This is a genomic window from Actinomyces oricola (genome assembly GCF_004104015.1).
Lineage (GTDB): Bacteria > Actinomycetota > Actinomycetes > Actinomycetales > Actinomycetaceae > Actinomyces > Actinomyces oricola.
In genome coordinates this window covers 1-57,671 of the sequence record NZ_RYFV01000015.1, presented here as the reverse complement: position 1 = coordinate 57,671, position 57,671 = coordinate 1, and the positions used below count along the sequence as shown (strand labels likewise).

43 protein-coding genes and 1 CRISPR repeat array (1 of these 44 running past the window's edge) are annotated in these 57,671 nt (G+C 67.9%); of the genes, 29 read left to right on the top strand and 14 right to left on the bottom strand.

Annotation, left to right across the window (positions count from 1 at the left end; genetic code table 11):
• From EUC46_RS07460 to EUC46_RS07450, 3 genes are all read left to right on the top strand, one after another.
• Positions 1–136, top strand: partial view of a CPBP family intramembrane glutamic endopeptidase gene (locus EUC46_RS07460; RefSeq protein ID WP_128773551.1) — the final stretch only. The gene continues 638 nt to the left of window position 1, outside the view; 136 of the gene's 774 nt are visible here — the last part of the coding sequence; its start codon lies off the left edge, out of view; the stop codon is at positions 134–136.
• 63 nt (positions 137–199) lie between these two features.
• Positions 200–577, top strand: coding sequence for a hypothetical protein (locus EUC46_RS07455; protein WP_241655467.1), 378 nt, complete (start codon positions 200–202; stop codon positions 575–577).
• 20 nt (positions 578–597) lie between these two features.
• Entirely contained in the window at positions 598–807 is a 210-nt protein-coding gene (locus tag EUC46_RS07450) for a helix-turn-helix transcriptional regulator (protein WP_128773549.1), read from the top strand.
• 101 nt (positions 808–908) lie between these two features.
• Here EUC46_RS07450 and EUC46_RS07445 read toward each other — a convergent pair whose 3' ends face one another.
• The 4 genes from EUC46_RS07445 to EUC46_RS07430 form a co-directional block, all read right to left on the bottom strand.
• Entirely contained in the window at positions 909–2,285 is a 1,377-nt protein-coding gene (locus EUC46_RS07445; protein ID WP_128773548.1) for an ABC transporter substrate-binding protein, read from the bottom strand.
• A gap of 9 nt (positions 2,286–2,294) precedes the next feature.
• Positions 2,295–3,230, bottom strand: coding sequence for a carbohydrate ABC transporter permease (locus EUC46_RS07440; RefSeq protein ID WP_128773547.1), 936 nt, complete (start codon positions 3,228–3,230; stop codon positions 2,295–2,297).
• A gap of 12 nt (positions 3,231–3,242) precedes the next feature.
• Positions 3,243–4,148, bottom strand: coding sequence for a carbohydrate ABC transporter permease (locus EUC46_RS07435; protein ID WP_128773546.1), 906 nt, complete (start codon positions 4,146–4,148; stop codon positions 3,243–3,245).
• 347 nt (positions 4,149–4,495) lie between these two features.
• Complete coding sequence (locus EUC46_RS07430; RefSeq protein ID WP_128773545.1) at positions 4,496–6,673, bottom strand: alpha-galactosidase; 2,178 nt, start codon at positions 6,671–6,673, stop codon at positions 4,496–4,498.
• Between the two features lie 280 nt (positions 6,674–6,953).
• Here EUC46_RS07430 and EUC46_RS07425 point away from each other — a divergent pair, with 280 nt between their 5' ends.
• Positions 6,954–8,114, top strand: a complete 1,161-nt coding sequence (locus EUC46_RS07425) for an ROK family transcriptional regulator (protein WP_128773544.1) — start codon at positions 6,954–6,956, stop codon at positions 8,112–8,114.
• A gap of 90 nt (positions 8,115–8,204) precedes the next feature.
• Here EUC46_RS07425 and EUC46_RS07420 read toward each other — a convergent pair whose 3' ends face one another.
• A complete protein-coding gene (locus tag EUC46_RS07420; protein WP_128773543.1) occupies positions 8,205–8,762 on the bottom strand; it encodes a flavodoxin in 558 nt (185 codons plus the stop codon).
• Positions 8,763–9,460: 698 nt separating this feature from the next.
• Here EUC46_RS07420 and EUC46_RS07415 point away from each other — a divergent pair.
• From EUC46_RS07415 to pstB, 7 genes are all read left to right on the top strand, one after another.
• Positions 9,461–10,120, top strand: a complete 660-nt coding sequence (locus EUC46_RS07415; RefSeq protein ID WP_128773542.1) for a hypothetical protein — start codon at positions 9,461–9,463, stop codon at positions 10,118–10,120.
• A gap of 317 nt (positions 10,121–10,437) precedes the next feature.
• Positions 10,438–13,263 carry an RNA degradosome polyphosphate kinase gene (locus EUC46_RS07405; RefSeq protein WP_241655466.1) on the top strand — a complete coding sequence of 942 codons (2,826 nt, stop codon included), beginning with the start codon at positions 10,438–10,440 and terminating at the stop codon, positions 13,261–13,263.
• Positions 13,264–13,276: 13 nt separating this feature from the next.
• A complete protein-coding gene (locus tag EUC46_RS07400; RefSeq protein ID WP_128773539.1) occupies positions 13,277–14,293 on the top strand; it encodes an NUDIX hydrolase in 1,017 nt (338 codons plus the stop codon).
• 294 nt (positions 14,294–14,587) lie between these two features.
• On the top strand, positions 14,588–15,667 hold the full coding sequence (pstS, locus tag EUC46_RS07395; RefSeq protein ID WP_128773538.1) for a phosphate ABC transporter substrate-binding protein PstS: 1,080 nt from the start codon (positions 14,588–14,590) through the stop codon (positions 15,665–15,667).
• A gap of 208 nt (positions 15,668–15,875) precedes the next feature.
• Complete coding sequence (gene pstC, locus EUC46_RS07390) at positions 15,876–16,841, top strand: phosphate ABC transporter permease subunit PstC (protein ID WP_241655470.1); 966 nt, start codon at positions 15,876–15,878, stop codon at positions 16,839–16,841.
• A gap of 1 nt (position 16,842) precedes the next feature.
• Positions 16,843–17,937, top strand: a complete 1,095-nt coding sequence (gene pstA, locus EUC46_RS07385) for a phosphate ABC transporter permease PstA (protein ID WP_128773537.1) — start codon at positions 16,843–16,845, stop codon at positions 17,935–17,937.
• 217 nt (positions 17,938–18,154) lie between these two features.
• Positions 18,155–18,934 carry a phosphate ABC transporter ATP-binding protein PstB gene (gene pstB, locus EUC46_RS07380; protein WP_128773536.1) on the top strand — a complete coding sequence of 260 codons (780 nt, stop codon included), beginning with the start codon at positions 18,155–18,157 and terminating at the stop codon, positions 18,932–18,934.
• A gap of 1,015 nt (positions 18,935–19,949) precedes the next feature.
• On the opposite strand, the gene EUC46_RS07375 is transcribed toward pstB, so the two are convergent.
• Positions 19,950–20,624, bottom strand: coding sequence for a winged helix family transcriptional regulator (locus EUC46_RS07375; RefSeq protein WP_128773535.1), 675 nt, complete (start codon positions 20,622–20,624; stop codon positions 19,950–19,952).
• 82 nt (positions 20,625–20,706) lie between these two features.
• Between EUC46_RS07375 and EUC46_RS07370 the strand changes: the two genes are divergently transcribed.
• From EUC46_RS07370 to EUC46_RS07320, 11 genes are all read left to right on the top strand, one after another.
• Positions 20,707–21,621, top strand: coding sequence for a tellurium resistance protein TerC (locus tag EUC46_RS07370; protein ID WP_241655465.1), 915 nt, complete (start codon positions 20,707–20,709; stop codon positions 21,619–21,621).
• Positions 21,622–21,818: 197 nt separating this feature from the next.
• Entirely contained in the window at positions 21,819–22,484 is a 666-nt protein-coding gene (locus tag EUC46_RS07365) for a heme-binding beta-barrel domain-containing protein (protein ID WP_128773534.1), read from the top strand.
• On the top strand, positions 22,484–24,061 hold the full coding sequence (gene ygfZ, locus EUC46_RS07360; RefSeq protein WP_241655464.1) for a CAF17-like 4Fe-4S cluster assembly/insertion protein YgfZ: 1,578 nt from the start codon (positions 22,484–22,486) through the stop codon (positions 24,059–24,061). Before EUC46_RS07365 ends, ygfZ begins: the two co-directional genes overlap by 1 nt.
• A gap of 43 nt (positions 24,062–24,104) precedes the next feature.
• The gene (locus tag EUC46_RS07355; protein ID WP_128773533.1) at positions 24,105–24,524 is read left to right on the top strand and encodes a DUF2516 family protein; all 420 of its coding nucleotides are present in this window, start codon (positions 24,105–24,107) and stop codon (positions 24,522–24,524) included.
• Positions 24,524–24,976: a D-aminoacyl-tRNA deacylase gene (gene dtd / locus EUC46_RS07350; protein ID WP_128773532.1), complete on the top strand. Its 453-nt coding sequence runs from the start codon at positions 24,524–24,526 to the stop codon at positions 24,974–24,976. Before EUC46_RS07355 ends, dtd begins: the two co-directional genes overlap by 1 nt.
• 1 nt (position 24,977) lies before the next feature.
• Positions 24,978–25,688, top strand: a complete 711-nt coding sequence (locus EUC46_RS07345; RefSeq protein WP_206645932.1) for a hypothetical protein — start codon at positions 24,978–24,980, stop codon at positions 25,686–25,688.
• Positions 25,689–25,712: 24 nt separating this feature from the next.
• Entirely contained in the window at positions 25,713–26,357 is a 645-nt protein-coding gene (locus EUC46_RS07340) for an O-acetyl-ADP-ribose deacetylase (RefSeq protein WP_128773531.1), read from the top strand.
• A 193-nt stretch (positions 26,358–26,550) separates the two neighbouring features.
• Complete coding sequence (locus EUC46_RS07335; RefSeq protein ID WP_128773530.1) at positions 26,551–29,091, top strand: ATP-dependent Clp protease ATP-binding subunit; 2,541 nt, start codon at positions 26,551–26,553, stop codon at positions 29,089–29,091.
• Positions 29,092–29,384: 293 nt separating this feature from the next.
• Positions 29,385–30,104: a response regulator transcription factor gene (locus EUC46_RS07330; protein WP_241655463.1), complete on the top strand. Its 720-nt coding sequence runs from the start codon at positions 29,385–29,387 to the stop codon at positions 30,102–30,104.
• Between the two features lie 260 nt (positions 30,105–30,364).
• The gene (locus EUC46_RS07325) at positions 30,365–31,933 is read left to right on the top strand and encodes a histidine kinase N-terminal 7TM domain-containing protein (RefSeq protein WP_164918775.1); all 1,569 of its coding nucleotides are present in this window, start codon (positions 30,365–30,367) and stop codon (positions 31,931–31,933) included.
• Positions 31,927–33,255 (top strand): sensor histidine kinase, encoded by a 1,329-nt coding sequence (locus EUC46_RS07320; RefSeq protein ID WP_128773528.1) that lies wholly within the window; start codon positions 31,927–31,929, stop codon positions 33,253–33,255. Before EUC46_RS07325 ends, EUC46_RS07320 begins: the two co-directional genes overlap by 7 nt.
• A gap of 160 nt (positions 33,256–33,415) precedes the next feature.
• On the opposite strand, the gene EUC46_RS07315 is transcribed toward EUC46_RS07320, so the two are convergent.
• The 4 genes from EUC46_RS07315 to EUC46_RS12535 all read right to left on the bottom strand — a co-directional run bounded on the left by EUC46_RS07315 (position 33,416) and on the right by EUC46_RS12535 (position 38,282).
• Positions 33,416–34,600 (bottom strand): DUF4428 domain-containing protein, encoded by a 1,185-nt coding sequence (locus tag EUC46_RS07315; RefSeq protein ID WP_128773527.1) that lies wholly within the window; start codon positions 34,598–34,600, stop codon positions 33,416–33,418.
• 58 nt (positions 34,601–34,658) lie between these two features.
• Complete coding sequence (locus tag EUC46_RS07310) at positions 34,659–35,858, bottom strand: IS1249 family transposase (RefSeq protein ID WP_128773526.1); 1,200 nt, start codon at positions 35,856–35,858, stop codon at positions 34,659–34,661.
• 265 nt (positions 35,859–36,123) lie between these two features.
• The gene (locus tag EUC46_RS07305; protein ID WP_128773525.1) at positions 36,124–36,969 is read right to left on the bottom strand and encodes a TPM domain-containing protein; all 846 of its coding nucleotides are present in this window, start codon (positions 36,967–36,969) and stop codon (positions 36,124–36,126) included.
• A 17-nt stretch (positions 36,970–36,986) separates the two neighbouring features.
• Positions 36,987–38,282 (bottom strand): TFIIB-type zinc ribbon-containing protein, encoded by a 1,296-nt coding sequence (locus EUC46_RS12535; protein ID WP_164918773.1) that lies wholly within the window; start codon positions 38,280–38,282, stop codon positions 36,987–36,989.
• Between the two features lie 339 nt (positions 38,283–38,621).
• On the opposite strand from EUC46_RS12535, the gene EUC46_RS07290 reads away from it, so the two are divergent.
• The 3 genes from EUC46_RS07290 to EUC46_RS07280 all read left to right on the top strand — a co-directional run bounded on the left by EUC46_RS07290 (position 38,622) and on the right by EUC46_RS07280 (position 44,660).
• Complete coding sequence (locus EUC46_RS07290) at positions 38,622–39,884, top strand: SPFH domain-containing protein (RefSeq protein WP_128773522.1); 1,263 nt, start codon at positions 38,622–38,624, stop codon at positions 39,882–39,884.
• A gap of 283 nt (positions 39,885–40,167) precedes the next feature.
• Entirely contained in the window at positions 40,168–42,876 is a 2,709-nt protein-coding gene (gene ppdK / locus EUC46_RS07285) for a pyruvate, phosphate dikinase (protein ID WP_128773521.1), read from the top strand.
• A 455-nt stretch (positions 42,877–43,331) separates the two neighbouring features.
• Positions 43,332–44,660, top strand: a complete 1,329-nt coding sequence (locus tag EUC46_RS07280; RefSeq protein ID WP_128773520.1) for a restriction system modified-DNA reader domain-containing protein — start codon at positions 43,332–43,334, stop codon at positions 44,658–44,660.
• Between the two features lie 40 nt (positions 44,661–44,700).
• Here EUC46_RS07280 and EUC46_RS07275 read toward each other — a convergent pair whose 3' ends face one another.
• The 3 genes from EUC46_RS07275 to EUC46_RS07265 form a co-directional block, all read right to left on the bottom strand.
• On the bottom strand, positions 44,701–45,723 hold the full coding sequence (locus tag EUC46_RS07275; protein WP_241655469.1) for an alpha/beta hydrolase: 1,023 nt from the start codon (positions 45,721–45,723) through the stop codon (positions 44,701–44,703).
• 283 nt (positions 45,724–46,006) lie between these two features.
• Positions 46,007–47,230: a homoserine O-acetyltransferase MetX gene (gene metX, locus EUC46_RS07270; protein WP_128773518.1), complete on the bottom strand. Its 1,224-nt coding sequence runs from the start codon at positions 47,228–47,230 to the stop codon at positions 46,007–46,009.
• 102 nt (positions 47,231–47,332) lie between these two features.
• Entirely contained in the window at positions 47,333–48,676 is a 1,344-nt protein-coding gene (locus tag EUC46_RS07265) for an O-acetylhomoserine aminocarboxypropyltransferase/cysteine synthase family protein (RefSeq protein ID WP_128773517.1), read from the bottom strand.
• Positions 48,677–49,326: 650 nt separating this feature from the next.
• Between EUC46_RS07265 and EUC46_RS07260 the strand changes: the two genes are divergently transcribed.
• Entirely contained in the window at positions 49,327–50,700 is a 1,374-nt protein-coding gene (locus EUC46_RS07260) for a C40 family peptidase (RefSeq protein ID WP_241655462.1), read from the top strand.
• Between the two features lie 235 nt (positions 50,701–50,935).
• Here EUC46_RS07260 and EUC46_RS07255 read toward each other — a convergent pair whose 3' ends face one another.
• Positions 50,936–51,436, bottom strand: coding sequence for an inorganic diphosphatase (locus EUC46_RS07255; protein ID WP_128773516.1), 501 nt, complete (start codon positions 51,434–51,436; stop codon positions 50,936–50,938).
• Positions 51,437–51,629: 193 nt separating this feature from the next.
• Between EUC46_RS07255 and dacB the strand changes: the two genes are divergently transcribed.
• From dacB to hpt, 3 genes are all read left to right on the top strand, one after another.
• On the top strand, positions 51,630–53,024 hold the full coding sequence (gene dacB / locus EUC46_RS07250) for a D-alanyl-D-alanine carboxypeptidase/D-alanyl-D-alanine endopeptidase (protein WP_128773515.1): 1,395 nt from the start codon (positions 51,630–51,632) through the stop codon (positions 53,022–53,024).
• Positions 53,025–53,073: 49 nt separating this feature from the next.
• Positions 53,074–54,318 carry a zinc-dependent metalloprotease gene (locus EUC46_RS07245; RefSeq protein ID WP_128773514.1) on the top strand — a complete coding sequence of 415 codons (1,245 nt, stop codon included), beginning with the start codon at positions 53,074–53,076 and terminating at the stop codon, positions 54,316–54,318.
• A 141-nt stretch (positions 54,319–54,459) separates the two neighbouring features.
• The gene (gene hpt / locus EUC46_RS07240; protein WP_128773513.1) at positions 54,460–55,014 is read left to right on the top strand and encodes a hypoxanthine phosphoribosyltransferase; all 555 of its coding nucleotides are present in this window, start codon (positions 54,460–54,462) and stop codon (positions 55,012–55,014) included.
• A gap of 294 nt (positions 55,015–55,308) precedes the next feature.
• Positions 55,309–57,317: direct repeats of the CRISPR family, unit length 37 nt; unit sequence GTCAGAAAGCACCTCGCACCATAAGGTGCATTAAGAC.
• Positions 57,318–57,671: the final 354 nt, after the last annotated feature.

Genomic DNA, 57,671 nt, shown 5'->3' with positions numbered 1-57,671 from the left:
ACGGACCTTCCTCGCCGGGCTCGTGTTCGCCGGGCTGCTCATCTGGCGCAAGCGGGTTATGCCGCTGGCCGTCGGGCACTGGTTAATGGATCTGCTTGGCCTGGGGCTGCCGCTCATGGCGAGTGCAGTACTGTGAAGCCGGCCGGTACGGCCCGCCCACGCCGCTGACCGGGCGGGGCTGATGCGTAGAATCCGGGGCATGGAGCCCGCCACCCGCCACTACTTCATCCGTCTCGGTGTGGCCGTGGTGGTCTACTGCGCGCTACTGGCGGTGGCCCTGCTGGTCGGACGCGCCCTGGCCCCGCCGTGGCGGATGCTCAGCGCGCTCATTGTGCTTCCCTCGGTGGTGCTGATTGTGCGCGCAGTCATGCAGTACTGGCGGGAGGCCGATGAGTTGGCCCGCTCCATTATGGTGGACTCCCTGGCCATTGGCTTCGCCGTGGGGACTCCGCTGATCCTGGTCATTGGAGTCTTCCAGGCCTTCGGCTTGGCCGACCTGTCCTTCATGTGGGCCTATGCGCTCCTCATGGCCAGCTGGATGCTGGGGGCGTTCCTGGCTCGACGGCGCTACTCCTGAAGCTGCGTTGGCGGCCTGCGATGTGGAACCGCGTACGGAGCCTGCGCCGGGATAAGCACTGGACCCAGGCGGAGCTCGGCCGGGCGCTGGGGGTCTCACGGCAGACGGTCATCGCTATTGAGAAGGGCAAGTACGACCCGTCATTGCGCCTGGCCTTCGCTATTGCCGCGGTCTTCGAATTGCGTGTCGATGAGGTTTTCAACCCCGACGGCGGCGCACCGGGGGACTGATCAGCCGGTCAGTCCCCCGGCGGCCGAAAGGCCTTCTGGCGGCCAGGCGGCCGCCAGAAGGCCTTTCGCCTCGGTCGGCGCCCCACCTGCGCTGACCGGCCCTACTTGTCGTGCGTGGAGGTCTCGAAGAGGAGGTTGACCTGATCGTTGTACTTCGTGAGCGTGGAGGCCGGAACCCGCTCGGTCCAAACCTCATCCAGGCCCGGCGTCATAATGGCGGTGACGTCAGCACCGAAGTAGGTCAGGGGGAAGAAGAAGGTGGTGCCGTTCTCAACGTGCTGGGTGAAGGGCTCAGTGGGCAGGCCCGTCGCCTGAAAAACCTCGGCCGCCTTCTGACTGGAGGAAGTGATCGCCGGGAAGACAATGCCGTAGGAGGCCACAATGTCCTGAGCCTCGGTGGTGCCCAGGAAGGCCACCCACTTCGAGGCCGCCTCGATCTTCGTGGACTGCTTGACAATGGAGTCGCCCAGGCCGTTGAACAGGGAGGCGGAGGTGCCATTGGGGCCCACCGGGTTGGCGGTAATGCCCACATTGAGGTCCAGTCCCGCGAAGGTGTTGAACATCCATGCGCCATTAATGGCCGCGGCCACCGAACCCGAGCCCAGCATGACATCGGTGCTGGTAGTGGAGGAGAAGGCTCCGTTGGGGTTCAGGTACCCCTTGTCCACCAGGCCGAAGTACCAGTCAATGGTGCGCTGGAAGTCCGGGTCGTCATAGCGGTAGCGGGTGCCCCACGTCTCCTTGTCGGTGTACATCCAGTCCCCCACTGAGCCGGTGAAAGGGCTCCACTGGGTCTGCCCGTCGGCTGCTCCGGCGTTCTGGATGCCCAGGCCGTAGACCGCAATGTGCTTGGGGTCGAAGCCGTCCTCGTCCCCGCGCACGCCGTTCTTGTCCACGGTCAGGCGGGCGATAATCCTCTCGAAGGTGCCGCCGTCGTCGGGGTTCCAGGTCCAGGTGGCCAGATCCTCCTCGGTTAGGCCCGCCTGGGTGACCATGTCCATATTGTAGAAGACAGCCTCGGTGTCCCAGTCCTTGGGGCAGCCGTACTGGTGGCCGTCTTCACCCTTCCACAGGTCGATAAGGCCCTCCTGGAAGAGGAATTCGTCGACGTTGGCCCAGGCGGCCTGCTCCTCGAGGGGGACCAGGACGTCGAGGTCGACGAACTGGGCGAACTTGGCAATGTGGTCGGTGAAGACGTCGGGGCCGGTGCCGGCGATAAAACCGGCGGTCAGCTTGGTCCAGTAGTCGCCCCAACCGATCTGGGTAATGCGCACCGTAATGCCGGTCTTCTCCTTGAAACGATCGGCGCAGGCCTGGTAGGCGGGCTGTTGAGAGGCGTCCCACAGCCAGTAGTCGATGGTGTTCTGGTCGCCGTCGGAGTCGCCGGAGGGCGCGCAGGCGCTCAGCGCCATGGCGCCGGTGGCGGCCGCCAGGGCGCCCAGGGCGGTACGACGGGTGAGCATGAGTTTGTTGAGCATGTCGGTCCCTCACTTAATCCCGGTGAAACCGATGGAGTTAACAATGCGCTTGGCCGCGGCCATGAACAGCAGCAGCATGGGCAGGGCGGCCACGAGCGTGGCCGCCATGAGGCCGGACCAGTCGGGGCCGGTCTGGGGCGACTGGGACTTGAAGACGGCCACGGCCACTGTCAGCACTCGCGAGGAGTCCGTGTAGGAGACCAGCAAGGGCCAGAAGTAGTCGTTCCAGGCGCTGATATAGGTCAGGATTGCCAGGGTGGTGATGGGGGCCTTGGCCATGGGCAGGATGAGCTGGAAGAAGACCCGGATCTTCGAGGCGCCGTCCAGGAGGGCGGCCTCTTCCAGCTCGCGGGGAATATTCATGAAGAACTGGCGCAGGAAGAAGACGGCGAAGGGCGTCATGAGCATGGTGGGCAGCGCCACTCCCAGCAGGGAGTCAATGAGGCCGAGCTGTTTGACCAGCACGAAGTTGGGCAGCAGGGTGAAGATCGAGGGCACCATGAGGGAGGCCAGGAAGATTCCGAAGACGGTGTTCCTGCCCCTCCACCGCAAACGTGCGAAGGAATATGCGGCCATAGCGGAGAAGAAGACCTGACCGGCCGTGACCAGGGTGGCCACGACAACGGAGTTGCGCAGGTAGGTCCAGAAGTGGATGGAGGCGCCCGATCCGCCATCGGCTATGGCCTCCTCGGAGCCCTGCAGGCCGAAGACGCGGGCGAAGCCGCGCAGGTTGGTATCCACCGGCAGGATGGAGGTGGGGTCGGAGGCCAGCCCCGCATTGGAGGACAGGGCTGTGCGCAGGACCCAGTAGAAGGGCAGGAGCGTGACTGCCATGATGAGGATCATGGCGACCCAGGCCAGGACACGGCCCACGGTGGGGCGAGGGCGCTTGGGCTGAGGGGTCGAGGATGACGTGGTGGTCGCGGTTGTCGTGGTTGTGCTCATGGTGGTTCTCCCTCAGTCCAGGTCCGTCTGACCGGCCCGCATGAGCCGGTACTGCACTGCGGTGATGGCCGCCAAGATAATGAGCAGCCCAACGGCGATTGCTGAGGCGTACCCGAATTGGAAGCGGCCGAAAGCGAGGTCGTAGATGTAGAACTGGAGTACGCGGGTGGCGTTGACCGGGCCTCCTTGGGTGGTCACCGAGACTGTGTCGAAGACCTGGAAGGAGCCGATCATGGTCATAATGAGGACCAGGGCCAGGATGGGGCGCAGCAGCGGCATGGTAATCCGCCAGAACATGGTCCACTCGCTGGCGCCGTCGATCTTTCCCGCCTCGTAGACGGTGTTGGGGATCGCCTGGAGGCCGGCGAAGATGAGCAGGGCCGTGTAGCCCATGTGCCGCCACACATTGATGAAGGCGATGGTGGGAATGGCCAGGGCGGAGGAGAAGAAGTTAACGCTCTCCCCGGTGAGGGCCTCAATGATCTGGTTCGTCACGCCCAGGGTGTTGTCCAGGATCCACAGCCACAGCATGGCCGCCACAACATTGGAGACCAGGTAGGGGGTGAGCACAATGGAGCGCACCAGCGTGGACTGGGTCAGGCGCTGCATGAGCACGGCGATGGCCAGAGCGAGAATCGTCTGGAACCCGATGTTGAGCACGACGTACTCCAGGGTCACCCAGATGGCGTTCCAGAACGTGTCGTCGCGAATCATGCGCTGATAATTCGCAACTCCGGTGAACTTCTCCGGGGTGAGCAGGTTGTACTCGGTGAAGGACAGCCAGATGCCGCGAATGAGGGGCCAGATGTAGAAGGCGATAAGGCCGACTCCTGCAGGCAGGATAAAGGCCCAGCCCAGGCGGGCGTCGCTGCGGGATTTGCGCCGCAGCGTGGGCTTGGATAGGGCGGTGGTGGACATGGTTCCTTCCAGGTCGTCATTGACAGGTCCGGGTTGCCGAGGGCTGAGGGCGCAGCAGCTGCTGCACCCTCAGCACCGGAGCGGGAGTTTTGGGAGTGGCGGGTGGTGGATTAGTGGGGTGGTGGCCCCGAGGAGCCCCGGGGATCAGGTGGGGTGGCGGCCCCGGGCGGGGCCGGCCGGCTCGTGCCCAGCCGGCCCGCAGCCGTGGGGGAGCAGGTGGAGCGGGGGCCGGCCGGTGGCACTATTGCCCGTGATTGCCTGAGATTGCCCGCGACGCCCCGGCGGCGGGGAGTGCGTGGGCCGAATCGTCAGGCCGGGCCATTAGCCGGTACCCGCGCCCGAAAGCCTCAGTCGACAGCGGTGGCGCGCACGAGGATCAGGTGGTCGGGGTGGAGGACTGGCAGGGCCAGTCCCGTGGTCGATAGGTAGGAGCCGGGCAGAATTACCCCCTTGTCCATCCATTCCGCCCGCAGGTCCAGCTCGGGGTAGGTCGGGGCGGCCAATTCGACTCGGTAGATCCGCTCCGGGTCCAGTCCGGGCAGAGGCCGCGGCGCGGTGGGCCAGGAGATGAGCTGGCCCAGGCAGGCGATCTGGAAAATGGCCTGGGAGCCGTCAACGGCCACAACGCCCTCAATGCGCAGCGCGTCGTCGTCGGCCAGGTCCGCGTGGACGGTCAGGCCCGAGTGGAGCAGGGGGCGCAGCTCCTTGTGCAGGGCGATGGTGTCGGCCAGGCGCTTGAGCGTGGGCTCGTCGGCCTCGGTGAGGTCCCACTCCACGCCCATGTGCCCCCACAGGGCGGTGCCGGCGCGGAAGTCAATGTCGAGGTCGCGCAGGGTGGTGTGGGCGCGGCCGGCGCCCACATGGGTGCCCATGAGCTCGGGGGGCAGCAGGAGGGTGGTGCCGCGCTGGATGTCCTGGCGGTCGTGGGCGTCAATGGAGTCTGAAGCCCACACGCGCTGGGTGCGCTCCATAATCCCCATGTCAATGCGCCCCCCGCCGCCTGCGCAGGACTCGATCTCCAGGGCGGGGAAGCGCTCGTGAAGGGCGTCCAGGAGGCGGTAGAGCGCCAGAGTCTGGTCGTGGACGGCGCCGCCGCCGTGGTGGCCGGCCGTGGGCGCGGCGGTCTGGTGCCCGGTCGCCAAGAGGGGCGAGTTGTGGTCCCACTTGATGTAGGCGATGTCGTGGCGCTCCACCAGTGCGCAGATCGACTCGTACAGGTACTCCCAGGCGCCGGGGGCGCACAGGTCCAGGACACGCTGGTTGCGGTGCTCCGGGGCGCCGCCGGCGCCGTCGGAGAGGATCCAGTCCGGGTGGGTGCGGGCCAGGTCCGAGTCGAGGTTGACCATCTCGGGCTCGAACCACAGGCCGAACTCCATGCCGAGGCTGTGGACGTAGTCGACCAGCGGGCCCAGGCCCTGGGGCCACATCTCGGTGGAGACCTGCCAGTCGCCCAGGCCGGAGGTGTCGTCGCGGCGGGAGGAGAACCAGCCGTCGTCGAGCACGTAGCGTTCGATTCCCACCGAGGCGGCCAGGTCGGCCAGGGTCTTAAGGCGATCCAGGTCGTGGTCGAAGTAGGCGGCCTCCCAGGTGTTGAGCAGGACGGGGCGCGGCCGGCTGGGGTGGGAGGGCAGGGCGCGCAGGAAGGCGTGGCCGCGATGGGCCAGGGCGTCTAGGCCCTCGCCCCAGGAGAAGACGACCCACGGGGAGGTATAGGACTGGCCGGCCTCCAGGCGCACCTCGCCGGGGACCAGCAACTCGCCGGCGCCCAGGAGTTTGCGGCCCTGGGGCGGGTTGAGGATGAGGGAGCGGGTGGAGCCGGACCAGGCCAGGTGCACGCCGTGGACGGTGCCGCTGCGCCAGCCGAAGCCGCTGCGGCCCGCGGCCACCCAGGTGGTGGCGTCGTGACCGGGGCGCCCCTCCCAGGACTCGCGCAGGTGGGTGCCGGCGGTCAGGGCGTGGCGCTGGAGGGTGCGCTCGTGGATGTGGTGGCCGGACATGTCAAGGACTTCGTCGGCGCTGTCGGGCAGGGGCAGGTAGGGGGTGACCTCGTCCACGAAGAGGGTGGGGTCGAGGTCATCGCGGCCCTGCGCGTCATTGTGGACGCCGGCGCGCACGCGTACCAGGCCCGAGGCCTCCAGGCGGAGCTCGCAGACAACCGTGACGCCGTGGGCGGGGTCGGTGCCGGTGGAGGTCAGTGTGTGGACGGTGCCGACGGCAGCTTCGTCCCGGCCCGCGGTGTGGGTGACGGTCTCGGGGTGGAAGGAGAAGGAGGTGCCGTCGGAGCGGTGGAGGCCGACGGCGGGGCGGGCGGACCAGCCCAGGTGGGCCAGGGGGAGGATGGGGAGGTCATTGAGTATCCAGGCGGTATTGGTTCCCAAAGACGTTCGGGCCGCGGTGGCGGCGTCTTCGAGGGCGGTGGCGCTCAAGTCGCCGAGGTCGGCGCCCCAGTGGCGCACCACGGGGAAACGGTCACCGGGTGTGTCGACAACGAGGGAGGTGCCGGCGTTGCGCAGATGGAGGGTCATCGCAGTCCTTCCGGGGCAGGGCGAGGCGCGGTTACTTTCAATATGAAATTAATGAGCGCAGAGACACTTTGTCAACCACTAATGCGTCAATCTGACATCAGATGTTCGCAGTTGTGGAGTGACTGTGACGCGCGGCGGCCGGTGTTCGTATGGCACGATCGACCTGGCGGCCGCGCCTTGCGGGGTGCTGCGACCCGCAAGGCACCGATGGGCACCGATGGGCACCGGAGCGCCAAGGAGTTGCCCTCCCGACCGCCGGCCACTGACAAGGAGGACCGCCATGGAGCCACGGGCTGGAGTCGGCCCCGTGTCCCAGGTGCTTCTCCTTCTGGCCGTGGACGGCACGTCCACTCGCTCAGCGCTGGCGCGCCACCTCGGGCTGTCGGCCGCCACCCTGACCCGGGCGGTCCGCCCACTCCTGGAGACCGGCCTCGTGATCGAGGAGGCCCCCACACTCGCCGGCCCCGGCCGGCCCATCCGGGCCCTGAGGCTCGCGCCCCGGGCCGCCGCGCTCCTCGGCGTCAAACTCACGGCGGACCACCTCTACGCCGAACTCATTGACCCGACGGGATCCGTGCTCATGGACACCTCCGAGCCGCTCGTGGGCCGGGACGTCGACGGCGTGGTCGCCCAAATCGCCGCCCTGACCGCCAGGGTCGCTCACAGCTCCGACACGCCATTGTCGGGGATGGGACTCTCCCTGGGGGCGAGTGTCGTGGGGGAGCGGGAGATTCGCGTTGCGCCGTTCCTGGGCTGGACCCGAGTGCCCATTGCCGGCCTCATGGCCGAGGCGACCGGGCTGCCGGTCCGCGTAGCCAACGACGTACGGGCCTTCACCTACGCCGAGGCGTGGTTCGGGCTGGGGCGTGGCGCCGACCCCTTCGCCCTGCTCACCCTGGGCACCGGGATCGGCTGTGGCCTGGCTATTGGAGGGCGCGTCATCGCCGGCTCCCATGGCGCCGCCGGCAGCGTGGGGCACCTGCCCCTGAGCGACTCCGGGCCCTCCTGCGAGATAGGGCACATTGGCTGTGCCCGCGCCCTTGCCTCGGCTCCGGGCATTGCCGCCCAGGCCAGCGAGGTCCTCGGCCACCGGGTTCGCGCCGAGGACGTGGTGGGGCCCCAGGGCCTGACCGACCTGGCCCGCGACCCACGCCTGGACCACATCCTGGCCCTGGCCGCGGCCGCGGCAGGACGGATCGCCGGCGGGATCGCCGCCCTGGTCGACCCCGAACTCATCGTCGTCTCCGGGGAGGGGGTGGGGGTGGTCGACGCCCACCGCGAGGCCTTCGACGCCGCCGTGGAGCGCGCCCGGCACTGGAGCGCCCCCGTCCCCCGGATCCTCACGCGCGCCTTCACCTTCGGGGAGTGGGCGCGCGGGGCGGCCGCACTGGCCGTCGAGCCCTGGGCGTGCAGTGTCGAGTCGCGCCTGAAGTCCTCATAAACCCCAGATAAACCCCAGATAAACCCCAGATAAACCCCAGGCGCTGGTTCCCCGGTTCCCTGCGGACCCCTACGAGCCCTGATCGTGGCGTCAGCGCAAGCCGCTCTTGTCCAGCCAGGCCTCAACCTCGTTGGCAGCGCCCTCGACATCCTCACCGCGAATGGCGAGACCCTCCCGCACATCGGCCTTGGGGCAGAGCTCGCGGTAGTCCTCGATGACCGACCCCTGCTCCGCCCCGTAGGTGAAGAACGGATGGACCGTTTTACCGGCAAGCGCACTGGTCTGATCGAGGAAGGAGCGGATGATCATGGGCGCTCTCATATGCCAGAGGGGGCAGCCGATTAGCACCGTCTGGTAGCCACTGAGGTCGGGCGGGTCTCCATCGATCTCGGGGCGGGCATTGTCGTTCTGCTCCTGCCGGCCGCGCTCGACAGTGGGGTCGTACGCCTCCGGGTAGGGGTCAGCGGCAAGAATCTCATAGGTATCGCAGTCGATCCGCTCGGATATCATCTCGGCCACCACCTTCGTATTGCCGATTTCGAGATTACGTCGTCCTCCCGCCCAGTAGTTCTCACCGGGACGGGAGAAGAACACGAGCAGAGGGCGCCTGGTGGCGGACGAGTCCGACGGGTCTGACGTGGATGTCATCGTGGGCGATCCTTGTGGTGTTGGGCCGGTATCCGGATTTGAACGATTCGACGGGGCGCATCCGGCCGGCGCAGCCGTCGCGGCCAACCCGGTGGCGCTCACGAGGGTTCGACGACTCATCTCAGTCCCAGGATACTCATCCTGGGCTGAGCGCCTGGCCGCCTCGCGCGGGCGGGCCCAGGTGGTGCCGACAGGCGGTCGCGCTCCAGGCGCAGCAGACCCCGAGTGACAGACAACACGCCCCACGCCGCCGTGGTGAACGCTTAGGAGCGGGCACTGGGTGTGACACCGGGGCGGCCCGCCCGATAGACTGCCCGCGCCGGGCTGCTGGCTCAATTGGTTAGAGCAGCGGACTTCAACTGAATAGGAGCACCTTGCGGGAAACCGCGGGGATGACACCGCTCAAAGTCGGGGAACCCCCTGCCATCAGGCGAGGCGATCCCGAGCCAAGCCCTCCTACGGGAGGGAAGGTGTAGAGACTGGACGGGCGGCACCTACAGCACGGGCGTGCCACGGTGAAGGGACAGTCCAGGCCACGAACGCCCCCCGGGGCGGCGGCGAAAGCCGAAGTGCGCACGTTAATCCGCGGGTTCCGGGTTCGAGTCCCGGGCAGCCCACCGCCGGACGCAAGGCCACCCCTCATCCGAGGGGTGGCCTTCATTCCCGGCGCCCGCCGACCCTCACCCAAGGAGTTCGCCGTGCCCCGCCAATTCCACCGCCCGGCCCGCCTTGACCCGGAGGTCGCCGAGCAGATCGAAGGCAGTGAGGATACTGCCGTCTCCTCCGAGCTCGCCCACCACGCCGCCCAGGCCCTCATCGGCGGCTTCCCAGGTATAAGCGACGACGGCCCCATTACCCGTGCGGGCGTCGTGGCGGCAGTCGAAACCCAGGGCGTTGACGACGTCGCCGAGCTGTGGGCCGACTCCCCGGCAACCACCCTGCCGGGCACTCTCTGGCGCTTGTTCCTGCTGCGCGAGTGGATCCGCCGCGACCCCCAGCTCGTGGCCCGCCGCTACGCCACGGTTATCGACCTGTCCGGAGCCGACGCCGAGGCCATTGCCCGTTTTGAGGCCGCCCGGGCCGCCGGCCGCCGCGCGCCGGCGCCCGAGGAGCTGCATGCGCGCCTCGACACGGTCCTGGCCGGGCGCCTGGAGGGCTCGGCGGTGGCGCTGGCGCCCGTGCTGATCGCATGCGCGGATTTCCTGCGCGCCCTGGCACGAGGATCGAACTCGGTGTGGATTGAAGACGACACCGACGAACTCGCCAACCGGGTCACCCTGCGCGACTCCGCGCTCGCGGCCACAGCCGACGAGCTGACGGAATCGGCTAAGCGGGCGGCCGCAGGCCTGCTTGACTGAGGAGGGCCGACTCGGGCGGGCCCTGAATCCCATGAGCCCGGGCGAGTCCTGCGAACCCGGGCGAGCCCCGTGAGCCCGGGCGAAGCCTGTGAACCCGGGTGAACCCCGTGAGCCCGGGTGAGCCCTGTGAGCCTGGGCGAGCCCTGCGAACCGGGCCCGCCCATCCTTGGCGCCCTGACCTGTCTACTGCTGGCGCCCTGACCTGTCTACTGCTGGCGCCCCGACCTGTCTACTGCTGGCGCCCCGACCCGCCCGCGGACAACAGCCCGCGGGGCCACCGCCTCCCACCGGTGACCTGGACGTGGGACGATTCACCCATGACGAGTCCCGATGCCGACAACACCCCCACCCACAGTGACATCCAGGCCGGTCAGCCATCCGGTGCCGAATCGGGCGCCGAGGACGCCGGCGGCGTCCCCTCGCTGGCCTCCTTCCTCGGCGGGCAGGCGCGGGTCCAGGCGCAGCAGGCCTCCGCCCAGGGCTCTCCGCCGCGCGCCGGGGATCAGGGAGCCTCCTCGGGCGCGCAGGACGCCGGGGTGGCCCCACAGCGGGAGGAGCCCGTTGAGCACGTCATTGAGCCGGCGGACCCCCGCGATTTCGCCGACGATTCCGGGCCCCAGTACGAGGACGAGGATTTCGACGAGGATCCGGCTCCGCCCACCAGCACGGGGGGCAATGGCGGCGCGTATTACGCGACACCGGCCGCGCTCGCCTCGCCAACCTCGCCGAACCGGGCCGAGGATGCGGCTGCGAAGCCCGTTGCGGCCGGGCAGGACCAGGTGGAGGGGGCTGGGGGTTCGGACGCCTCCGCGCAGACTCCAGCAGCCCGCCCCGTGCCAGAGGCGAAGGTTGCCGGCCCGGGCTCGAATTCCACTGATCACACCTCGGGCCGCTTGGGCCCCACCAACCCCGCCGGCTCCACCAGTCCCACCAGCCCCGCTGGCCCCACCAGTCCCGCCAACCCCGGCCCGGACTCCGAGGATGCCACCTTGGATCCCGTCCCCCTCCAGGATCATTGTCCCGACAGGGACCTACCGCCCCTGGAGTCCTTCACCGACCGCTTCAACGATCGTGAACTGACCTGGCTGGACTTCAATGAGCGCGTCCTGGAGCAGGCCGAGGACCAGAACCTGCCCCTGCTGGAGCGCGCCTGGTTCCTGGCGATCTTCTCCTCCAACCTCGACGAGTTCTACATGGTGCGCGTCGCCGGGCTCATGCGCCGCATTAAGGCCGGCATTACCCCGGTGCGCGCCTCAGGCCTGGACGCCCACGAGGTCGTCGCCGCTGTGACCGCCCGCGCCAAGGACCTCACCGCCCGCCAGGCGGCGCTTTTCCAGCAGGACATCCGTCCGGCCCTGGCCGAGCACAATATTGAACTCCTGGACTGGGACAGCCTCACCGATGGGCAGCGTGAACGGCTCACCCGCTACTTCCGCCACCAGATCTACCCGGTCCTCACCCCCCTGGCGGTGGACCCCTCCCACCCCTTCCCCTATATTTCGGGCCTATCCCTCAACCTCGCCGTCATCCTGCGCAACCCCCGCAGCGGCAAGGAGCACTTCGCGCGCATTAAAGTGCCTTCCTCATTGCCGCGCCTGATCACCATCCCGGGGCGTGAACTGTCGGCCTCCGACAAGCGTGCCGGCACCGCCGCCATCCCCATTGAAGCGGTCATTGCCCGCCACCTGGACCACCTTTTCCCCGGGATGGACATTCTGGAGCACCACCTCTTCCGTGTCACCCGCAATGAGAACCTGGAGGTGGAGGAGGACGACGCCGAGAACCTTCTCAAAGCCATGGAGAAGGAGCTGGAGCGCCGTCGTTTCGGCGCCTCGGTGCGCCTGGAGGTCGAGGACACCATTAGCCCGTTCACCCGCCGCTACCTGGTGAAGTCCCTGGGATTGCGCGACGACGACGTCTTCGAGCTCCCGGCGCCCCTGGACCTGACCTGCCTCAACCAGCTCCACGACCTGGACCTGTCCGAGTTGAAATATCCGCGCTTCGTGCCGGTGACCGCCGCCGGACTGGCCGCCCACGAGTCCTCCTCGGCCACGGACGTCTTCGCGGCCATGCGCGACCACGACATTCTCCTGCACCACCCCTACGACTCCTTCTCCACCTCGGTTCAGGAGTTCATCGCCCAGGCCGCCGCCGACCCCAAGGTCCTGGCCATTAAGCAGACCCTCTACCGCACCAGCGGTGACTCCCCAATTGTGGACGCTCTCATTGAGGCCGCCGAGGCGGACAAGCAGGTTGTCGCCATCGTCGAGATTAAAGCCCGTTTCGATGAGGAGAACAACATTTCCTGGGCCCGCAAACTTGAGCGGGCCGGGGTGCACGTCGTCTACGGCATGGTGGGTCTTAAAACCCACTGCAAACTGCTGCTGGTCGTGCGCCAGGAGACCGACGGCCTGCGCCGCTACTGCCACGTGGGCACCGGCAACTACCACCCCAAGACGGCCCGCGGATATGAGGACCTGGGGCTGCTGACCACGGACCGGGACGTCGCCCAGGACCTGACCACCTTGTTCAACCAACTCTCCGGCTACGCCCCCCGCGCCCGCTTCCGCCGCCTGCTGGTGGCGCCCCGCTCTCTGCGCGATGGCCTGGTGGAGCGCATTGAGCGGGAGATTGACAATAAACGCGCCGGTAAGCCCGCATGGATCCGCATTAAAGTCAATTCCATTATTGACGAGACCGTCATTGACGCCCTGTACCGGGCTAGCCGCGCCGGGGTGGACGTGGACATTGTGGTGCGGGGCATCTGCGGTTTGCGCGCCGGGGTGCCCGGGCTCAGTGAGAACATCCGCGTACGCTCCATCCTGGGGCGGTTCCTGGAGCACTCGCGTATTTACGCCTTCGCCAACGCCGGTCAGACGGAGCTCTTCATCGGCTCGGCGGACCTCATGCACCGCAACCTGGATCGCCGTGTCGAGGCGCTGGTGCGCATCACCGACCCCACCATGGTGGACTACCTGGAATGGCTGGTTACCCACAGCGCCTCCGAGGCCGTCTCCTCCTGGCACCTGGAGGCCGACGGCACGTGGACCCGTTACGTCACCGGCCCCGACGGCGAGCCCCTCGAGGATATCCAGACCACCCTCATGGCTCAGGCGCGCTCGCGCGTCAAGAGCCGCCTCTGAGAACAGGACGACGATGACCAAGAGTCCCTGGAATGGTGTGGTGCGCGCCGCCGGCGCCCTGGTGTGGCGGGAGAAGGGCTCGCGCCTGGAGGTGTTGATTGTCCATCGCCCCCGCTACAACGACTGGTCCTTCCCCAAGGGCAAAACGGAGTCGCGCGAGTCCTTGCGCGCCTGTGCGGTGCGGGAGATCGGGGAGGAGACGGGGGTCAATATTGCTTTGGGCCAGCCCCTGGACACGATCCGCTATAAGCTCTACGACGGCACCCGCAAGGAGGTCCGCTACTGGGCGGCCCGTGAACTCGCCGACGACGACCCGGCCCTGGCCCCCAGGGCCCGGGTGAAGCCGGCGTCCCGCAGGGAGATCGACGGGGTGAAATGGGTGAGTGCCAAGGAGGCCCGCAAGCGCCTGACCCATGGCACCGACCGCGACCTGCTGGGCACCCTGGTGGACTTGTGGGAGGACGGCAAGCTTGACACCTGGACCTTTGTCCTGGTGCGCCATGCCCGCGCCGTCAAGCGCTCGGTGTGGAACCGCCCTAAGAAGCGCGACCCCGAGGCCGATGAGGCCACGCGCCCGTTGACCAAGGACCAAGGGGAGATGCGGGCCAAGGCCCTCACCCAGGTCCTGGCCGCCTACGGCGTCGGCCGCGTTATTACCAGCCCCTGGAAGCGCTGCCTGGACACGGTGGCCCCCTATGCGCGCGCGGCGGGCCTGAAACTCCACACCGAGAAGGCCCTCACGGAGACCGCGCACGCCGATCACCCCAAGGCGGCGCGCAAGGTGGTTGCCGAGGCGCTGCGGCGTCGTGACGTCCCGGTGGCGCTATGCACGCATCGTCCGGTACTGCCCACTGTCATGGATGTGGTGGCCCAGTACGCGCCCGGCAAGCTCCTGCGCTCTGTGCCGGACCGGGACCCCTGGCTCAAGACCGGTGAGGTCTTGGTGGTGCACATGGCGCGCCGCCCCCGCGGGAAGATCCGGGCGGTGGCCATTGAGAAGCAGCGCCCAGTCCTGTCCGAGGGCCGCTGAGGGCCGCCCCCTCTCCCTCCCTCCTCCCTCCTCCCTCCAACGAAATCCTCACAGCACAACGTCCACGGACGGTGTGCTGTGAGGATTTCGTTGGAGGGGGTGGGGCGGCGGAGGTGGGGCGGCGGGGAGGATGTGAGGCGTGTCTCAGATAGGTTCACCAAGTGTTCACCGGCGCCATCCGGGGCGGTCACCTCGCATCCCTATGGTCATGGGCGTCGGCCGCCGATGGGCTGCCGCCACCAAGACCATCGGGAACCGAGAACACCGAGAACACTGAGAACAAGGACGGCCCCCGTGCTCCTCACCCGCCGCAGCGCCCTCGGCGCTCTGACCGCGGTCTCCATGGCCGCCTTGACGGCCTGTGGGCGTGACGCCGGCCCCGCCTCCGGGGTCGCTGGGAGCGGAGGCCTGAGGGGGGCCATTAAGGGCGCCGGTGCCTCCTCCCAGGCCGACGCCCAGGCTGTCTGGATGAACGCCTTTATGGACGCCAATCCCCATGCCGTCGTCGACTACGCCGGTGGCGGCTCGGGAGCCGGCCGCACCAAGCTGATCGAGGGTGCGGTCGACTACGCCGGCTCGGACTCGCCAATGGGGGACGACGAACTCGCCAAGGCCGCCGACGTGATCGAACTGCCCCTCTACATCTCCCCGATCGCCATCACCTACAACCTGCCCGCCCTGACCGGCCAGCAGGTGCAGATGAGTGCCGAGACCGTTGCCAAGGTCTTCTCCGGGCAGATCACCAGGTGGGACGACGCCGCCCTGGCCGCCGACAATCCCGGCGTTGAGTTGCCCGACCTGGGCATTATCGTGGTCCACCGGTCCGACGACTCCGGTACCACCAAGAACCTCACCGACTACCTGAGCAAGGCGGCCCCCAGAACCTGGACGTGGGAGGCGGCCGAGACCTGGCCGGCGGACCTGTCCGCCTCCCAGAGCGGTGACGGCACCTCCGGGGTCATCACCACCATTGAAGCCGCGCAGGGCGCCATCGGCTATGCTGACGCTTCCAAGGTCACCGACAAGCTCGGCACCGTGGCCGTGGGCAGTGGCGGCCAGTACATCCCCTGCTCCGCCCAGGCCGCGGCCGCAGCCCTGGACGCCTCCGGGCCCGCAGTCGATGCTTCCAGCACCCGGGTCGTCTACGACATTGCGCGCGACGCCCCCGGCACCTATCCGATCATCCTCGTGTCCTACCTCCTCGCCCGCCAAAACTATGACGACGCCGACATTGCGGCCACCGTCAAGGGCTACCTGACCTATATCGCCTCCGTCGAGGGGCAGCAGGCCGCCGTTAAGGCCGCCGGCTCTGCCCCCATATCCCAGGACCTGCGCACCAGAGTCACTGCCGCCATCGACACCATTAAGGCCTGAGCACGCGCCCGGGTGCGGGTCCGCCCCGCCGGCCCGCACCCGAGAGAAGGGCCCGCCCTCGGAGGACGAGGGCGGGCCCACTCCGCCGGGGAGCGCACCGGGCCGCGCCAGCCACCACCCAGGAGGGTCTTTCGTGACCAGCACGCCCATTGCCGGCGCACCGCCGTCGCCGGCCGACGACGAACCCACCGCCCGCCCTCCGACCGCGCTGGAGCGCGCAGGCGGCACCAGTGCCGTGAGCCGGGCCGGGAGCGCCCCCGGCCGCGTCGGGAACCGAATCTTCTCCGGTCTGTCCTTCGGCGCCGGAGTCCTCATGATGGTCGTCCTGGCCCTGGTGGCGGGTTTCCTCATCCAGGAGGCCATGCCCGCGCTGAGCGCCTCCGACCAGGACCTGGCGGAGATCTCCTTCATGCGCGGCCGCTCCCTGGCCAGCTACGTGGCGCCGCTGGTCTTCGGCACTCTCCTGTCCTCGCTCATGGCCGTGGCCGTGGCCGTGCCGCTGAGCATTGGGGTGGCCCTGTTCATCTCCCACTTCGCCCCCCGACGCCTGGCCCAGGGCTTGGGATACCTGGTGGACCTCCTGGCGGCCATCCCCTCAGTGGTCTACGGCCTGTGGGGATTCTTGTGGCTGGTCCCGCTCCTGGACCCGTTCTACTCCTGGTTGACCGAGGTGCTGGGTTTCATCCCCCTTTTTGGGGGATACCAGTCGCCCGCCAAGAACATTATGACCGCCTCCCTGGTGCTGGCCGTCATGATTCTGCCGATCATTACCGCCACCATCCGTGAGGTTTTTCTCCAAACCCCCACCCTTTATGAGGAGGCGTCCCTGGCGCTGGGCGCCACCCGCTACGAGATGATCCGCCAGGCCGTCCTGCCCTACGCCCGCTCCGGCATTGTTTCCGGCACCATGCTGGGCCTGGGGCGGGCCCTGGGCGAAACCATGGCAGTACTCATGATCCTGTCCCCGGGCGCAAGCATTAACTTTCACCTGCTCCAGGCGGGCCAGCACCAGACCATTGCGGCCAATATCGCCGGCCAATTCCGTGAGGCATTCGGTCTGAGCGTCAGCGTCCTCATAGCCACCGGCCTGGCGCTATTCATTATCACCTTCCTGGTCAACTCCCTGGCCAGGTGGGTTGTCGCCCGCCACGCCGAGTTCTCAGGGGCCAACTGACATGCGACATCCGTTCTCGACGCCCAAGCACGACCCGCTGGCCGACCCGCCCCCGGCCCTAACCATTGAGGGCATTCCCCTGGTGGCCACCCGCCTGCCCGCCTGGTTCACCTGGGCGGCCCTGGGCGCGGCCTTCATCCTGGTGGGCGGCCTGGGGCTGGCCTTGAGCTGGTCGCCGGCGGTGATCCTTGTCCTGACCGCCCTGGTGTGGTTGGTGGGGGCTACCGCCGCCTCCTGGGTGCGCGAGGGCGGGCGCTGGGCCCGTAACACCATGGTGACCATTCTGGTTCACCTGGCTTTCGCGGTGGCTATGGTTCCCCTGGTGTCACTGGTGTGGATGGTGCTGGTCGGCGGCTCCGCTCGCTTCGGCGCCGATTTCCTCCTGACCAATATGCGCGGGGCCGACGCCACCAACGGCGGTTTCTACCACGGCATTGTCGGCACCCTCCAGATCACCGGCATCGCCTCCCTCATTTCCGTGCCCCTGGGAGTGCTCACCGCGATCTTCCTGGTGGAGTACAACGGCGGGTGGGTTGCCAGGGCCGTGACCTTCCTGGTCGACGTCATGACCGGCATCCCCTCCATTGTTGCCGGCCTGTTCGCCTACACGGTTTTCCTCATGGTTTTGGGGCCGCGCTACCAGGCGGGCATTGTCGGCGCCGTGGCCCTGAGCGTCCTCATGACCCCGGTGGTGGTGCGCAGCGTGGAGGAAATGCTCAAACTGGTGCCCAATGAACTGCGCGAGGCCTCCTACGCCCTGGGCGTGCCCAAGTGGCTGACCATTGTCAAGGTTGTCCTGCGCACCGCAATCTCGGGCATGACCACTGGTGTCATGATCGCCATCGCCCGTGTCATTGGTGAGACCGCGCCCTTGCTCATTACCGTCGGCCTGACCATTCGCACGAACAACAACCCCTTCGAGGGCTCCATGTCCACCCTGCCGGTACTCGTCTACGACCAGTACTCGCGCGGCGGGGCGGACAATATGGAGCGGGCCTGGGCCGGGGCGCTCACGCTCATCATTATTGTCATGCTGCTTAACCTCGTGGCGCGGCTGATCACGCACTACTTCTCCCCCAAGGGCGGCAAGCGGTGAACGGTGCTGAACGGTACAAGGTACGGCGCCCTCCTCCGCCTCATGTGATCACCGTGGCCACTGTGACCACCGGGACCACCGGGATCTCCGGGACCACTGGGATCCCCGTGACCGCCGGGACCCGCCTTGCTCACCTTGTCCACCATGTCCACCATGTTGCGGCCCCGCCGGCCCCCCGGTTTCGTGGCCCGCTACACCCGCTCGGGAAGGATCTGACATGTCTAAGCGCATTGAGGTCAAGCACGAGAACATCTACTACGGCGACTTCTTGGCGGTCAAGGACGTCAATGTCACCATTGAGCCGCGCACCGTCACCGCCCTCATTGGTCCCTCGGGCTGCGGGAAGTCCACCTTTCTGCGCACCCTCAACCGCATGCACGAGGTCATTCCTGGTGCGCGCGTGGAGGGGGAGGTGATTGTTGACGGGGTCAACCTCTATGACAAGAACGTTGACGCGGTCCAGGTGCGCCGCGCCATTGGCATGGTCTTCCAGCGCCCCAACCCTTTCCCGACCATGTCCATCGCCGACAATGTCCTGGCCGGGGTCAAGCTCAACAACCGCCGCCTGAGGAAAGCGGACGCGGAGGAACTGGTCGAGGCATCCCTGCGGGGCGCCAACCTGTGGGAGGAGGTCAAGGACCGTCTGGGCAGGCCCGGTTCCTCTCTGTCCGGCGGCCAGCAGCAGCGTCTGTGCATTGCCCGCACCATTGCGGTCAAACCCTCGGTGGTCCTCATGGATGAGCCCTGCTCGGCCTTGGACCCGATCTCGACCCTGGCGATCGAGGATCTCATCCACGAACTCAAGCAGGATTACACGATCGTCATCGTCACCCACAATATGCAGCAGGCCTCGCGCGTGAGCGACATGACAGGCTTCTTCAACTTGGAGGCCACCGGAATGCCGGGCCAACTCGTCGAGTTCGACTCCACTACGAAGATCTTCTCGGCCCCTGACCACAAGGCGACGGAGGACTACATCTCCGGCCGCTTCGGATGAGTTCGGGTGGGCCGGGGCGCGCCCGCGCACCGGCCTTGGGCGGGCGCCATGGCGCCGCGCTGTCATCCGGGCCGCGGGACTACGGCGCACAGGAGGCGTGCAGGGGGAGGACATGAGGACATATGGCGCCGCGCTGTCGCCCGGGTCGGGCCGCACTGTCGCCCGGGCCGCGGGATCGCGGTGTACAGGGAAGGACGTCGGGCCGGAGAGCGCCAGTCGGCGCGAATGCCGCTCGCGGCGGCGTGAGTTGGAGCCCGGGGCCCGTCGCGGCCCGACGCCGCGCATGAGGATAGCAGCCTCGGCCGGGCCCTCCGACCCGAGCCGCGCCATTTTTGGTGACGGTGTGTCGGGGCCGGGGTTTTTGACGGCGGCGGCTGCGCCGGCGGGCGGGTGGCCGGCGGGGTTGGCGGTGTTGCACATTCTTCTTGCGCCTGTCTGTGGGGGATCGTTGGTATTTCAACGATCCGCCGTTGCAGGGGGTCGGTTCGGCAAGGATGAATGTGCAACGGCGTCCCCGTTCGCACATTCATCCCGTTCCCGGGCCCCCGGATCCCGAGCAGATCCGCAGGATTCCGCGGCTCCCCACTCCTCGAGGGAAGAAAGAATGTGCAACGCTCAATCCCGGGCCCGCGCCCGGGGGTCACGGAGCCCGGACCCTCGGTCTGCCCGCCCCGAAGCCCAAGCCCGCACACCTCCGGGGGTCCGTCCAGGACCTGCTCGGCTGAGGCCCGGTTCAACCCAAGCCCGCACACCCCCGGGGAGTCCCAGATGGCGCCGGGGGATCCCAGACGACGCGACCCACGGGAACCGGGCAGCACCCCTCATTAAGAATCCAGGCCGACACAGGCGGCCTCGCGCGCCACTCCGGGAGCCGGGCGGCATCACAGCCAACAGGAACACCCCCGGCTTACAGCCACACGCGACGACCCAGTTGCACCCATCAACGAAGACGACACGCGGCACGCAGGTGCGCGACCTGGCGGACCGGGCCGGATGGGCGGGGCCGAGTGCTGGTCTACTCTCCGTCCTCCGGGGCGTCCAGGCGATAACCGACGTTGCGCACGGTGCCAATGAGATGGTCGTGCTCCGTGCCGAGCTTGGCGCGCAGGCGGCGGATGTGGACGTCCACCGTCCGCGAGCCGCCAATGTAGTCCTCGCCCCACACCTCGTCGAGCAGCGCCTCACGAGTGAGGACCCGCCCCTGGTTGAGCGCCAGGAACTTCAGCAGCTCGAACTCCTTGAAAGTCAGGTCAATGATCGAGCCGCGGATGCGGGCCGTGTATGCAGTGACATCAATAACAAGATCTCCCACCTCCAGGCGGTCCTCATTGAGTGGAGCGGGGGTGGGAGTGTGACTGCGCAGAAGCCGGAGCCTGGCGGCGAGCTCGGCCGGTGAGGCGCTTTCCATAATGAAGTCGGCGGCGCCCCAGTCGCTCTGAATGGCGGCGGCACCGCCTTCTTTGAGAATGAGAATGATCGGCGGGCAGTCCATGGGGCCAGTCAAAAGCTGGCACAGGGCCCGGGCTCGGGTCAGGTCACCGCGCGCATCCACCATGACCACGTCGGCTCCGTCAATCTGGGCGTAGGACGAGGGGGCGGGGATGTGGCACTCGACGGGTGAGTCCAGGAAGGAGGCTGAGGGCAGTACGCCGGTCACCTCCTCTTCGCGGGTGAACATGATAATACGCACGCTCCTGACTCCTTCCCGCGCGCTACCTGTACGCTACCCGTACGCTCAGTCAAGCACATAGCCCTGTTACAGGTGTGCGACGATGCCACCCGTGGACGACCACGACGCCCCCACCATCCCCCCCGCCCCGCCGGGCCAGCACCGTCACGCCCCCTCCTCGCATGACTACGGCACCCGCCGTGGCGGGCACACCCCTACCGAGCCGGGTCTGGTAGACCCGGCCTGGACTCGTCTGGCATTCGCCGGCATTGTCCCGGTGCTTCTGGCTATTTCGGCTGCTCTCCCCACCTGGACGCGCCTGATTCTCATGGTCCTGCTGGTGCCGGCCGCCGCCCAGGGGTGGCCGGCACTGGTGCGCGCCCGCCATGACGCGCTCTCGACCGCGGTTGTGACCCTCACTGGGACTGCCGCGGCGGTCACGGTGGCGCTATTGGGCGACTTCGGGGCGGCCGGCGTGGTCATGGCCGCCTCGGTGCTGGCTTCTTTCGTTGCTCAGATGCTGCGCCGCGATGGCCGCGAGGACCTGGTGGAAGACCTTTCGGCGACAATGACCGGCAACCTCATTGTGGTCTCGGGCGCCGGATGGTGCGCCCTGGCCCCCAACATTGCTGACCCGGCGATCCTCGTCCCGTGCAGCCTGGCCCTGTTCACCGGCGCGCTGCTGACCACCTTGGAGGTGCGCGCCACCATCCTGGAGGTGCTCACGACGACGGTGTCCCCCTTGGTCTCCGGGGTCGCGGGGGGTCTGCTCGCCGCTATCGGTTTCTTCGGGCCGGCCCACACCGGCGCCGTCCCGGCAATGCAGTCCGCGGCGGCCTGCCTCGTCGTCGGTTTCGTGGCCGGCATCCTCATGGCTTCGGCCAACCGGGTGCTGTGGACTCATCGTTGGGTGCCGGGGGGCCGGGCCGCGGTCGCCAGCGCCGTCGTGCCGATCCTGGCCGTCGGTGCTCCGGTGTACGCCATTGCCCGACTCATGGGCAGCTTTATTTCCGGCTGAACCGCGGCATCTTCCGCTGGGCGGGTCCCGATCGCGCCCCGGCCGGGTACTGGCCGAATTTGGGTCGGTCCCCGGTTGAGCCCTGCTGGGCCCCGACCACGCCCGCCGCCAGGAGAGCACCCCGTCCACTGCGCCCCGGGCCGGGAACGTGCCCGGGCCCACGACCGCAGCAGCCCCGGCGCCCGTAGGCTGCTCCTATGGCATTCACCCTCCCCGACAACCTTCCTCCGGAGCTCTACCCTCTGGCCTGGATGGTGGGCGCCTGGCGCGGCTACGGCATCCTCACCTACGGTGAGATCATCCCGGAGCAGGCCGTCTACCAAGAGATGGTCTTCGACCACGATGACGGCCCTTACCTGCGCCAGGTCACAACCATCTGGACCGTCGACTCCACCCGCAGCAAGAACCTCGACTTTGAGATGCCTGGGCTGGAGGGCGCCTCGCGCCTCGTTCCCGCCCAGGTGTGGTCCACTGAGACCGCCTACTGGCGCCCCATCTCCCAGGAGCAGCCGGAGGCCCAGGACGGCCAGGACGCCGCCTCCCGGACCCCGCTGACCCGTTTGGAGTTGGTTTCAGCCGATCCCGCCGGGCATGTGGGCGTCTGGGAGGGCTGGATCCAGGGCCCCCGCGCCCAGGTCGGCACCCAGGCGGTGGGCCGCAGCCGCAGCGCTGCCGTCCTGACCGAGATGACCCGCATGTTCGGGCTCGTCGGGGGCGACCTCATGTGGACCCAGGACATGGCGGCCTTCGATGTCGAGGAGTCGACCACCTACGCCTCCGGGCGCCTGGGCCGCGTCGAGGGCGCCGAGGACAATAAGGATAATAAGGATGACGTCGCCGGCTCTCCGGTGGGGGGTGTCTAATGCGCCGCTCCATGCTGCTGGAGCGTTCCGGCGCCATTGCCAACCCCGTCGCCGACCCCGACGAGGCCGTTCCCGCCCACTATGGCGATCCTCTGCGCGAGCAGGCCGCCCTGGCCGAAGGCCGCGCCATTGCCGCCCTGGCGCGCGATGTTGTGGCCGTGGGCGGTCCGGACCGGCTGAGCTGGCTCACCACCTTGTCCAGTCAGATCCTCACCGGGCTGGTCCCCGACGACGGCGGTGCTGAAGCCCTGCTTCTGGACGCCCAAGGGCGGATTGTGCACGCGCTCGCGGCCGTGGACGACGGCGAGCACCTGCTGCTCGTCACCGAGGCCGGGCGCGGCGAGGAACTGATCGACTTCCTGAGGCGAATGCGCTTTATGCTGCGCGTCGAGGTAGAGGCCACCGACCTCGTGGCCCTGGGGGCGATGGGGACGGGGTTGGCGGCCCTGGAGGCGGCCGCGCGCGCGGTGCCGCGAGTGTCGGACGGAGCCGGTGCACCGGGGAGGGGGAACGGTGCCGCAGGTGCCGTGTCGGGGCCCGGTGCGCCGAGCCGGCGGTCGGAGGTTTCCGGGGCGCGTGGCGGGCCCGGCGCCAGCGGCGCCCGGGAGGCCGATGTTCCCGGTGGCGCCCCGGCTGAGAGCGGCGCCCGGGAGGCCGATGTTCCCGGTGGCGCCCCGGCTGAGAGCGGCGCCCGGGAGGCCGATGTTCCCGGTGACGCCCCAGCCGAGAGCGGCGCCCGGGAGGCCGGCGTTCCCGGTGGTGCCCCAGCTGAGAGCGGCGCCCGGGAGGCCGGCGTTCCCGGACGCGCCCCAGTGGTCGTGCGGGGGGAGTGCGCCTACCGGGGCCTGTGGCGCGACTCGTGGCCCGGTGTCGTGGAGGGCGGGACCAGCTACGACGTCGGCCTGGAGGACCGCGAGCACCCCGGCGCCGGGTACGACGCCGGTTTTGTGCTGGTCCCGGTCGGGGCCGTGTGCAGTGTTGCCGAGGTCTTCCTCGCCGGCGCCCCTCAGCGGAGCCTGGCCGGCTCGCTGGCCTGGGAGGCACTGCGGATAGAGGCGGGCCGGCCCCGGTGGGCGCGGGAAGTCGATGCGCGCGCCATTCCCCACGAACTCGACTGGCTGCGCACCGCCGTCCACCTGGACAAGGGCTGCTATCCGGGCCAGGAGACCGTGGCGCGCACCCTCAACCTGGGGCGCCCGCCGCGGCGCCTGGTGGCGCTCCAACTCGATGGTCTCGTTGGGGGCACGCCCTTGCCCGGCGCCTGCGTGCGCCTGGGGGAGCGGGTTGTGGGCACCTTGACCTCGGTGACCCGCCACTACGAGCTCGGCCCCATGGGGCTGGCGCTGCTGCGGCGCAATGTTCCCCTCGATGCGGTTTTGACCGTTGACCTCGCTGATGACCCCGCCGAGTCCATTGAGGCGGGCGTCGACGCGGGGCGGGCCGACTCCCCGCCCGTGGTCGTCGGCCGGGTGGCTGCTGCTCAGGAGCTGCTGGTCTCCCCCGAGGGGCGGGCCCAGGCCAGCCCGGCGCAGCGCCCCGGTGTTGCCCTTCGCACCAGCCTGCTGCGCCAGTCGTGAAAGGCGTCGCTTTCTGGTCGCGCTGAACCGTTAGGCTGGGTCCGTGAGCATTCTTGTCCTCATTGCCTATTACCTCAACCTGGTTGTCGTCTGGACCTGGCGGGGAGCCTGGATTGTCGGGGTCCTTATGGGGGTCTGGGCGCTTGTCGACACGCTGAGCCGCCCCGCACAGCACTTCGTGGCGGCGGACAAGCGCACCAAGGGTTTTTGGACCTGGGTCAATGCCCTCAGTACTGGAGCTATTGCCCTGACGCTCTTCGGCTCACTCCTCGGATCCGGTGGCACGCTCTTCTTCTTGAGCCTGCTGGCCGTGGTCGCCAGCGCCGTCTATCTGGCGGACGCCAAACCCGCCCTGGACTACTACAAGCCGGTGCGCGTGCGCTCTCAGGTGCGTAAGCCGGGGCAGTCCCGCCCCGGCTCCTCGTGGCGCTCGCGCAGGGGCAGGGGAAGGTGGGGGCGCTAATGCGCGCCGTCCTGCAGCGCGTCAACCGTGCCGCCGTGCGCGTCGATGGGGAGGTGGTTGGGCAGATCACGCGCCCGGGCCTGCTCGCCCTCATTGGCGCCACCCATCATGACGGTCCGGCGCAAGTCGCCACTATTGCCCGCAAGATCGCCGAACTGCGCCTATTCGAGGGCCGGTCCTCCGGCGGCGCGGCCGGCGGCGAGGTGTCGGCCGGCGACCTGGGCGCCCCGGTGCTGGTGGTCTCCCAGTTCACCCTCTACGCCGACGTGCGCAAGGGGCGGCGCCCCTCGTGGAATAGTGCCGCCCCCGGGCCGGTGGCCGAGCCGCTGGTGGACGCCGTCGTCGCCGCTTTACGGGGGCGCGGCCTGGAGGTTGCCACGGGGAGCTTTGGCGCCCACATGCGAATCGACATGGAGGCCGACGGCCCGGTGACCATTCTCCTGGAGGCCTGAGATGAGCCCACACCACGCCCATAGTCCGTGCCGGCTGCTGGGGCGCGCAGTGCTCGGCGCAGGGGCGGCCGCCGTGGCGGGCGCAGCGGTTGCGCGCGTCTTGACCGGCGGGCCCGACGCCGACCTGGCCCTGCCCGGCGACTGTCTGCTGCCCGGGGCGCCCATTGTGGCCACGCACGGCCTGGACATTGCCGCCCCAGCGGAGAGGATCTGGCCGTGGCTGGTGCAGATGGGGGCCGACCGCGGCGGCTTTTACACCTTCGACCGCCTAGAACGAGCGGTGGGTCTGGGCATACACAATGCCAATGCCATCCACCCCCAGTGGCAGGACCTAGCTGTGGGGGATCAGGTGCTCCTGGCCGCCGAAGCGGGTTTCGGCCTGCGGGTGGCCCTGTTGGAGGCCAACCATGTGCTGGTCCTGAGCTCTCAGGGCGTTCGGGCCCCTCAATCCGCCGGGGCCACCATGGATTTCGACTTCACGTGGGCTTTCGTCCTGCTGGAGACCGTGGGCGGCTGTCGCCTGCTGGTGCGTGAACGCTACCGCCCGCATGCGGCGGTGGCCTGGGCGGTGGTGGCCGCCACCCTGCCGGTCTCACGGCTCATGACCCGCGGGCTGCTGGCCGGCGTGCGGCGCCGAGTCGAGCGGGACGGCCGACTCGAACGGGCGAGGGGACGAGCATTGACGAGCATTGGGGAGAGCATCTGTGAGTAGCCGCGAGAAGACTAGGGTGCAGTCATGATCATTGAGGCGGTACTCGGGGACATTACGGTCCAGGAGGTTGACGCGATCGTCAATGCGGCGAACTCCTCCCTGCTGGGCGGGGGCGGGGTCGATGGCGCCATTCACCGCGCGGCGGGCCCAGGACTTCTGGAGGCCTGCCGCGGGCTGCGCGCCACCAGCCTCCCGGAGGGGCTGCCCGTGGGGCGGGCCGTGGCCACGCCCGGCTTCGACTTGCCCGCCTCCTGGGTCATCCACACGGTGGGCCCGAATCGGCACGCCGGGCAGACCGATCCCGGACTGCTGCGCTCAGCCTTCGACTCCAGCCTGGATCTCGCCGAGGAGCTGGGCTGTTCCAGCGTGGCCGTGCCCGCCGTGTCCGCTGGGGTCTACGGCTGGGACGCCCGTGAGGTCGCCCGCACCGCCGTCGCCTCGGCTCGAGCGCGTCAGAACCGCGAGAACTGCGAGAACAGCGAGAGCTGCGAGATCCGCGAGAGCACTGCCGATGGCGGGGAAGGGGACGACGCCGTCGGCGGCCCGGCCCCATCCGCCGTCGGGGGCCGGCCGGGCGGTGGAGCGGGGGCCAAGGGTCTCCGGCTCATCCGCTTCGTCTTGTTCTCCCCGCGTCTGCTGCGGGCTTTTGAGGACGCTTTAGCGCACTGAGGCCGCGGCTTCGCCCCCCATCCACCCCTTCTTCTTGAGCCGATGGGACTCAACCCTGACTCACGCCTACCGCGAACAGGGGCATGGGGCTCGCGGGGCCACCGTTAGCCTTGTCAGCACGTGCCCGCGCCCTTGTTCCCAAATGACTACTCCAGGGTGCGACCCGATCGCACGTGCCGAGGAGAAACTAGCGATGTTCGAACGCTTTACCGACCGAGCCCGCCGTGTCGTCGTCCTGGCCCAGGACGAGGCTCGGGCGCTCAACCACACCTACATCGGCACAGAGCACCTCCTCCTTGGACTCATCCACGAGGGCGAGGGTGTGGCCGCTAAGGCGCTGGAGTCCATGGAGATCTCCCTGGACGCGGTGCGCGCCCAGGTCGTCGAGATGATCGGTGAGGGCCAGTCGGCGCCCTCGGGCCACATCCCCTTCACCCCCCGCGCCAAGAAGGTCCTTGAGCTCTCCCTGCGCGAGGCCCTGCAACTCGGCCACAGCTACATTGGCACCGAGCACATCCTCCTGGGGCTGCTGCGCGAGGGCGAGGGCGTGGCCGCCCAGGTTCTCACCAAGCTCGGCGCCGACCTGTCAGCCGTCCGTCAGACCGTCATGCAGATGCTCTCCGGTTACGAGTCCAAGGAGTCGGTGACCGCCGGTGGCCCCTCCAAGGAGGGCGTGCCCTCCGGAAGCGCCATCCTTGACCAGTTCGGGCGCAACCTCACCGCCGCCGCGCGTGAGGGCAAGCTCGACCCGGTCATTGGCCGCCACAAGGAGATGGAGAGGGTCATGCAGATCCTCTCACGGCGCACCAAGAACAATCCGGTCCTCATTGGTGAGCCCGGCGTGGGTAAGACCGCCGTCGTGGAGGGCCTGAGTCAGTCCATTGTCCACGGGGATGTGCCTGAGACTCTGCGCGACAAGCAGCTCTACTCCCTGGACATGGGCTCCCTGGTGGCCGGCTCGCGCTACCGCGGCGACTTCGAGGAAAGGCTCAAGAAGGTCCTCAAGGAGGTCCGCACCCGCGGCGACATTGTCCTGTTCATTGACGAGATCCACACCCTCGTGGGTGCCGGGGCCGCCGAGGGCGCTGTCGACGCCGCCTCCATTCTCAAGCCCATGCTGGCCCGTGGTGAGCTTCAGACCATTGGGGCCACCACCTTGGAGGAGTACCGCAAGATCGAGAAGGATGCGGCCCTGGAGCGGCGCTTCCAGCCGGTGACCGTGGACCAGCCCAGTATTGAGGAGACCATTCGCATTCTTACCGGTCTGCGCGACCGCTATGAGGCCTTCCACCGGGTGGTCATTACCGACGACGCCATTGAGTCGGCCGCCAAGCTCGCCGACCGCTACATTAACGACCGCTTCCTGCCGGACAAGGCCATCGACCTTATCGACGAGGCGGGCGCGCGCCTGCGTATCCGCCGCATGACCGCCCCGCAGGCCCTGCGGGACATTGACGACCAGATTGCGGCCGTCAAGCGCGAGAAGGAGTCCGCGATCGACGACCAGGACTTCGAGCGCGCCGCCGCCCTGCGCGACGACGAGCGCCGCCTGGCCGAACAGCGCGCCGAGAAGGAGAAGGCCTGGAAGGCCGGCGACCTCGATCAGGTCGCCGAGGTCGATGAGAACCTTGTGGCCGAGGTCCTGGCCATGTCCACGGGTATTCCGGTGGTCAAGCTGACCGAGGCCGAGTCCGCCAAGCTCATTAATATGGAGGCCGAGCTCCACAAGCGGATTATCGGCCAGGACAAGGCCATTGAGGCCGTATCCAAGTCGATCCGTCGCACCCGTGCGGGCTTGAAGGACCCCAAGCGGCCCGGTGGCTCCTTCATCTTCGCCGGCCCCACCGGTGTGGGTAAGACCGAGCTGGCTAAGGCCCTGGCGGAGTTCCTCTTCGACGACGAGGACGCCCTCATCCAGCTCGACATGAGCGAGTTCGCCGAGAAGCACACGGTCTCGCGTCTGTTCGGAGCGCCCCCCGGCTACGTCGGCTACGACGAGGGCGGCCAGCTCACCGAGAAGGTGCGTCGTCGGCCCTTCTCCGTGGTGCTCTTCGACGAGGTGGAGAAGGCCCACCCGGACATCTTCAACTCCCTGCTTCAGATCCTGGAGGATGGGCACCTCTCCGACGCCCAGGGCCGGGTGGTGGACTTCAAGAACACCGTCATTATTATGACCACGAACCTGGGCTCGAAGGACATTGGCAAGTCCGTGGCCACGGGATTCCAATCCACTGCCTCGGGCGCCATGAACTATGAGGAGATGAAGGCGCACGTCAACCGTGAACTCAAGCAGCAGTTCCGGCCCGAGTTCCTCAACCGCGTGGACGACCTCATTGTCTTCCCGCAGCTGAGCAAGTCCGAGGTGCGCCAGATCGTCGACCTCATGATCGCCCGCCTCGACAAGCGACTGGTCGAGCAGGAGATGACCATCTCCTTGACCGACACGGCCAAGGAGCTCCTGGCCGAGCGTGGTTTCGACCCGGTGCTGGGCGCCCGCCCCCTGCGCCGCGCCATCCAGCGCGACATTGAGGACGCCCTGAGCGAGAAGATCCTCTTCGGGGAGATTGAGCGCGGCCAGAAGGTGATCGTCGACGCCCAGGGCGAGGGCATCCTCGGGGAGTTCACCTTCCACGGGGTCCCGTGGGAGCGCGTGAGCGATGATGAGGCGGCCATTCAGGCCGCTGAGGAGACCGTCGCCTCCGTGGAGGGCGCCGCCGTGGCCGAGATGGAGTAACGCCCCGGCGCCGCCCCCCTCGGCCGCGCCTCCTCCAACTCGCCCCCTCCAACTCGCGCCGCCCAGCCCGCCTCTCCCCGCCCTCCCCTCCAACAAAATCCTCACAGCGCAACGTCCATGGACGTCGTGCTGTGAGGATTTTGTTGGAGGAGGTGGGGCCGAGAGGGAGGCCGAGGGGGGCGGAGCGGGTTGGAGGGGCGGGCCGTGAGCGCGGGCGGGCGGGGCGCCGGGTGAGATACAATGCGGCGTTCAATGTTTCCGGCCTGCGGGTCTCGGCGGCAGGCGGTTTCTCGGTGGCAAACGCACAACTCACTGTCCTGGTCATTGAGGACCAGTTGCTCTTGCTGGACTCCCTGGTGCGGACCATTGGCGAAACCGAGGACATGCGTGTTGTTGGCGGCCTGACCAGCGCCCTGGACGCCGTCGAGGCCGTGCGCCGCATTGACCCCGACCTAGTCCTCATGGACGTGTGCACGGACTCGGGTGCTTCCGGCCTGACCGCCTGCGCCGAGCTCACTCGACGCTTCCCCCGTACCCGGGTGGTCCTCATGACCGCAATGCCCGACCTGTCCTTCCCGCAGGCGGCCCGCGAGGCCGGCGCCGCGTCCTTCGTGTACAAGAACATCTCCGCCGACGAACTGGTCTCCGTACTGCGCTCCACCGTCCAGGGCTACTCCACGTATCCGACGCGCCAGAGCCTGCCGTTCCTGGGCTACAACGAGCTCACTGAGCGTGAGATCGCGGTGCTGCGCGAAACCTGCGCGGGGCGCACCCGCGCCCAGATCGCCCAGCGCTTCGGCCTGAGCGAGAACACCATTAAAGCCAATATTTCCTCAATCTTGACCAAGACCGGATACCGCTCGATTACGCGGCTGGCACTATTCGCCATCGCCTCGGGTTACATTGTGGTCAATGAGGCCGTGGGTGGCGCTCCCACACCCGTGAATGACAGCGCTCTTGCCGGCGCCGAGGGCGCCTCCGCGTCCGCGGGCGAGGCCAACAGAGTGCCGTGAGTATGTCGCTGGTCGTCGGGGCGTGGTCCGCTGTGCGCTGCTGGGCGGGGAGCCTGGAACTCCCCATTGTCCCGATTGTCCCGCCGGCTCCATCAACGCCCCCCGACCCGCCGTCGCCCTGGAGCGCACTCTCCTCCTGGGGCCATTCCCTACATTCCCTGCATTCCTTACATTCCCTGCCCTCTTTCCCGTCCCCGCCTCTGATCGGGACCGCATTAGTGGCCCTGCCCGCAGAGATGCCCGCATGGACCCGCCAGCATATGGCGAATTACATCATTCTCACCCTTGTTCTCGTCCTGTGGGGCGCCACCATCTACTGGAGGGTCCCCGCCCGTCGGATCCGTACGCTGTTGCTGCTCCAGTGCGTGTTCCTGACGCTGTGGTGCGTTGTGCGCCTTCTCAAGCTCTCCGCCCCCGCCTGGGCCCATGAGATGCTGTGGATGCAGTACTACGTGCCTATTCTCGCCTCCCCGACGATCGCCCTCCTCATCGCCCAGACCATGTTGGGCGGTGATTCGCCGAACCGGGTGAGCCGTTGGATGGGGCGCGCCTGCATAGCAGTGTCCGCGGCCCTCCTCCTCCTGGTTGAGACCAACCCCGTTCACGGCCAGGTTTTCGCACTGTCCCCGACATTCATTGACGACGGCGGATACGCCTATCGCTGGGGTTACGTCGCGGTCATGGCGTGGGTGGCCCTGCTCCTGACCTGCGCCTGGGTGATCCTGGTCCGCGTGGCCCACCGCTGCGGCCGACGCGCGATCATGGCGGGTCAAATCGGTCTGGTCGTTGTGCTGGCGGGCTACATTGTCATCTATGTGACCATTGGCCCCCTGATTCGGGGCCTGGAGGTCAGCCGGGTGGGCATCCTCATCATTGTCGCCCTGTGGGAGCTGGCTCTGCGCTCGGGGCAGGTCCCCACCATGAGGGACTACCGCCGCAGTTTCGGCCGTTCACAGGTCCCGGCCCGGCTGACCTCAACGCGTGGACGGGTCCTGGCCCAGACCTCGACCTACCGGCCCCTGGTGAGGGGGCGCGACCCCTCGACCGGGCACCGCTGCCAGGAGCGCAGCCTGGTCGTGCCCGGCGGTGAGTTGACCTGGACAGTAGACGTCGAACACAGCCTCCAGCTGCGCGAGAACCTGTTGCGCATCCGGGCCCAGGCGGCCGCCCAGTACGACGCCCTCACCCGGACCGCGGACCTTGAATCCCTGCATGGCGAGCTCGCGCAGCGCACCGCCGTCCTGGACGCCCTCCGCCGGGTCATGACCCCGAGCCTGGAGGGGGTGGCCCGGGTTGGGGAGCTCCTGCCCACGGCGTCGGCGCCCCTGCGGGCGCGCCTGCTGCGCCAGGCCTGTGTGGAACTGGGGTACGCCAAGCAGGCCGGTCATCTCGTGTTGGGCGCCGACACCCTGGACGCCGGCGCCCTGGCCCCCGACGCCTTGGCCGACGCCCTGTCCCGGCTCTGCGCGGACTTCTCCTCCAGCAGTCACGCGGCCGGTCTTGTTCGGCTGCAAGGCGGGGCGGCGGCCAGGACCGGGCCGGGACGAATGGGTCTGACCGAGGTGCTGCACCTGCTGGCCACCGCCCACGCCGTCCTCCTGATGCTCGCGGAGGTCGACGGCGCCGACGTTCTCATGCAACTCGACCAGACCGGGGACGGGACCATCTTGCGCATTCAGGCGGAGGCCGACGGCGGGGACGGGCAGGGGCTCACGCCCTCCGTTCTTCAGCGACTGTCCACAACAGCCGGCCGGCGCGCCGGCTGCCGGGCCGAGGTCGAGGACGGGGTCATGCGGTTCACCGCCTGCGCCCAGGGGGCGCCATGTTGAGCACGGTGCCCGGTGGGGTCGGCACGCTGCTCGTCTTAGAACTCCTCTCCTTGGCGGGGGCGGGGATGAGTGTCTTGATTCTTCTGGCCGCGGGGGTACGACGCCGTGGCTGGGAGGCCTCCCTCGGGGGTGCGCTGAGCGTGGTCCAGGCAGTGCTCGCCTTCCGCCTCACCTGCGCCGCCAAGCATTTGGGGGCTGCACCCGCCCCTAGCGGCCCGGGCTCAGGCGGGGGCGGCTGGCCGCCCGTGTCAGTAGTCCTGGCAGTCCCGGCCCTTCTCCTGGCGTCCGGGCTGCTCCTGGCCGTCCAGGTCCGCGCCCTGCGACAGGCATCAACCGCCTTGACATTCAAGGCCGCTTTTGACACCTACCCTGGCGCACTCGCGATTTCCGGCGGCGCGGGGCGCCCCTCCTTCGTCAACGACACCATGCGCCTTCTTCTGGGCGCGCACGGCATAAGAGGGGCGTGGCCCCTGGAGGACATCTGGGAGGCTTTACGGGACAGGGCCGTCGAGATGCGCATTCAGGGCGGGGGCGAGGAGTGCATGCTGGTGGAGGCCCAGGGCCGCCTGTGGGCCCTGACCCGCGCCAGGGATGGGACGGGAGGGTATGAACTCAGTGGCCAGGACATCACTGAGGTGGAAACGCTCACGCGCGAGTTGGCGCAGGAGGTCGACCGCCTGGAGGCTTCGACGCTGCGACTGCGCACCGCCATAGACGAGGTGGGTCGACTCCTGGCTGAGCGCGACGTATTGATGGCCCGGGCCCGCCTTCATGACGTGCTGGCCCAGCGGCTGACCTTCGCGAAGAAGCTCCTTCAGGAGGGCGTGGGGGACGCCGACCGGCTGCAGGTGCTCTCCGGCCTCCTGGCGGGGTTGACGGAGTACACGGTGGTGCAGCCAGGAGCCAGGGATGCGGTGGAGCGCCTGGAGGACGTGGTCGAAGGCGGCGAGTTGGTCGGTACGCAGGTGATTGTCACCGGGGACCTGCCGCAGGACCAGGAAATCGCCCTGCTGCTGGTGGAGGTTCTTGGCCAAGCGGTCACTAATGCAGTCCTGCACGCCGGGGCCCGGCGCATCGACGTCGTCCTGGAGGACGTTCCCGGTGACCAGGGGGTGGGGGTCTTCATGACGGTGCGCAACGCGATTCCTGAGGCGCCTGGAGCGCCGACACCTTCTCAGGGGCTGCGTGAGCGCACTGGGATGCGGGGGATGCGCCAGCGCCTGGTCGCCCTGGGGGGCGTCCTGGAGACCGAGGTCGGCAAGGAGTTCGTGCTGCGGGCCAGTATTCCGCCCTGCCGGGAGTCCCCAGGATCCGAGGTGTAACAGCGCGCAGGCTATTTCAGTCCCGCAGGACTTCCTGGACGTCAACCCCGCTGCCAACCCCTAAGGCCCCTGTTGGGCTCGTACCTGGAAACCCAACAGGAGCGGTGAGGGCCGGCAAGCGCGTCCGCCCCGACGATCGGGCCCCGGATTCGTCGGGCCCCTAGATTCGGGAGCCGCAGGCCCCGCAGAAGGCGCCGGTGGCGGCGGCGCCGCAAGCGGGGCAAACCGGGGTCGCCCCCTGCGCCGCCTGCTGATCCGGTGCGCTGTAACCCTGCTGGCCCGGATGGCCGGGCTGAGAGGGCTGGGCGGCGCCCGGGGGCTGGGTGAGCCCGGCCTGGCCGGCCTGGGCCGGGAAACCGGGTTGGGCGGCGCCCGGGGGCTGGGTGAGCCCGGGCTGACCAGCCTGAGCCGGATAGCCGGGCTGAGGCAGCCCTGGTTGGCCCGGGTAGCCGGGTTGGGCGACTCCGGGCTGACCGGGGAACCCGGGCTGCAGGGGCTGGGTGAACCCGGGCTGGCCGGCCTGAGCCGGGAAACCGGGCTGAGGCGGGTAGCCGCCCACGGCGGGGGACCCCATGGGCGCCCCCATGCCGCCGGGCATGCCCCCGCCGACGCCCATAACGGGGCCGGCGGCGGCCGTGCTCGTGACCTGCTCGAAAAGCCGTGCGACATCGACGCAGCGCTGGAAGGCCTCTGTCATTCCCTGCCCGCTGAAGGTCGTCGTCCGGGAGCGCCAGGTGACTTCATGAACGTAGGGGTCATTGATGGTGAACCGGAGGATGAACCCTTCGACGGGCTTGGCGTAGCCGTTGGCGTCCCGCGGCGCCTCGATGACCTTGACGTAGCGCGACATTTGGGTGGTCTGAATGAGCATGTGGAGGGTGTCGGCGTCCAACGGCTGAGTGTTACCCATGCCCGAGCTCATAGTATTCAGGGGAGAACCGGCGTGGCCGGGCCGGGTTGCGGTGCCGGTGCGGTTGTCCACGGTGTCGTGGTGGTCGGGGATGCCGTCGCCGTCGGTGTCCTTCGTGAAGTTCTCGTAGTCGGGGATGAAGGTCAAGGCGGTCAGGGCGGCCAAGTCGAAGACCTGCGGGTTGCCCTCCTCCCAATCCCGGCCAAAGCCGAAAAGGAACCACCTGTGGGTCAGGTCGACCTGGAGAAGGCCGTCGGACCCGGCCGTATAGTCGGCGTGAAACTGGGCGAAGCGCTCCCGGTTGGCTTCCCGGGCCTGGAGGTGGGCGCGCACGTCGTCTACGCGCAGGCGGTTCCACCCCGAGGAGAAAACAGAAACCTTCTTCTTGCAGCGTGAGCAGAGGTAGCCCTCGGCGAGTTTGAGTTTGGTGAGCATACCGGCCTTGGGGGTTATAGGACAGAACGTGTTGTTTTAGGTGGCGTGTCGTGGGGTGTTAGTGGGGTCGTCCTGCCCAGCCTCGGCGGTTCCATAGGCTTTCTTCGGGGGTGGGGGTGGTGCCCCATCCGGTGGGGTGTGGGCTGGTGTGCGTGGTGGTTGTCTTGGTCGGGACGCGTGTGGCCGGTCTCCTGTTGTTCTGGTTCCAGGTTTTCAAGGCGTCGGCTGGTGTGGGTGGCTGGGCGGTGAGTTGGGAGAGTGTCCAGTCGATGATGACGGCTTGGTGTTCCGGGCCGGCGCCGCGGTGGTGGCGTAGCCGGTCGCGGATCTGGTGGTTGGTGGCTTCGATGGGGTTGGTGGTGCGTTCCAGTGGGGTGGGGCGGGGCTGGCCGGTGGGGTCGGCGAGGTAGGCGAAGAGCGTGCCTTGTCTGGCGAGGCGTTCGAGGCGTTCGAGGCGTTTGTAGGCGCGGCGGGTGCGGGCGTGGGTGTACCACCACTTGCGGCCGGTGAGCGCGGCGGTGGCGGGGTCTTGTTCGGCGGTGGTGCGCTGGTCCAGCCAGTGGTGGTACTGGGTGCCGTAGTCGTTCAGGGCTGCTAGCCAGGTGGCTGCTTGGTCGGGGGTGGTGATCTTGAGCAGCTTGCGGGAGTGGGCCAGCAGGGCCTTGCCCTGGGTGGTGATGGGGTTGCGGGTCAGGTCTCGCCTGGTGTCGCGGTGGATGTGGATCAGGCAGCGTTGGATGGGGGTATCAGGCCATAGCGCGTGGAGTGCTTTGAGGGCTCCGCCGGCCCCGTCGGTGGTGACCAGGTCGGGCGGAGCGATCGGGGTCAGCAGGGCGCTGTAGGCAGCAGCGCTTTCTGAGCCGGCCCACTGCCACGCGATGACGTGGGTGGGGTTTCTTGCCACCAGGAGGGTCCATCCGCCGCTGAGGTACAGCCCGTCGATGAACACCTGGGGGAAGACCTCGCCGGTGACTGGTGGGTGGGGGACGGGGACCTGCCAACACCAGGAGACCCGGCGGCGGAAGGCCCTTCCTGCGCCGGGTTGCTTGGACTGAGGGTCGTTGGATGTCGCCCAGGCGACGAACTCGCCCGGGGCCGCCTGCTCGGTCCGGGCCCGAGAGGCGGCCCGTGGTGCCGTGGTGGTCAGGCTGCACGCGGTGCACCTCCAGCGCTGGGATCCGGCCGCGGTGCGTCCGTGCTTCCTCATCGGCTCCTGGCACACCGGGCAGGTCCTGGCTCTGACAGATCGCGTCCTCATGGACGACACAGTCAGCCCGGGATGTCAAGCACCCTCCCGGATTAACCGCCAACACCATAATCACCCCGACTTTTCCCCGTCACCGCAACGAAAAACCCGATCTTAAGCAACACGTTCTGCCCTATAACCCGGCCTTGGCGCCGCACAGCTCGCATGTTTTGGCGCTGAACAGTCCCATGATCTTCTCCTGGCGGGATGTGGTGGTGTCTGTGGTCGGGATTGACGGATTGGGGCGACCCTGGGCTCCATGGCCGCGGCCCTGGTGCTAGAACTTGCCCCCGCCACCTCCGTGGGAGGAGCCCGAGGAGGAGGTGTGTGTCGAGGAGCCGGAACTGGAGGACTTCGACTCCTTGCGTGTCCGATCGACATTGCGGGAGATGAAGGTGTCACGGCTGGTGGTGATTGCCAGGGAGTTGGGGACCACGTAGTTCTTCGCCGTCGGCTCCAGGCCCTCGTTCTTCATCTTGCTGACGAAGAACCCGTGGACCATGGCAACGGTGCACAGTCCTCCGAAGAACACCCCGAAGGTGGCAAGGGTCGAGTTGATGAGCCACGTCGCGGGATCCAAGGGGGCCCGGGTGATCGGCTTGCCCTTGCTGGCGGCCTGCATATAACGGTCGCACTCGTCAACGAAGAGCGTGGAGGCCTTGTACCACTCGTTGTCACTCAGGGACGGTTTGAGACGCGCGCCGAGGGCTTCAATGCCCTGGTCGGTGAAGGTGGTGATGGAGGCGCCCCGGGTGGAGATCCACCAGTCGCGGCTTTCGGGGGAAATGAGGAGCAAGACGCCGCTGCGGTTGGGGCCGATGCCGTAGTCGTTGTAATCGAAGTAGTCGTCGGCGCGGGCCATGGGGGTCATGCCGTTGAGGTCGGCGATGAGGATGACAATATCCTGGTCGTACTTGGAGGAGGTGGCCAGGATCTGATCCTCGAGCTGTTGCTCCTCGGAGTCGGAGAGAACCCCTGACTCGTCAATAACATGCCGTGTGTCCGCCCGGGCCGCCTGTGGGACTAGTGCCAGCACTAGAAGGAGGCCCATGGCCAGGACGACGGCGATGGACCGAATCCGCGCGAACTGGCGGCCGGCCAGGGGTTGAAGGGTCGTGCTCATCGAGTGCTCCTGCGCGATCAGATCAGGTGAAAAATGTTCCAGCCGAGCGCCCCGAAAAGGGTGCACAAGGGGATTCCGAAGAGCCCGTACAGAATGCTCAGCTTCGCCTTGCTGATCGGGAAACTCCCCACGATCTCCCCGGTCTGGCCGTTGACGGCAAAGGGGTAGTCCTTGCCCGCGTAGTGGATGACAATGAGCCACACCGGCAGCAGCGCATACCAGACGGCCGTGTGATTGGTGTGGATATCAGAGGACTCCGTGGCCACGGAGGAGTAGCCGGTCACTGTCTCCTTGAGCATGTGGGAGAGGCTGGCCCTGGCCCGAGTGCCCGCGCGCGCAACCGTTTTGCTCGCCTCAATGTCGTAGGAGGAGGCCGCATAGCCGGACAGATAAGCGGTGGCAAAACCTGTTGAGGCGCTCAGGTTGAAGGGCTCAACGCCCTCGGCGCGGGCCGGGTTGAGTTTAGTGGTGCCGCAAACCGGGATTCCCTGGAATTTAATCGAGCCCTGACGCAGAACATCATAGACCTCGGTTTCGGTGTAATCGTAATCGGAGTCCGACCAGTGCTCCACCTTCTCCCCGCGGAAGCGCACGGTGCCGGCGGCCGTACCGTCGTGGAACCAATAGGGGACGTAGGCGCCGGTGGCCTCGGTCAGGGTGTGCTCGTCCTGGAAGGCCCGGGGAAGAAGGAACCTGCCCTTGGCGGCGTTCTTAAAGCCCGCGATCATGGTCGGCTTGTCCACCGAGAAGGGGATGAGGAACTGGGGGGCCTGGGTCGCTTTAAGCCGGGAGGCGGCCACGAAGGTGTTGCCGCAGAACCCGCAGCGCGTGGCCAGGAGGGTATTGTCCCCGACGATCTCGGCGCCGCAGGAGTTGCACTCCAGATGCGTGAGCGCCTGCTCCTCGGCGGCACTGAGCCGACTGCCGGACTTGACCTGCAGGTCGGCGACGGAAATGTTCGGCTCCGACGACGGCGGCGTTGGTCCGCCCTGCGGCCCTTGGGCGCCCGGTTGTTGCGGTCCTGGGGGTCCCCAGGCGCCCGGTGGTGTTGGTCCGCCCTGCGGCCCCGGGGCACCCGGTTGTTGCGGCCCTGGCGGCCCCTGCTGGGCGCCGTATCCGCCCCCGGGGGCAGAGGCCGGTACTGGGGTGCCCCGGGAGAAGGCCTCCACGGACTCCACCGTGGCGCTGCTCCCGCAGTAGTTGCAGCGCATGAGCCCACTGGCAGGGTCGAATTCAATCGGCGCCGAGCAAGAAGGGCACTTGTACTGGATATCGCTCACCATGACCTCACCGTCTGTGCGTGCTGCCCTCATCGCACCTCACGGGTGCGGGGGCCGGCCCGGCTGCGACGGCCAGGGGAGTCGACATGGGGTATCGAGCTGGACGAGCGGCGCCGGCCGGGCCCGCGAATCGTGCCCGAAGGTGCTTACGTACGAGAAGGCTAGGGCTCGCCCGGCTCGGGGTCCAGACCCTCGAGGGTCGCCTTGGCTGCATGCAGGTACCCTTATGGGTATTCTCCTCACGGGCCGCCGGCGGGATCATGGCTGACGGAGTCGTGCAGGACGCGCGCTGGAGACGGCGCCGCCTGGCGGCCCGAGGGCCCGTGACGACGTCGGGCCCGGGAATCCGGCAGTGAAGGGCGGTTGGCTCTAATGGGACTTATCCTGGCGGCGGCGGGCGCGATCGGCGGCAACCTCGGTGACCAGTGGCTCGACGCGATCGAGGCGCAGGAGATGGGCGAGGGGGTCGTCTTCTGCAAGGGCGGGAGGCTGCGCCCGGGCGACCGGCGCTCGCGTAACCGCAAGGGCACCGATGACGTCATCTCCAACGGCTCGAAGATCCACGTTTACGACCGTCAGGCAATGATGCTGGTCGACGGCGGCCGTATCACCGAGTTCACCGCCGAGCCGGGCTTGTACACGGTTGACTCCTCCATGATGCCCTCCCTGTTCGCGGGGGGCCTGGGGGACTCGATCAAGGACGCCTGGGAGCGCTTCAAGTTCGGCGGGGGTACGCCCACCAAGCAGCAGGCGTTCTTCGTCAACCTCCAGGAGATCAAGGGCATCCGGTTCGGCACGCCCAGCCCCTTGAACTACTTCGACACCTTCTACAACGCAGAGCTGTTCCTGCGCTGCCACGGCACTTTCTCCTTGAAGATCTCCAACCCGATCCTCTTCTACCAGGAAGTGATTCCCCGCGACGCGACGGTGGTGCACATCGATGCCATTAAGGAGCAGTACCTCTCGGAGTTCCTGGAGGCGCTTCAAAGCTCGATCAACCAAATGAGCGTCGACGGGATCCGCATCTCCCAGGTGGCCTCCAAGATGCGAGAGCTGTCGCGGTACATGCGGGACACGCTCGACGAGGAATGGCTCCAGATGCGCGGCATGGAGGTCTGCTCGGTCGGTATTGCCTCGATCACCTACGACGAGGAGTCCCGCAAGCTTATTGACATGCGCAACCAGGGCGCCATGCTCTCGGATGCCACAGTGCGCGAGGGCTACGTCCAGGGGGCGGTGGCCCGCGGCATGGAGGCCGCCGGCTCCAACTCCGCTGGTGCCAGCCTGGCCTTTATGGGAATGGGCATGGGTATGCAGGCAGGCGGTGGTTTTATGCAGGCCGCGTCACAGTCCAACCAGGCCCAGATGGCGGCACAGCAATCCGGCTACGGCTCAGTCCCCTCGAGTGCGGCGTCCGCCCCGCCCGCCTCCGCCTCCTCGGCGCCGGCTGCCGGTGGCGAGACGTGGACCTGCCCAACCTGCCAGACCTCCTCCAATGGCCGCTTCTGCCCAGGATGCGGTAAGCCCAAGCCTGAAGCCCCGGCCGCCGCGCCAGCGTTCTGCACCAACTGCGGCAACCGTTTTGAGGGGGCCCGTCCCCGGTTCTGCCCTCAGTGCGGTACCCCGCAGTCCTGAGCATCCGTGCCGGTCGGGCGGGTCGTGCGCGCACCGGCGGGCGGCACGCCGCCGGGATGAGCAGACGCCGGCCCCAGGCGCCAGCGCCCCCGGTATCCGGTGCACCCGGGCGCCGACGCGGGAGCACCGGCGCGCGGGTTTCGGCGCCCGGGCGTGTCCTCGGCTGCCTGCGAACAGACACCTTGTGTTTTTGTTTCTGGGACTGAAGTCACATTAGAGTGTTCGGCGTCAACCTGCCGCAAACTGCGGCAGGTCCCGGCAGTACGATCAGAAAGAGGCAACGATGCCCAAGTACGTATACCGTTTCAGTGAGGGCGACAAGGATCAGAAGGACCTCCTGGGCGGCAAGGGCGCCAATCTCGCGGAGATGACCAAGTTGGGCCTGCCCGTGCCTCCTGGGTTCACCATCACCACGGACGCCTGCCGCGCCTACCTGCGGGACGGTGCAGTGCCCGACGAGCTCGCGGTGCAAGTCACCAAGGCGCTGCGTGAGGTCGAGGAGGAGCTTAGGCGCGAACTCGGCGCCGCCAGCGACCCGCTGCTGGTCTCGGTGCGAAGCGGCGCCAAGTTCTCCATGCCCGGCATGATGGAGACGGTTCTCAACATTGGCCTCAACGACGCCTCCGTGGAGGGGCTGGCCGCCGCCTCCGGCGACGAACGTTTCGCCTGGGACTCCTACCGCCGTCTCATCCAGATGTTCGGCAAGACCGTCCTGGACATTGAGGGCGAGCATTTCTCCGCCGCCCTGGAGGCCAAGAAGGTCTCGTGCGGCGTGACCCTGGACTATGAGCTGGACGTGGTGGCACTGCGCGAGCTCGTCGAGGAGTACAAGGCCGTGGTGCGCGAGCACGCCGGCATTGAGTTCCCTCAGGACCCGCGCACCCAGCTGGACATGGCCACTGAGGCCGTCTTCCGCTCCTGGAACACCGAGCGCGCCCACATCTATCGCCGTCGCGAGAAGATCCCCCACGACCTGGGCACCGCCGTCAACGTGTGCACCATGGTCTTCGGCAATATGGGGGACACCTCCGGTACCGGCGTGTGCTTCACGCGCGACCCCTCCACCGGCCGCGCCGGGGTCTACGGGGACTATCTCGTCAACGCCCAGGGCGAGGACGTCGTCGCCGGCATTCGCAACACCTTGTCCCTGGCGGACCTGGAGCGGTTGGACAAGACCTCCTATGACGAACTGCGCGCCATTATGCGCAAGCTGGAGACCCACTACCGCGACCTGTGCGATATCGAGTTCACCATTGAGCGCGGCAAGCTGTGGCTGCTGCAAACCCGTGTGGGCAAGCGCACCGCCGCGGCCGCCTTCCGCGTGGCCACCCAGCTGGTCGACGAGAAGCTCATTACCACCGACGAGGCCCTTTTCCGCGTCAATGGCGCTCAGCTCACCCAGCTCATGTTCCCCCAGTTCGGCCCCTCGCAGGGACGTGACCTGCTGACCAAGGCCATGCCCGCCTCCCCGGGCGCCGCCGTGGGCTACATCGCCTTTGACAATGTCGAGGCCCAGGAGCGCGCCGCTGCCGGCGATCCCGTCATTCTGGTGCGCCGCGAAACCAACCCTGATGACCTGTCCGGCATGGTCGCCGCCGTCGGCGTCCTGACCGCCCGCGGCGGCAAGACCTCCCACGCCGCCGTCGTGGCGCGGGGCATGGGCAAGACCTGCGTGTGCGGCGCCGAGGCCCTGGAGATTGACGCCGAGGCCCGCACCCTGCGCGTGGTCGGCCGCGAGGAGGTCTTGGGCTCGAACGACAAGATCGCCATTGACGGCACGACCGGTGAGGTCTTCCTCGGCGAGGTGCCGGTGGTGGATTCCCCGGTCATGACCTACCTGCGCCGTGGCCTGGATGAGGCTCTGGCCCTCACCGAGGACGCCGACACCCGCGAACTCCTCGTGGCCGTGGACCGGCTCATGACCCACGCCGACAAGGTGCGCGACCTCCAGGTGCGCGCCAACGCCGACACCCCCGACGACGCCCGCCACGCCATTCAGCGCGGCGCCCAGGGGGTGGGCCTGTGTCGCACCGAGCACATGTTCCTCGGCGAGCGCAAGCAATTCGTGCAGAACCTCATTCTGGCCGCCACCGACGAGGAGCGCGTCAGTGCCCTAGACGCCCTGCTGCCGCTGCAGAAGAGTGATTTCGTGCAGATGCTGGAGACCATGGACGGCAAGCCCATGACGATCCGCCTCATTGACCCGCCGCTGCATGAGTTCCTCCCCGACCTCACCGAGTTGAGCGTCAAGGTGGCTCTAGGTCGCGAGCGCGGCGACCTCGACCCCGCCGACGAGCACCTGCTGGCCGTGGTCCGCAAGAGCCACGAGTCCAACCCCATGCTCGGCCTGCGCGGCGTTCGCCTCCTGCTGACCATGCCCGGCCTCATTGAGCTGCAAGTGCGCGCCGTCGCCGAGGCGGCCGTCGAGCGCCTTAAGGCCGGCGGCGACCCGCGCCCGGAGATTATGGTGCCGCTCATCGGCTCGGTCCGTGAACTCCAGATGGCCCGCGAGCGCGTCGAGAAGGTTCTGACTCAGGTCTCGGCGGAGTCCGGCTACGAGTTGGCCTTCCCGATCGGCTGCATGATCGAGCTGCCGCGCGCCGCGGTAACCAGCGCTCACGTGGCCGAGGAGGCCGACTTCTTCTCCTTCGGCACCAACGACCTGACCCAGACCACCTGGGGCTTCTCGCGCGACGACGTCGAGAGCTCTTTCGTGGGCCACTACATTGACGACGGCATCTTCGGTACCTCACCGTTCGAGTCCATTGACGTCGACGGCGTGGGCGGCATGGTGCGCCTGGGTGTTGAGGGCGGCCGATCCACCAAGCCGAACATGAAGCTGGGCGTGTGCGGTGAGCACGGTGGCGACCCCGAGTCCATCGCCTTCTTCCACCAGGCGGGCCTGGACTACGTCTCCTGCTCGCCCTTCCGGGTGCCGGTGGCGCGCCTGGAGGCCGGCCGCGCCGCCGTACTCGCGGCCATTGAGGACTGACCGTCCCGGTCCGGCCCGGGCTGACCGAGCCGCTCCGGTCCGGCCCGGTCCGGGCTGTACTGAGCCGGTTCGGACTGAGCCGGTCCGGTCTGGGTTGGTCCGCCGGTTGACTCGACCCGGCCCGGTCGGCCCGTCGGTTGGCCCGGCCCAGCCCGGCCGGCCCGCTTGAGTCGAGTCGGCCGGCCCGGCCCCTGGCCCTGGTCCCACGCTGCAAGGTGTGGGCCAGGGCTCTTTTGCGTAACGCCGACCGGTATGTGCTCGATGTCTCGCCCCTGGTGTTCAGCGGGGATTTATGCGCGTTATCACCGTGTTTGCGCTGGATATCGCCCTTCTGGGGCGCCATAGGCGCCTGGGCGCGTCAGCGTCGTGCGTGAGAGGATTGTTTCGGCAGGGTTGCACTCGGAGGGCGCTTTGGGCGCAGTCCGTGCGGGGATGGCTGGGAAAGGCGGTACGCAATGGCGCTCTTCGAACTCAACGAGGGTCGTCTTGCGTTTACCTCGTTGGGTGATCCCGGGAACGACGACGTACGGGGCACGGCCTTGGCCGCCATCCGCGAGCAGGTTGTCGAGGTGCTGGGCCGGCCGCTATTCCCCTTGGGATGGTCCCGCAAAGGCCGGGTCGAAGCGCTCACCGCCCTGGATCCTTCCGGCCGTGTCACGGTGGTCGAGGTCGCTGAGAGCTTCGGCGCCCAAGAGCTGGTCGATGCCCTGGTGCACCTGTCCTCCGCTTCAGCGGCCTCCGCCGCCGAACTTCAGGCCGCCTACCCGGGCGGCCCCGCTGTTTACAACGAAGACTGGGAGAGCTTCCGGGCCGGGGTGCCCGCTCGTGTGGCCCCCGGCCCGCGCCTGGTGCTCCTGACCACCGCCCTGGCCCCGGAGGTCCGCGACTCCGCCCCGGTGCTGGCCGCTGCGGGTATTGAGCTGCGGGAGATCGACGTGCGGCGCCTGCCCGACGACTCCACCGTGGTCACCGTCGACGTGGTGCGCGCCGTCGCCCCAGGGCCGGTTCCCGCGACAGCCGGGCACTCGGCGTCCGAGCGGCGCGACTCCCGCGGGCACGCCGCGTCCTTTGAGGAGCCGGCGCCCACGCGCGGGGCCGCGCCGGCCCGTAGACGCGGTTCCTCCCACGGGCATGCCGCGGCGGAGCCGCCCGCTGCCCCCTACGAGTCTTTGACCGGGGACACCCAGGTGCTGAGCACGGTCGAGGCGCGCAGCGCGCTCGCGGGCGATTCGAGGCGCAGCGACGGCCAGCATGCGGTGTCGCGTCGGGCTGCGGCGGCTTCTCAGTACTCCCCGGCGCCGCCGCCCGCCCTGCCGACGCCCGGCTTCGGCGCCATGTCCTCGGCCCCTACTCCTCCCGAGAGCACGGCTTCCGCACCCGAGGCGGACAGGGGCGACTTCCAGGACCCTGTTACCGGAAAGCTATCCCTGGCCGATGTGCGCGCCCGCGGGCACCGCTCCACCGGCCCGGTGCTCGGCGCTCAGCCCACCGTCCCGTCAGGGGAGGACGCCGAGGAGGCCATGCGCGCCGTCGCCGCCTCCCTGGACACCCCGGTCACCCTGGTGTGGCAGCGGATGCGCCGCGGCATCCACCATGAGGCCGTTCTCTACGGCGACGGGCGCATGGTGGTGAGCAATGGCCGCGTCTTCACCGACCCCTCGGCGGCCGCTAACGCCGTCCAGTACACGCAGGACACCGACGGTTGGCGGGTATGGCGCCTGGGGGTTCAGGGACCAACCCTGGCCTCGCTCTACGCCGCGGTCCTCAGCGACCGCCAGGCCTGACCCGCGGCCGGCTCAAGGCCGCCCCGCGGACCGCCGCGGCTCAGCGCAGCACGTAGGCCCCCAACCAGCGGCGCATGGCCGAGTACACCTGCTCGCGCACCGGGGGAGCTGAGAGCGTGAGGTCATGAACAGCGCCCTCGAAGCGCGCCACGGTCACCAGCGCCCCGAGTTGGACCGCGCGGCGGGCGGTGGCGTCGGCGTCAATGACCGTGTCGGTGCAGCGCGCCTCGGGGCTCCACACCACTCCCAGGTGACTGCGCGCCGAACCCATGGACAGCACCGGGCAGCGTATATCCAGGCCCGCGGCTACGCGGGCCTGGGCGTTGAGCACCGCCTGGAGCCAGCCCGGCCGGATCGGTGCCGAAGGGTGGATGATCCAGTCGGCCTCCACCCGCCAGCCGGTCACGTACGGGTCTGAGGCCCAGGCGGGATCGGGCAGTTCACCGTCGCGCACGGGATCCCAGCCCGCGGTAATGTCGAAGAGTTGGTCGGAGGGGATCGGTGGGGTGGGGATGACCATGCGCGGGTCGCGCCAGGCCAGGGTGCGCACCACCGGCTCGCCCACCGTCCGCGCCGGCTCGGAGCCTTGAATCTCCAGCCAGGGGGAGTTCAGGACCAGGGCGGCCAGGGCCCCGGGGTGCTGGTCGGCCCACAGTGCCGCGGTCAGTCCCCCGGTGGAGTGCCCGGCCAGGACCAGGGGGATCTCCAGGCCGCATTCGGTGCGGATCTGGGCCAGTGCCAGGCCAAGGTCCTCGTCGTAGTCGGCCAGGGAGGTGACCCATCCGTGCATCTGGCCCGGGCGCAAGGAGCGCCCGTAGCGCCGTAAATCTATGGCGTAGAAGGCTCCGCCCAGGCGGGCGACCTGCCGGGCCAGGTCGGCGTTGAAGAAGTAGTCGTTCCAGCCGTGGATGTGCAGGTAGGCGAAGGTGGGGGAGGTGGGGGTGTTGGGCAGGGCGGCGGGGTCGTCCGCCGGCATGTAGCGCACCAGGGTGGCGACAATGCCGTCGTCCTCATCGTCGGGGAGGAGCTCCAGGGTGCGGGCCTGGAAGCCCGCCCCCAGAATGTCCGGCCCCCACGCCCCGACCGGGGCGTGCTCTTCATGCGAGCCCGGTGAGGGCGGGGAACCGGCGGTGCCGGGGTCTGAGGGGGCGGCCGGCGCTGGGCTAGCGGTGGTGCTCACGCTCCCATTGTCCAATGTGTCCGGCGGTGCATGGCGGCTTCCGCTCCCCTTCGCCCCCCTCGCCCTCCCTCCTTCCAACGAAATCCTCACAGCGCAACGTCCCGGGACGTCGTGCTGTGAGGATTTCGTTGGAGGGAGGGGGAGAAGGCGCGGGAGGGAGGGGCGCTCAGGCCTTGTTCTCGGGGTTCTCGGGGTCGGCGTCCAGGAAGCCCCGCAGGATCGCCTCCATTTGGTCGGCCTCAATGAGGAAGCCGTCGTGGCCGTGCAGCGACTTAATGGTGGCGCGCCTGGCGTCGGGAATGCAGCGGTGAAGCTGCTCGGCCTGCGCGGACAGGAACAGCCTGTCCGAGTCCACGTCCACCACCAGGGTGCGCGCGGTGATCGTGCCCAGCGCCTTCTCGGTGCCTCCGCGCCCGGTGCCGACGTCGTGGACCATCATGGAGTGGGTGACAATGAGGTAGGTGTTGGCGTCGAAGCGCGCCAGGAGCTTGCCGGCGTGGTAGTCCAGGTAGGACTCGATCTGGTAGCGCCCGCCCACCGCCGGGTCTTCTTCGCCCTGGTGCTTGCGCCCGAAGCGGGTATCGAGCTCGGCGGCGCTGCGGTACGTGGTGTGCGCCAGCGCCCGGGCCAGGCCCAGCCCCCGCACCGGCCCCACCGGGTGGGAGTAGTAGTCGCCGTCGAAGAAGTAGGGGTCGCCCACGATCGCCAGCTCCTGAAGGTGGCACCAGGCGAGCTGGTCGGCCGTGGTTGAGGCGCCGGTGGCCACTAGTGCCAGGTTGCGCACCCGGTGGGGATGGGAGACCGCCCACTCCACGGCGCGGTGCCCGCCCAGGGAGGCGCCAATAACCAGGTGGAAGGTCTTAATGCCCAGGGCGTCGGCCAGGTGCCTTTCGGCCTCGACGGCGTCTCTGGTGGTCAACCAGGGGAAGCGTGAGCCCCAGGGGCGCCCGTCCGGGCCAATGGAGGAAGGGCCGGTGGATCCCTGACAGCCGCCGAGGATATTGGCGGCCACCACGAAGTAGCGCTCGGTGTCGATGGCCCTGCCCGGCCCCACCAGGGAGTCCCACCAGCCGGGGGTGGGGTGGCCCGGGCCCGCCTCGCCACTGACGTGCGAGTCCCCGGTCAGCGCGTGCAGCACCAGGACGGCATTGTCGCGCCCGGGGGTGAGCGCGCCCCACGTCTCGAAGGCCAGGGTGGTTTCGGGCAGGACCTCCCCGGACTCCAGGGGCAGGTCGCCGATTTCCAGGAAGTGGCGGTCCCCGGGCTCGTCCCCGGGGCGCCAGGCGCCGGTGGGGGAGCCCGCCTTGCGGTCCACCAGCTTTGACGACGCCGTGCCCACGCCGGGCGCGAGGGGCTGCGCCGGGGGATCCGGGTTGGACTGCGTGGTCATGGTGTCCTCCTGAGATGGACCGGACGGAGTGGTAAGGGGCGGGCCCTGGGGATGGGGCCTGGGCGGGACGACGACGTCGACCGGTCGTTGTCGCCCGGCTTCTTAGTCATGGGAGCCAATGGCGTCCAGGGCCTGGGCCAGGTCGGCCAGAATGTCGTCAATGTGCTCAATGCCCACGCTCAGGCGCACCGTGCCCGGGTTAATGCCGGCGGCCGCCAGACCGTCGTCGTCGAGCTGGGAATGGGTGGTGGTGGCCGGATGGATGGCCAGGGAGCGCACGTCGCCCACATTGGCGAGGTTGGAGAACAGTGTGAGCGCGTCAATGAGGGCGGCCCCCGCCCGGCGCCCGCCGACCAGGTCGAAGGCGAAGACGCTCCCGGCGCCGCGCGGGCAGTACTTGCGGTGAAGCGCGTAGTAGGGGCTCTCGGGCAGACCGGAGTAGCGCACCTCGGCGACCTCGGGGCGGCTGGTGAGCCAGCGGGCCACCGCCAGGGCGTTGTCCACGTGGCGCTCCATGCGCAGGGATAGGGTCTCAACGCCCTGGGCCACGAGGAAGGCGTTGAGCGGGGAGGCGGCGAACCCCAGGTCGCGCTGGCCCTGAGTGTGGGCTTTGAGGATGAAGGCGAGATTGGCCCCCAGGTCGCTGCCCACCCCCAGGTCGCGGGCGTAGACCAGTCCGTTGTAGGAGGGGTCGGGGGTGTTGAAGGTGGGGAAGCGCTCAGGTTGGGCGGCGTAGTCGAAGTTGCCGGAGTCGACGATGACGCCCAGGACTGAGGAGCCGTGACCGCCCAGGAACTTGGTGGCCGACTCCACCACAATGTCCGCGCCCCACTCAATGGGGCGGGTCAGGTAGGGCGAGGCCAGGGTGTTGTCGACCACCAGGGGGATGCCCTGGGCATGGGCGGCCTGCGCCAGGGCCTCAATGTCGAGGATGTCGCCCTTGGGGTTGGGGATGGACTCCCCGAAGAAACAGATGGTGCGCTCGTCGGCCAGGGCCGACCAAGCGGCGGGGTCGGCGGGGTCCTCGACGAAGCGAGTGGTCAGCCCCAGGCGGGGCAGGGTGTGGGTGAGCAGGTTGGTGGTGCCCCCGTACAGGGACGGTGAGGCCACGATATTGTTCCCGGCTCCTCCCAGGGTCAGGAAGGTCAGGGTTTCCGCAGCGCTGCCCGAGGACACCAGGTGCGCCCCGACGCCCCCCTCCAGGGCTGCGACGCGGCCGGCGACGATCTGGTTGGTGGGGTTGTCCAGGCGCGTGTAAATGGGGCCCAGGGACTTGAGGGCGAAGCGGTCGGCGGCCTCCTGGGCGTCGGGGAACACGAAGGAGGTCGTCTGGTAGATCGGAATGGCACGGGCGCCGGTGTCGGAGTCGGGGGTGTGGCCGGCCTGGACCTGCTTGGTTTCAAAACGCCAGGCCGAGGGGCCGGTGGGGGAGAGGGCGTCGGTCATGGTGGGGCTCCTGAGTTTCAGGGGCGGACGACGTCGAGGCCCGGGGCGCGTGCGTGCGCGTCTTCCCGTGGTGGTTCCTGGCGCTGGCTCGTCCGCCTAGTGGGTGGATGAGGGACGCGCACGGGCCCGTTGCTGCGTGCGCGTCAGTGGCGCATTCGGCGGGGCTGCTCACGGAACATGCCTCACAGTAACCATGAGGCGGGCCGATGGCGCAAACGCCGGCCGAATTGTGGGCCGGCCGCGCGGGGCGGGTCGACTTCGGGGCCGGCCTCCTGGGGCCGTCCCGAGCCCCGGGCCGGGCCGGAGCGCGCGGGGCGGGCCGGGTCCCGGCGCCGTGCGCCGGCCCGGCGGCGCCCCGGTGGGCCAGCCGCGCGGGGCGGGTCGACTTCGGGGTCGGCCTCCTGGGGCCGTCCCGAGCCCCGGTCCGGGCGTGGCTAAGACGGCTAATGAGCCTGTGTATGGCTAAACTCACAGCCCTTCTACGGTGTGGAGGTCCCGTTGAAATCGCGCGAGGAAGCAGCATCTGAGGCGGATGTGAAACTTGTGAACTGTGTTGTTTGTGTGTCGCGAGCGGCCTTTGGCCGATATGGTTCAAGCAGTACTCGGGGAACACCCGTCAAGACGACGCGCCGGAAGACGCTGGAGGACATGTGAGCTCGAATCTGCGTAAGAAAGGCTCTCGCGGTATTGCCGCTATAGCCGGCCTGGCTCTGGTGCTCGGGCTGACCCCGGTGGTCCATGCGGACGATGTGACCCAGGACGACATTGACAAGGCCAAGGCGGAGGAGAGTGCCACCTCAACGTCGATCGCCAACCTCGAGGCCCAGTTGGCTCAGCTCAGCGCGGACCTGGAGGACGCCCAGATCTCCGCCCAGGTCGCCAACGAGGACTATCTCGCCGCCGCCGCCGATCTGGACACCGCCACTGATGAGGCGGAAACGGCCCAGACCAATGCGGACAATGCCGCCGCCGAGACCGCGGCGGCCCGCGTGGAGCTGGGCGCCGTTGTCTCCCAGACCTATGCCGAGGGCGGCAACCCCCTGGACGCCCTGGCCCCCTATCTGACCACCGACTCCCTGGGCGACATGGCCGAGGTTGAGGTCGCCCTGACCCGCGCCGGCGAGAACACCGACGCCAAGGTGCAGAACGTCGAGGCCCTCCAGGCGGTTGCGGACACCATGCAGTCCCTGGCCGATGAGAAGGTCGTCGCCAAGCAGGATGCGGCAGACACCGCCGCCACCGCGAAGACCAACGCCGAGACGGCCGCGGCCGACGCCCAGGAGGCGGTCTCCAACGCCGAGACCGAGCGCGCTTCGCTCATCTCTGAGCTTGCGGCCCAGCGCAATACCACGGTCGAGCTTGAGACCCAGTACCAGGCCCAACTTGAGGCCGAGCGCAAGGCTCGCGAGGAGGCCGAGGCGAAGGCCGCCGCAGAGGCTGCCGCTGCGGCGGCTGCCGCGGAACAGGCGCAGCAGCAGGCACAGCAGGCCGAGGAGCCCTCCAGTCCGCCGGCCGACTCCGGGGGTGAGGCGGCGGATCCCGGCTCCGGTGAGAGCTCGGGTTCTGGCGAGGGCTCGGGCGCCGGCTCTGCGGAGCCCGAGCCGCAGCCCGCACCCGACCCGGAGCCCGAGCCGGATCCCGACCCCGGCTACACCGGTGGCGGGGGGGCCTCGGCCGCCGTTAGCGCCGCCTACTCCTACCTGGGGGCGCCCTACGCCTGGGGCGGGGAGTCCTACGGCGGGGTGGACTGCTCGGGCCTGACCATGTTGGCCTACCGGTCCGCAGGCGTCTACCTGACGCACTCCTCGCGGGCGCAATACGAACAGGGCACCAAGGTGCCGCTGAGCAGCGCCCAGGAAGGCGACCTCATCTTCTGGTCACAGGACGGTTCTTCGTCGGGCATCTACCACGTCGCCCTCTACCTGGGGGGAGGCCAGATCATTGAGGCCCCCACCTTCGGGATGACGGTGCGCGTGACCTCCATGTCCTACGGGGACATCATGCCCTACGCGGTGCGCCCCTAAGGCTCACGCACCCTCTCCCCGTCGCCGGGCGTCCCGAGCGCTCGGCGACGGCGACGGGCAAGTCATTGGTGGTCATTGGTGAAGGTAGACGTCGGCGCCGGCCGTCTCCCGCAAGGGCGCGGGCAGACGCCGGCGCCGGCCGCATCCCGGGGGCGGGATCAGCGGCCGGCGCCGACGTGCGTGACTGAGGTGGCGGGGCCAGGGCGGCGTGGGGCGGCGGCTCCTCGGGGGAGCCTCAGTGGCCCTCGCGGGCAATGCGCTCCTTCTCGCGCTCGTAGGACTGGAGAATCTCCTCCTCGGCCTCCTCACGGCCCACCCAGTGGGCGCCCTCAACGCTCTTGCCCGGCTCCAGGTCCTTGTAGACCTCGAAGAAGTGCTGGATCTCCAGGCGGTGGAACTCGCTGACGTCCTCAATGTCAGTGCGCCAGGAGGCGCGCTGGTCTCCTGAGGGGACGCACAGGACCTTGTCGTCCCCACCCTTCTCGTCGCGCATGCGGAACATGCCCAGGGCGCGGCAGCGAATGAGGCAGCCGGGGAAGGTGGGCTCCTCCAGTAGCACCAGCGCGTCCAGCGGATCCCCGTCCTCTCCCAACGTGTTGTCAATGAATCCGTAGTCGTCGGGGTAGCGGGTGGAGGTGAAGAGCATCCGGTCCAGTTTGATGCGTCCGGTTTCGTGGTCGACTTCGTACTTGTTGCGGTTGCCTTTGGGGATCTCAATTGTGACGTCGAACTCCACCGGGCGTCTCCTAACTGCTGTGTTCCGGTCCCCCTCACGGTTGTCACGCCGCGGCGGCCGCGGAGCGGACCCGTTGCGTGGCAACCGGGAGGGTTGATCGTGTTAGCACTAGTGTGACCTACGACGGCGGGTTGTGGGCCGCTCTCCGCGCCCCCGTCTCATCCCGCCCCACCCCTCAACCACCGGAGGAAACGTGCGCAAGGTGCAGATCGCCGCGTTGACCGTTGCGAGCTTGGCCGTCGCCTGCGGCTACTACGGGCTCGCCGATTCCCTCGATCTGGTCCCTGGCCCTTTGACCGTGTCGACCGCCGACTACGTTGTTCAGCCCTTCCCAACGCCAGCGGCGGCCCCGGCGACTCCCACCATTGAGGGGCCGGCCGACGACGCCCCCATCCCGGACGCCGGCGTGCTCTCCGGTTATGCCGCGACTCTCGCCGCAGACTCCATGACCGGGGGCGGCACCGTCGCCGTGTCGGTGATCGATGTCGCTACCGGTGAGGAACTGGTCGACCACTCCGCTACCCGGGGCCTGACTCCGGCGTCGTCGAACAAGGTTCTCACCGCCTGGGCGGCCCTGTCCCTCCTGGGGGCCGATCACACCCTCCAGACCACGACGGTGCTCCAGGGCAGCACGGTCACCCTGGTGGGGGGTGGAGATGTGCTCTTGGCGAACGATGCGGGCGACTCCTCCGCCGTCGCCGGCCATGCGGGCCTGGGGGACCTGGCCCGTCAGACCGCGGAGGCGCTTCAAGCCAAAGGGGTGACGAGCGTCTCGGTGGCCCTGGACGACACCCTGTTCACTGGTTCCACCTGGAATGCCGGATGGGAGGAGGGCAATGAGGCCTGGGTGGGCCAGGTTCAGCCGATCATGATCGACGTCTCCGCCCACCACGAAGCCGGCGACTACCCGGCCGACCCGGCCATGGAGGCCGCCCAGGCCTTCGCCGGGCACTTGGCGGCCGCCGGCATCACCGTTGACGGGCAGGTTGCCCGCGAGGCGGCCCCCCAGTCCGCCACCGACTTGGCTTCTGTGAGCTCGGCGCCACTGGCGGACATCCTGTCCCTGTCGTTGAAGACCTCCGACAACACCATGACCGAGGTGGAGGGCAGGCTCGTGGCCGTGGCCGCGGGGGAGACCGCCGACTTCGAGGGGGCCGCCCGGGCGGTGCTGGCTCAGCTGAAGGCGGATGGCTTTGATACCTCCGGCACCACGCTGGTGGACGGCTCGGGGCTGGCGCTGGGCAATAAGGTTCCCGCCAGGCTGCTGGCGGAGGTTCTCGCCCGCGCCGCCGGCCCCCGGGGCGGGGTTGTTGGACGCGTCCTCATTGCCTCACTGCCGGTGGCGTCCCTGGACGGCACGCTCGATGACCGTTTCGTGGGCACCACCGGGGCGGGCACGGTGCGCGCCAAGACCGGGTCCCTCAACGAGTCGGCCTCACTGAGCGGCGTCGTGGTCACCCAGGACGGCCGGCTGCTGGCCTTCGCCGTTATTGTCGACGGCTTCCCCGACGGCGGGCTGACGTCGGCGCGGGTGGCCATAGATGAGGACTTCGTCATCCCTCTGTCCGCCTGCGGCTGCTCGGGTTAAGGGCGCGGGTTGAGGGCGTCGGCATAGTGCGCGGTCGTACCCTGGGCCGGTGAGCACCGACTTGCGACCCGCTAGCGCCGCTGACCTCGTCGACTGGGACACCGCTTCGCGCCTGGCGCGTGAAGCCACCGCGGCGGGCCCTACCGCCACAGCGGCGGCGCGCCGCAACACCGTGACCCGGCTGCGCCGCGGGGCCGCTGACGCCCCGGCCTGGGTGGGGCGCATCACCGGACTTGGGGCGGCGGCGCGCCGGGCCGCCGCCAGCACGGAGGTGCTGGTTGTGGACCGGGCGGGTTTGGTGCGCGCCGCGGCGACCGGCCTGCGCGACCTCATGGCCGGGGTGCCCGCCGCGCCGTCGTCCCCGGCCCTGCGCGCTGTTGGGGCGGCGGAGGTCGCCGGGGCCCTGGGATTGCTCTCCACCCGTGTCCTGGGGCAGGTGCTTCCCCCGGCCGCGCCCTCCGGGGCGGAGGATGCCGGCGCGGCCCGGGGCGGTACTCGGGCCGCTGGGGGCGGGGCCGGTTCGGCGGGCAGAGCGGCCCAGGAGACTGGGGCGACCCAGGAGGTGACTGGGGCGGCGCAGGCGGTAGCGCCGTCAGGCGGCCGGGTGGAGCCGGTGGTGGAGGCCCGCATGCTGCTGGTGGCCCCCAATGTGCTGGCCCTTCAGCAGCGCTTGGAGCTGGACCGGCTCGACCTGCCGGTCTGGGTGGCGTTGCACGAGGCCACCCATGTCGTCCAGTTGAGCGCCGCACCGTGGTTGGCCGCGCACCTGCGCGCCGGGCTCACCGAGGTGGTTGAGGCCATTGTGGCCACCTGGGGCGGGTCCGCGGGTGAGGGCGGGGCGCGGCTGGGCCCCGCCGAGAGGGTGGCGCGGGCACTCGGGCTGCGTGACGGCGAGAAGGGCGTCGAGGGCCTGAGCCAGCTGCTTAGCGCCTCCGAGCGCCGCGTCCTGGCCCGGCTGGTGACCACCCTCAGTTTTCTGGAGGGGCATGCCGAGGCGGTCCTGGACGCCGTCAAGCCCTCCCAGATGCCGTCGGTGCACCGGCTGCGGGCGTCGTTGACCGGCTCGGGGCACCAGGAGGGCGGGACCGGCCCGGGGATCGGGGCGCTGCTATGGCGGCTCCTGGGCGCGCAGGCCAAGGAGGCGCAGTACGACGACGGCGCCGCTTTTGTGCGCGCGGTTGTCGCCCGGGTGGGGCACGAGGGACTCAACCGGGTGTGGGCTGCGCCGGAATTGCTGCCCAGCCCGGAGGAGATCGCACGGCCCGAGGCCTGGGTGGAGCGAATGGGGCTGTGATGCAGCGGTAACCATCCGGTGGGTGGCTTTCCGCTGAGGTCGGCTGGTATCTGTGGCAGGCTTGTGGCGTCGGCGGGTCGTCGTGTCCCCGTGCGGGGCCTGGAGGGCGCCTGCCTCACTCACGGTGTGTAAGGAGCCGAGATGGACGTCGCGGACATGGGACAGGACCTTCAGGAGGTGCTGATCACCCAGGAGCAGATCGATCAGCGCCTTGATGAGATGGCTGCGCAGATCGACGCCGACTACGCGGACAAGGACCTACTGCTGGTGGGTGTACTCAAGGGCGCTATCTACGTCATGGCCGATCTATCGCGCCGGCTGCACCGCTCAGCGCCCATGGACTGGATGGCGGTGTCCTCCTACGGGTCGGGCACCAAGTCCTCCGGGGTGGTGCGCATCCTCAAGGACCTCGACACCGACCTGACCGGCCGCGACGTACTTATTGTTGAGGACATTATTGATTCCGGGCTCACCCTGTCTTGGTTGACCGGCAACCTCTCCTCGCGCGGGGCGGCGAGCGTGGAGATCGCGACCCTGTTGCGCAAGCCTGAAGCTGCCAAGGTGGAGGTGGAGGTGGCCTACGTGGGCTTCGACATCCCCACGGAGTTCGTGGTCGGCTACGGGCTGGACTACGCCGAGAACTATCGCAACCTGCCGTTCATCGGGACCCTGCGGCCCGAGGTCTATGGGGGTTGAGCGCATTCTGGCCCGTAGCCGAGAGGCCCGAAGCGTGTTAATAAACAACCGCACTTCGTTTGTCAAGGGGCTTTGGTCCTGAGTGGGGGTGGTGTTGGAGGGGGACTTTTCGGCTTGGCGTCGTTGGAAGTTGTTTGCCGGGGGCGTGGAAGTGGCGTCGGTGGCGAGTGGCGTGATTGCAGGGAGAAGTGGCAGAATGGGGGCGGTGCTAGCCGTCCCGTTGGGGTGCTTGCGGGGCCGGTGGCGATCCGGGCCCTTGAAGTGGCGTCATGGCGCGGCTTCTGGGGCAGGGGGGTCAGAAAGCACCTCGCACCATAAGGTGCATTAAGACCTGAAGTCGTAGCAGTGATCTGAGCGGCTTTATTACGGTCAGAAAGCACCTCGCACCATAAGGTGCATTAAGACACACTATGGGCGTACTACCCTCGAGAGAAATGTCAGAAAGCACCTCGCACCATAAGGTGCATTAAGACGACATTTTAGACCCGGCCACAAGGCCGAGGGTCACAATGTCAGAAAGCACCTCGCACCATAAGGTGCATTAAGACTCGAAGTTGTAGCGCTTCTCTTCGATGGTCATCTTGGTCAGAAAGCACCTCGCACCATAAGGTGCATTAAGACGGTAACAGGGTCCGAAGACGGGTGGTCCAGATAACGTGTCAGAAAGCACCTCGCACCATAAGGTGCATTAAGACGCGCGCTCGAAGACCTCAAGGGGAGTAGGGGTGGCAACGTCAGAAAGCACCTCGCACCATAAGGTGCATTAAGACCGGGTCTCGTGGACCCGTAGCCCCCCACGACGAGTCAGAAAGCACCTCGCACCATAAGGTGCATTAAGACTCCGTAAAGGACTACATAATCGTTATGCCAGCCTTCAAGTCAGAAAGCACCTCGCACCATAAGGTGCATTAAGACAACCGGCTCAGACTGCGCGGGGAGCTCCCACTCCTCCGGTCAGAAAGCACCTCGCACCATAAGGTGCATTAAGACGAGGCCCGACGGTAAGCGTTTGACTTCTCGCCAACGAGTCAGAAAGCACCTCGCACCATAAGGTGCATTAAGACATGATTATTCTACCCGAGGAGAGACACTCCTCTGCATATTCCGTCAGAAAGCACCTCGCACCATAAGGTGCATTAAGACGGGAAGAACTCATCTTCCCATAGCCCGTCACGCCGTCAGAAAGCACCTCGCACCATAAGGTGCATTAAGACAATAACACCCATGTCCCGAGAGCTGATATCGTCAGAAAGCACCTCGCACCATAAGGTGCATTAAGACATTGTTATCCTCGTTAGTACGTGGGATACATATACGTCAGAAAGCACCTCGCACCATAAGGTGCATTAAGACCCAGCCGGCCTCCCGCAGGGTGTGCACACTCATGACCGTCAGAAAGCACCTCGCACCATAAGGTGCATTAAGACACTAGAGTCGTCCATTGTAGTCTCCTTTCGTAGATGGTCAGAAAGCACCTCGCACCATAAGGTGCATTAAGACCGGCTAGCGCTCAACCAAGCGTCGGACTTCTCTCCGAGTCAGAAAGCACCTCGCACCATAAGGTGCATTAAGACACGGGCGTCGTTGCCCATGCTGCCTGCTTACTTCGTCAGAAAGCACCTCGCACCATAAGGTGCATTAAGACGAACTCCCGGCAGCGATCAATTGGTTAGGGTCGACTTGTCAGAAAGCACCTCGCACCATAAGGTGCATTAAGACTTCGTCGGCCGTTAGTTTACTCCCGGCGATAACGCCGTCAGAAAGCACCTCGCACCATAAGGTGCATTAAGACATGTTACCGAATTCTGTACGTTCTTCGCCCTGACGGTCAGAAAGCACCTCGCACCATAAGGTGCATTAAGACTTGCGTCACCCCGCTGGACAGCTTCCGCTGACCGCTGGTCAGAAAGCACCTCGCACCATAAGGTGCATTAAGACATCAGCGTGGCCATCTAGCCACGCGGCCAGTTCTACCGTCAGAAAGCACCTCGCACCATAAGGTGCATTAAGACGCTACCCCAAGGTCTTGGAGTAATTCATGAACTGCCGTCAGAAAGCACCTCGCACCATAAGGTGCATTAAGACTCCAGCCAGACGATTCTGGGACCTCCGTATGTTACGTCAGAAAGCACCTCGCACCATAAGGTGCATTAAGACGTTGACCCGTATCCTCCGACAAGGGGGAGGGGTGCTGTCAGAAAGCACCTCGCACCATAAGGTGCATTAAGACGACACGCCCCGCACCTCATGCAACGCCCAGTGGACCGTCAGAAAGCACCTCGCACCATAAGGTGCATTAAGGGCGGCGCAGGCCCATCGTCTGTGCTATGCTCTGCCCAGGTGTCAGAACGCTCCTGTACCATGGGTGCATTAAAACCTTGTTGTCGAATTCATCGAACCGGAACACCGTCGATCTAGAGGGTGCTCCGCACCGTGAGGTGTGTTATGGCAAAAAGGGTGGGCGTCAGACAGCCGCAAATCGGGGTCTTTGTTCCCATCACCTCTGGTGATGGGAACAAAGACCCCGATACAGGGGCTCGGCAAAGTTGTTTCTATGGTGCTGTGACCAGGCGTGTTGCTTCTGATGGTTCGTAGGTGAGGTGTCGTAGTCGTTCGGCTATGGATGCGTGGGGTCCGTAGGTCAGGCGTATGAGGCT

Coding starts and splice junctions, on each gene's coding strand:
- EUC46_RS07455 (WP_241655467.1), top strand. CDS start 200: ATGGAGCCCGCCACCCGCCACTACTTCATCCGTCTCGGTGTGGCCGTG.
- EUC46_RS07450 (WP_128773549.1), top strand. CDS start 598: ATGTGGAACCGCGTACGGAGCCTGCGCCGGGATAAGCACTGGACCCAG.
- EUC46_RS07445 (WP_128773548.1), bottom strand. CDS start 2,285: ATGCTCAACAAACTCATGCTCACCCGTCGTACCGCCCTGGGCGCCCTG.
- EUC46_RS07440 (WP_128773547.1), bottom strand. CDS start 3,230: ATGAGCACAACCACGACAACCGCGACCACCACGTCATCCTCGACCCCT.
- EUC46_RS07435 (WP_128773546.1), bottom strand. CDS start 4,148: ATGTCCACCACCGCCCTATCCAAGCCCACGCTGCGGCGCAAATCCCGC.
- EUC46_RS07430 (WP_128773545.1), bottom strand. CDS start 6,673: ATGACCCTCCATCTGCGCAACGCCGGCACCTCCCTCGTTGTCGACACA.
- EUC46_RS07425 (WP_128773544.1), top strand. CDS start 6,954: ATGGAGCCACGGGCTGGAGTCGGCCCCGTGTCCCAGGTGCTTCTCCTT.
- EUC46_RS07420 (WP_128773543.1), bottom strand. CDS start 8,762: ATGACATCCACGTCAGACCCGTCGGACTCGTCCGCCACCAGGCGCCCT.
- EUC46_RS07405 (WP_241655466.1), top strand. CDS start 10,438: ATGACGAGTCCCGATGCCGACAACACCCCCACCCACAGTGACATCCAG.
- EUC46_RS07400 (WP_128773539.1), top strand. CDS start 13,277: ATGACCAAGAGTCCCTGGAATGGTGTGGTGCGCGCCGCCGGCGCCCTG.
- pstA (WP_128773537.1), top strand. CDS start 16,843: ATGCGACATCCGTTCTCGACGCCCAAGCACGACCCGCTGGCCGACCCG.
- pstB (WP_128773536.1), top strand. CDS start 18,155: ATGTCTAAGCGCATTGAGGTCAAGCACGAGAACATCTACTACGGCGAC.
- EUC46_RS07370 (WP_241655465.1), top strand. CDS start 20,707: ATGCCACCCGTGGACGACCACGACGCCCCCACCATCCCCCCCGCCCCG.
- EUC46_RS07365 (WP_128773534.1), top strand. CDS start 21,819: ATGGCATTCACCCTCCCCGACAACCTTCCTCCGGAGCTCTACCCTCTG.
- ygfZ (WP_241655464.1), top strand. CDS start 22,484: ATGCGCCGCTCCATGCTGCTGGAGCGTTCCGGCGCCATTGCCAACCCC.
- dtd (WP_128773532.1), top strand. CDS start 24,524: ATGCGCGCCGTCCTGCAGCGCGTCAACCGTGCCGCCGTGCGCGTCGAT.
- EUC46_RS07345 (WP_206645932.1), top strand. CDS start 24,978: ATGAGCCCACACCACGCCCATAGTCCGTGCCGGCTGCTGGGGCGCGCA.
- EUC46_RS07340 (WP_128773531.1), top strand. CDS start 25,713: ATGATCATTGAGGCGGTACTCGGGGACATTACGGTCCAGGAGGTTGAC.
- EUC46_RS07335 (WP_128773530.1), top strand. CDS start 26,551: ATGTTCGAACGCTTTACCGACCGAGCCCGCCGTGTCGTCGTCCTGGCC.
- EUC46_RS07325 (WP_164918775.1), top strand. CDS start 30,365: ATGGCGAATTACATCATTCTCACCCTTGTTCTCGTCCTGTGGGGCGCC.
- EUC46_RS07320 (WP_128773528.1), top strand. CDS start 31,927: ATGTTGAGCACGGTGCCCGGTGGGGTCGGCACGCTGCTCGTCTTAGAA.
- EUC46_RS07315 (WP_128773527.1), bottom strand. CDS start 34,600: ATGCTCACCAAACTCAAACTCGCCGAGGGCTACCTCTGCTCACGCTGC.
- EUC46_RS07310 (WP_128773526.1), bottom strand. CDS start 35,858: ATGAGGACGCGATCTGTCAGAGCCAGGACCTGCCCGGTGTGCCAGGAG.
- EUC46_RS07305 (WP_128773525.1), bottom strand. CDS start 36,969: ATGAGCACGACCCTTCAACCCCTGGCCGGCCGCCAGTTCGCGCGGATT.
- EUC46_RS12535 (WP_164918773.1), bottom strand. CDS start 38,282: ATGAGGGCAGCACGCACAGACGGTGAGGTCATGGTGAGCGATATCCAG.
- EUC46_RS07290 (WP_128773522.1), top strand. CDS start 38,622: ATGGGACTTATCCTGGCGGCGGCGGGCGCGATCGGCGGCAACCTCGGT.
- ppdK (WP_128773521.1), top strand. CDS start 40,168: ATGCCCAAGTACGTATACCGTTTCAGTGAGGGCGACAAGGATCAGAAG.
- EUC46_RS07280 (WP_128773520.1), top strand. CDS start 43,332: ATGGCGCTCTTCGAACTCAACGAGGGTCGTCTTGCGTTTACCTCGTTG.
- metX (WP_128773518.1), bottom strand. CDS start 47,230: ATGACCACGCAGTCCAACCCGGATCCCCCGGCGCAGCCCCTCGCGCCC.
- EUC46_RS07265 (WP_128773517.1), bottom strand. CDS start 48,676: ATGACCGACGCCCTCTCCCCCACCGGCCCCTCGGCCTGGCGTTTTGAA.
- hpt (WP_128773513.1), top strand. CDS start 54,460: ATGGACGTCGCGGACATGGGACAGGACCTTCAGGAGGTGCTGATCACC.